This window comes from Nocardia sp. NPDC055321, assembly GCF_053645575.1.
Genome location: NZ_JBSHMS010000014.1, coordinates 57672 through 115342, shown reverse-complemented (window position 1 = coordinate 115342; position 57671 = coordinate 57672). Strand labels below are relative to the sequence as shown.

Sequence of the window (57671 nt, the reverse complement as noted above, 5' to 3'; positions counted from 1 at the left end):
TTGGCCTTGCCGGTGACCAGCATTTCCTCGATGGCCAGCGGGATGGACGCCGCCGAGGTGTTGCCGGTGTTCTCGATGTCGTTGGCCATGGGCAGATCGTCGGGCAGGCCGAGGTTCTTGCGCATGAGCTCGTTGATGCGGGCGTTGGCCTGGTGCGGGACGAAGACCTCGATGTCGTCCTTGGACACCCCGGCCGCCTCGACCGCGGAGGACAGCGCGCGCGGCAGCGTGACCGCGGCCCAGCGGAACACACGCGGGCCCTCCATGCGCAGCAGCATGCGGCCGACCGGATCGGTCTCGGGATCCTTGTGCTGGAACTCCTCGGCGCGATCCATCATCTCGAGGATGTTGTAGTTCTGGCCGATGGCCGAGGCGTTCTCGCCGTCGCTGCCCCACACCGTCGGGGAGATGCCGTTCTCCTCGCTCGGGCCGACGATGACCGCGCCCGCGCCGTCACCGAAGATGAACGCGGTGCCGCGGTCCTCGGGATCGAGCGAGAACGACATGGTCTCGGCGCCGATGAGCAGCACGTATTCGGCGGAACCGGCACGCACCAGATCCGACGCGACGCCCAGGCCGTAGCCGAAGCCGCCGCAGCCCGAGACCAGGTCGAAGGCCGGAATGCCGTTGATGCCCAGATCCGACGCGACGGTCGGGCCACCGTGCGGGGTGATCTCGGGCCAGGTGGAGGTGGCCAGGATCAGCGCGCCGATCTTGGAGCGATCGATGCCGCTGTTCTTGATGGCCCGCTCGCCGGCCGCCACCGCCATCGAGCGCAGCGACTCGTCACCGCTCACCCAGCGGCGGTTGCGGATGCCGCTGCGTTCGAAGATCCACTCGTCGGTGGAGTCGAGCTTCTCGCACACTTCGTCGTTGCTGACAATGCGGGTGGGTCGATAGGCACCGATGCCGAGCATCGCAACATTCTGATTGCCCTTGTTGATTGCAATGCTCACCACTGGTGACTCACACGACCCTTCGCAACACATTGTTCGACCACGTTGTCGGACAGAAGACCAGCACCCAGGCTAACCCAGAGCACCGGTTCAGCCCAGAGCAAGATCTTGTTTACCCCAGCGCAAGGTCTTTCAGGCCCAGAATGGACCGATACTCCAGCCCCTCGGCCGCGATAACCTGGTCAGCACCGGTTTCCCGATCCACGACCGTCGCCACGCCCACCACGATCGCGCCCGCCTCGCGCAGCGCGCGCACGGCGGTGACCGGGGAGTTGCCCGTGGTCGTGGTGTCTTCCACCACAAGCACCCGCTTACCCACGATGTCCGGGCCCTCGATCAGGCGCTGCATGCCGTGCGCCTTGGCCGCCTTGCGCACCACGAAGGCGTCGATGGGACGGCCGGGCGCGTGCAGCACCGCCGCCGCCACCGGGTCCGCGCCCATGGTGAGACCGCCGACCGATTCGAAATCCCAGTCCGCGACCAGTTCACGCAGCAGTTTGCCGATCAGCGGCGCCGCCTCGTGATGCAGTGTGGCCCGGCGCAGGTCCACGTAGTAGTCGGCTTCCTTGCCCGAGGACAGGGTGACCTTGCCGTGCACCACCGCGAGGGCGCGCACGAGTTCGGCCAGTCTGTCCCGGTCGGTCGTCGTTACCTGCATTGCTGTGTCTATGTCCTTCCGCGTGCGTTGAACAGGCCCCGATTGAGGCGGGTCACCAGGGACCTCGGGATCAGTCCGGCAACCGCAGCGATCGTTTTGTACTGCGCTCCGGGCACGCTGAGCACCCGGGCTTTCTCCAGATCACGCAACGAGCCGGCTACCACCTCGTCCACGGTCGGCCACAGCGCTCGCGGCAGCGAACGCGTCTGTAGCCCGGCTCGCTCGTGGAATTCGGTGTGGACCAGACCCGGGCACAGTGCCTGCACCCGAACGCCGGTCCCGGCCAGCCCGCCCGCCGGCCCTTGCGAGAAGGATACGACGTACGCCTCGGCGGCCGAGTAGGTCGAGCCCCTCCCGGGTATCAGCCCGGCGATGCCGGCCACATTCACCACCGTGCCGTTGGCCGCGTGCAGCATGGGCGGCAGCGCCGCGCCGGTTAACTGCACGACGACTCGTCCCGCGCCACCAGCACCAGGTCGTAGCCGAGCGAGGCGAGCCGGGTGGCATACGCCCTGCCGATTCCGGAGGTCGGCCCGGTGACCAGGGCCACCGGCCGATGAGCGCCGGGCAGGCGCGAAACGGGAGCACTCTCGGTCATCAATCGCCAATCATCGGCACATCGTCGAGGACACGGTCGGCGATGACCGGGACTGCGCCACCATTGTGGTGCCTGTGCCGCGCGGGCGCGGGCAGTACACGCGCAAATGGCCCAACCGCGATACCCCCGGTGTGTCGCGGGCGGCGCCGGACCGCGAAAACGCCGCTGCCGCCGTGACGAGTCACGGCGGCAGCGGCGATAGGCGCGGGATCACTCACCGCGGCGTCGGCCCCTGGTACGGGCGGAAGCCCGGGTGGAAGGGACCGCCGGGCGGTGCGCTGCGACCCTGGTCGCGGCGCCAGCCCTCCTCGGGCTCGGCCGGTTCGCGCCGCTGCGCGGACTCGCCGTCCCGCCAGTCGTCGTCCTCGTCCGGGCGGTCGTCACGATCGTCGTCGTCGAAGCGGCTCGTGGCCTCGTCCTCGGCGGCGGGCGGCCAATTGCGGCGCGGGCGATTGCGCGGGTCCGGCACGACTTTCAGTGCGGGACGCCAGGATTCGGCTTCCTCGGGCGCTTCGGCCCCGGCGATGTCGCCGACCAGGGCGCCGGTCTCGCGCACGGGGCGGGTGCGCTCGGGCTCGTAGTCGCCGTCCGCGTCGTACCCGTCGTAGTCGTCGTCCTCGGGCAGCGGGCGCGAGTTACCGGGTTCGGGCAGCTCGTCGCGACCGCGTTCGGAATTGTTGACCGGCGGCAGCACGTGCAGCAGCCCCGAGAGCCGCAGCACCGCGTCGATCGCGGTCTCCCAATCCTTGGCGACCGACCCCACCGGCAGCATGCCGAGGGTCCAATTGCCTTCGCTCCACAGCTGTTGCACGGAGTCGGGCAGCGATTCGATGAACGCGACCATGCGCTGATCCACCGCGTGCCGGGCGATGTCGGGATTGGTGGCGAACACCACCCGGTCCCCGATCGCGCCGAGCAGTTCGAGGTCGTGGTCCTTCGGCGGGGCTGCCGTTTTCACGCGCAGGTCGATGTCGATGTCCGAGCCGATCTGCCGGCGCACCGCGACCAGTGTCGCGGCGTCCTCCAGGTCGAACAGAACGAACTTCTCGCCCTTGCGATTACCGGACACCACGTCCACCGCGGACAGGTAGCCGAGCTTGGCCAGCGCGCCGCGCCGCCAGGTGGAGGCCAGCGACGGTTCCACCGAAACATAGGTGTACCCCTGGGTTTTCGCCCAGACCTGGCGCACGTGACCGGTGCGCTGCCGTTGCAGCCGATCGAAATAGAGCAGCACGATCGCACCCACCAGCGCGATCGCCGCCAACCCGAACCATATAGCCGTCATCGCCGCCTACCCTATCCAGCCGGGCGGTTGATTGCCCGGTGCGCTCTGCCATTTTCGCTCGCCACTGCGCGCCGAGCGGATTCGCCCGCGCACAACGGCACCGGGCAGGAACGGTTTTCGGGACCGGGTATGGATAACCGGCTTCGTGCGTTCATCGGGTTCCACCGGGCAGTGACGTGCTGATGATGACCTTGGCCTGGATGGAGCCGTCGGCGCCCTTGTCGCCCTGCACCATGACCATCTCACCCACCGGCAGATCCGCCACCTTCGTGCTACCGAGCGAAATCACCTGTGTCTCATCGTCGGTGTGCACGGTCACCGTAGTACCGGCCAGCGTCGTCATGGTCAGGGTGGTGCCATCATTGGCGGCGATGGTGCCCATGTTCGCACCGAGCGAATCGATGTCGCCCAGACCGGGAATCTGCGGCACCCCGCTGGGCAGCGGCTGCGAGGAGGTGTTCGGATTGGAGGGGAACACGAAACTGGGGGCCGCCGTGGTACCTCCGGCGGTGGTTGATTCGGGCGTATTGCGGTTGGCCAGTAGCACTCCCACCGCCACGCCGATCACCGCGATGCCCGCGAGGGCGGCCAGCCCGAGTCCGATCCACAGCCCGGTCCGGCGCGGCGGTTCCGGGGCGGGCGGGCGCGGAAAACCGGCGGGCGGGTAACCGCCCGGCGCGCCCGGGCCGCCCGGATAACTCGGCGGCGGCGGCGCGTATCCGCCCGCGGTGTCGTAGGTGCTCGTCGGCGCGTACCCGGCTCCGGCCGCGTAGGTGGCCGTCGGCTCGTAGCCCGCACCCGCTTCGTATCCGCCCCAGCCCGCGTCGTACGGCGGTATGACGCGGGTGGCTTCCGGGCCGGGTACCTGCCCGAAATACTCGGTCGGCCCGTACGCGCCCGCGGGATCGGAGGTGTGCCCGACCGGCCCGGCGGCGGACTCGACCTTCTCGGTCGGACCGTCCCCCGGGCTCACGTCGGGCCGCCGCGCCCACGGATCGCTCGGATTCGTCATGACCTCCAGACTAGGCTGCCGAGCTCTCCGCAGCCGCGAACTCGACCGAGCGGTGTGCTCTTCGCAACCACCCGGCCGAGTTCGGAGATCACCTGCCCACGATGAGGTGATCGCCGTCCGAGCTCACGTTCACCTTGACCGTGTCACCGTCCTTGATCTCCCCGGCCAGCAGCTCCTTGGCGAGGGTGTCGCCGATGGACTGCTGGATGAGCCGGCGCAGCGGACGGGCGCCGTAGGCCGGGTCGTAACCCCGCACCGCGAGCCAGAACCGCGCCGAATCGGACACCTCGAGTTCGAGCCGGCGTTGGGCGAGCCGCTTCTGCAGCTGATCCAGCTGGATGTCGACGATGCCCTCGAGCTGCTCCTCGTCGAGCGGATGGAACATCACCACGTCGTCGAGCCGGTTCAGGAACTCCGGTTTGAACGCCGCGCGAATCGCGTTCATCACCATGTCCTGCGAGCCGCCCGCGCCCAGATTCGAGGTGAGAATCAGGATGGTGTTGCGGAAGTCGACCGTGCGACCCTGGCTGTCGGTGAGCCGGCCTTCGTCGAGCACCTGCAGCAGGATGTCGAACACGTCCGGGTGCGCCTTCTCGATCTCGTCGAAGAGCACCACGGTGTAGGGCCGACGCCGCACGGCCTCGGTGAGCTGACCGCCCTGGTCGTAGCCGACGTAGCCGGGGGGCGCGCCGACGAGCCGGGCCACCGAGTGCTTCTCGGAGTACTCGCTCATGTCGATGCGCACCATGGCGCGTTCGTCGTCGAACAGGAAGTCCGCCAGCGCTTTCGCGAGTTCGGTCTTGCCGACGCCGGTGGGGCCGACGAACAGGAACGAGCCCGTGGGCCGGTTGGGATCGGCGACCCCGGCGCGTGCCCGGCGCACCGCGTCGGACACCGCCCGCACCGGTTCACGCTGACCGATGACGCGCCGCTCGAGCTCCTCCTCCATGCGGAGCAGCTTCTGCGTCTCGCCCTCCATCATGCGACCGACCGGGATGCCGGTCCACGCCGAGACCACCTCGGCGATGTCGTCCGGTCCGACCTCCTCCTTGAGCATGACCTCGCCGTCGGCGGCGGCTCCGGCCTTGGCCTCGGCCGCGTCGAGTTCCTTCTCCAGCGCGGGAATTCGGCCGTACCGGAGTTCGGCCGCGGTGCCCAGATCGCCGTCGCGTTCGGCGCGCTCGGACTCGCCGCGCAGGTTCTCCAGCTGCTCCTTGAGCACGCGCACCGAATCGATGGCCTGCTTCTCGTTCTGCCAGCGGGTCATGAGCTGGTTCAGGACCTCGCGGTCGTCGGCGAGTTCGGAACGCAGCTTCTCGAGCCGGGCCTTGGACGCCTCGTCGGTCTCCTTGGCGAGGGCGACCTCCTCGATCTCGAGCCTGCGCACCGCGCGTTCGACCTCGTCGATCTCCACCGGCCGCGAATCGATCTCCATGCGCAGCCGCGACGCGGCCTCGTCGACCAGGTCGATGGCCTTGTCCGGCAGGAAGCGCGAGGTGATGTACCGGTCCGAGAGCGTCGCGGCGGCGACCAGCGCCGAGTCGGTGATGCGCACGCCGTGGTGCACCTCGTACCGCTCGTTGAGTCCGCGCAGGATGCCGACGGTGTCCGCCACCGACGGTTCGCCGACCAGCACCTGTTGGAACCGGCGTTCCAGGGCCGGGTCCTTCTCGATGTGCTGGCGGTATTCGTCGAGGGTGGTCGCGCCGACCAGGCGCAGTTCGCCGCGCGCGAGCATCGGCTTGATCATGTTCCCGGCGTCCATGGCGGACTCGCCGGTCGCGCCCGCGCCGACGATCGTGTGCAGCTCGTCGATGAACGTGATGATCTGGCCCGCACTGGATTTGATCTCCTCCAGCACCGCCTTCAACCGCTCCTCGAACTCGCCGCGGTACTTCGCGCCCGCGACCATGGCGCCCAGATCCAGCGAGACCAGCTTCTTGCCGCGCAGCGATTCGGGCACATCCCCGGCGATGATGCGCTGGGCCAGGCCCTCCACGATGGCGGTCTTGCCGACGCCGGGTTCGCCGATGAGTACCGGGTTGTTCTTGGTGCGCCGCGACAGGACCTGCACCACGCGCCGAATCTCGTTGTCGCGCCCGATGACCGGGTCGAGTTTGCCCTCGCGGGCCTGCGCGGTCAGGTCGGTGGAGTACTTCTCCAGCGCCTGGTAGCTGCCCTCGGGGTCGGCGGTGGTGACGCGGGCGTTGCCGCGCACGGCGGTGAAGGCCTCGCGCAGGGCGTCGGCGGTCGCGCCGTACTTCAGCAGCAGCTGCGAGACGTCCGAGTCACCGGCGGCCAGGCCGACCATGAGGTGTTCGGTGGAGACGTATTCGTCGCCCATCTCGGTAGCCAGGCGCTGGGAGGCGGTGACCGCGGCGAGCGCCTCGCGCCCCAGATTCGGGGTGGTGGTGGCGCCGGAGGCCCGGGGCAGCCGGTCGACGATGTCCTGTGCCTCGCCCCGCACCGTCGCGGGGTCGACGCCCACGGCCTTGAGCAGCGGTGCGGCGATGCCGTCGGTCTGATCCAGCAGCGCGACCAACAGGTGCGCGGGCCGGATCTCCGGATTGCCGGCCGCCGAGGCCGCTCCCAAGGCGGCGGTCAGGGCCGCCTGAGTCTTGGTGGTGGGATTGAACGAGTCCACAAGTCCCCTTTCCTACTGTTTGCTCTGCCGGGTTCAACGCAGTAGAAGTTGAGTCTGTTCCGCTCAAGTTCAATATTTTCAGGCCCCGCCGCACTGCACCCTCACGCTACTCGCCACGCAACCGAGCGAATGGCCCGAATCACGGTGCACACGGGGCATATCGGCCTACGATGAGGCCGTTCGTTGACGCATCACCCGCTCGTCCCATGCTCGGCTCGGAACACACCCCGAACGAATGGAGCAGCAATGCGCGCGATCGTGGTTCGTGAATTCGGCGGCAAGGCCGAGGTCACCGAGATGCCCACCCCCGAGGCCGGGCCCGGGACCCTGCAGATCCAGCTCGACGCCGCCGGGGTGAACCCCTTCGACAAGCGCATCATCGACGGCTTCCTGGACGGCAAGCTCCCGCACGAGTTCCCGCTCATCCCCGGCGTCGACGGCGCGGGCGTCATCACCTCGGTCGGGGCGGGCATCGAGGACTTCGGGGTCGGCGATCGCGTGGTCGGCAAGTTCCTGATCCCGCCGGTGGGGCACGGCACCTTCGCCGAGTACATCGTGGTGCCGTCGAACTCGATCATCGCCAAGATCCCGGATTCGGTGACCTCCATCCAGGCCGCGGCGCTGCCCACCGCCGGCATCACCGCGCTGGATCTGGTGCACGCCGCGGCGCTCGGCGACGGGCAGCGGGTACTGGTGGTCGGCGCGTCCGGCGGCGTGGGTTCCTACCTGGTGCAGCTGGCCGCGCTGGCGGGCGCGCACGTCATCGCCACCGCCCGGCCCGACGACACCGACCGCATGATCCGGCTGGGTGCGGCCGAGGTGGTCGACTACGGGCGGATGCCGGTGGGTGACTCCCCCACTCGCGAGCAGAACTCCCCGCTCTCGGTCGCCGATTCGGTGCGCATGAGCACACCCGGCGGCATCGACGTGCTCTTCGATCTGGTGAGCGATCCGGCCGGATTCGCCGAGAACGCGGCCCTCGTGCGGGAGGGCGGCGCGGCCTACACGACGGTCGGGTCCGCGGGCGGGGCCGATCTGCGGGGCCGCGGTATCCGGGGCGGGGATTTCGAATCCTCCGGCGGCGCACCGGAATTGCGAGAACTGCTGCGCGATGTGGGCAACGGGGATCTGGTGGTGCCGATCGACGCCACCCCGCCGCTGGACGGAGCGCCGGAAGTTATCGGCGCATCCGGTGCGCGTGGTAAGACGGTGCTCGTCATCTGAGGGCGCGGGCGTGCAAATGGGTGAGCTCCGGCTATATCCGTGCGACCACCGTTTTTTCAGGGATACTTGACGCGGAGGACGCCCTGGAACCGGGTGCGTCCGGGGTACAGCACACGAAAGGAATGTTCGACGTCGTGGATGCGCGTTCGGCAGCGCTGGTCCGCGCAAACTTCCGGACAGTCGTAGAGGCACCGCACGGGCCCGAACGGCTGATCAGCGCGTTCTACGGTCACCTCTTCGCAGAGATTCCCGGCCTCCGGGAACTCTTTCCCTCCGCCATGGACATGCAGCCCAAGCGGCTGATGACGGCCATCCAGTTCGTTCTGGACAATCTCGAGGACTGGGACCGGGCACAGCGCTTCCTGGAGCAACTCGCGCGTGACCATCGCAAGTACGGTGTGGAGGCCGCCCACTACGACATGGCGGGACGGGCGCTGCTCGCGGCGTTCCGCAGCTACAACGGCACCGGGTACTGGAGCCGGGAGCTCGAGCAGGGATGGCAGGACATCACCATCCTGATCTCGGCGTCGATGGCGATCGGCGCGAACTCCGACAAGTCGCAGCCCTACTGGGAGGCGACGGTGGTCGGGCACCGGCGCGTGGTGGACGATCTGGCCATCGTGCGACTGCAGTCCGACACCCCGATTCCGTATCAGGCCGGGCAGTACGTGCCCATCGCCATTCCGCAGCGGCCGAAGATGTGGCGGTATCTGTCCCCGGCGATTCCGACCAACCCGTACGGCGAGATCGAGTTCCACGTGCGCAAGGTGCGCACCGGCTGGGTGAGTCCCGCCATCATCAACGAGACCGAGGTGGGCGACCGCTGGATGATCGCCGCGCCGCTGGGCGGGCTGCACGTGGATCTGCGCAGCCGCCGCGATGTGCTGATGATCAGTTCCGGCACCGGCATCGCGCCGATTCGGGCGCAGCTCATCGAAATGGGCAGGCGCGGCATCAATCCGCGCGTGCACCTGTTCATGGGCGGGCGTTATCCGTGCGATCTCTACGACGTGGAGAACCTCTGGCAGCTGTCGCAGAGCAATCCGTGGTTGACGGTTATTCCGGTGTGCGAGAACGAAACCAATCCGTGGTGGCATCCGTACGCGCCCGCCGATCCGCCGTTCGGCATGCATCGGCGGCTGATCGGTAACCTGGGCGCGGTGGTGGCGAGTTTCGGCGCGTGGGAGGACCGGCAGATTCAGATCGCCGGGTCCGCGCGCATGATCGCCGACACCAAACGGGCGTTGATGGCGGTCGGCACCCCCGAGCGCAACATCAGCACCGATCCGGTGTAGGTCGCTCGGGCGAACAGCCCTGCGGGACAATGGTTTTCAGTAGAACTGTCAGGAGTGTGCGGTGACCCTCGACCCCGATCAGACCGGTGAGATCCCCCTCGGCCCGGTGACCGAATGGACCGCCACCGTGGTCGGCGTGCACCGGCTGCGCGAGGACACCACGGTGATCCGCCTGATCGGCGAGTTCGTGCCCTGCGCTCCCGGTCAGTCGGTGGAGGTGCGCACCCCGCAGCACCCGAACATGGTGCGCCGCATGTATTCCGCGCTGCCCCCGTCCCTGGACGGCAAGCTGGAGTTCCACGTCCGCACGGTCCCCGGCGGCTGGTGCAGCGGTTCCCTGGTCGCGGACACCCGAGCGGGCGACGAGTGGCGGATCACCGCCCCCGCCGGCTGGCTGGCGGTCCACGAGGCCGCCGCGGAGTTGATCATGGTGGCCGACGGCGTGGGCCTGGCTCCCCTGCGCGCCCTCCTGCTGGATCTGACCCGCCGCCCCCACCCGCCCCGCACCCACCTGTTCGTCGGCGCCCGCTATCCCCGCGACCTCTACGCCGCCGACATGCTGGCCCTGCTCGGCAACGAACTCCCCTGGCTGACAATAGTTCCCGTGGTGGATTCCGATACGGACCCCGCCCACCCCGACCCCTGGTACGACGAGTGCCGCGTGGACATAGGCTTCCGCCCCGAGGAGCTGGTCCCCGGCCCCCTGGCCGAGGCCCTGTCCCGCTTCGCGCCCCTGGATCACCAGCAGATCCTGGTCTGCGGCGGCACGACGGCCGTGGAGACGACGGTCGACATCCTCGTGGATACGGGCACTCCGTTGGAGAACATCCGCTACGAGGCTTTCTAAGGAACCGCCGAGCCGGTTCCCGGGACAAGCCGCCTATTCGGCGACTACCTCAGCCAAGCTGGCCGCGGTAAGGACGCGGCGCCCCATCTCCTGCAACCGCGCCGAACTCTGCGCACGGATCGCGTCGGCCACAGGATCCGGTACCGGCCCGAACCGCTGCGACAACTGCTCGATCAGCATCTCGGCACGGCCCTCCGCGCGGCCCTCGACCCGGCCTTCGACGCGGAGCCGATCTGCGGTCGTCACGAATGCCTCCTTGATTTCGGGTCCGAGCTGATCGATAACAGGCAGTAGATCGCCCACAACAGTATCTCCCACCACCAGGATGTACTCCAGCACACGATCGACCTCCGCCGAGGTCAGAGTCGTCAGGTCCGCGATCAACCCCGACAAGTCCCGTTCGAGGTGCCGATTCCCCGGCGCGCTCTTGAGCGAGCAGCGTCAACGTCACCCGGACCCGCGCCGGACGCCGGGCCAGCAGCGCGGCCACATCGACCGTGGCCAGATCATCGAGCAGGAATCCCATCCGCGGCAACACCCCGGACAGCGCCGACGCCATCGCGGGCTCGACATCGATCAAATCCGCTACCTGGATCGAGTGGCTCCACGGCTTCCCATCGGTGCCCGCGTGCACCACGACCGGTATCACCGCCGGCAAGCGCTTCGCGTCGGGGTTCGTCTCCAGATACCGCTCCCAGATCCGCACCACGTACGCCAGCATCCGGAACGCCATGAGGGGATCGGACCTGCGCTGATGTTCGAGCAACACGTACACCAACGCGTCCCGGCCCGCCCAACGGGTCGCGAACAGGACATCGCTGAACCGAGCCCGTAGCTCCGCCGTGACGAAGCTACACGACTGTGGCTGCATCCACGCCCAATCGATCTGCGCGGCAACCGCTTCCGGCAACACCGCCCGCAACTCCCCAGCGACGGCATCGGGATGTGACATCATTTGCCGGAACAGTGCATCGTGTGGTTTGTCCGGTCGCTTCGGATCCCCCGACCCCTTCGGCGTCTTGGCCATGACGGGAAACTACCCGCAAACCAGCACCGCCACAGCAGATTACGCCGATGTCCGAAACTCCCCCACTCCCGCTCTACCGCCCTGATCCTCGTCCCGACCAACCGGACAGTCACAGTGATGCAGCAAGATTCGAAGCATCCGCGCCGAGCAGGTTGGATCCCCCGCAACAGATGATCACCTCATGTATTTCCCGGACCTGAGTCCCTACGTCTACGGCGTCGCCCCTCCTGGCGACGATGTCGCCCTCAACGTCGGTTGGCTTGCGATCGCCGAGCCTTTCACCGTCGGCGAGCCCCCGCCCGGGTTCGTCGACGCCCTCCGCCGCCTGACGAGAGCCCCGGTAGCCAAGACCCGCGGCTATCACTGGTGCGAGTACTGCCTCGCGGACCTCGTCCCGCCAACCGACCCCGCAGCGGACGGGCGGTCCATTCACCGTGAGTTGGAGTCCAGGAACGCACTGGGCAACGGCGAGATCGCGGTCCGCGGTTCCGCCGGCACCTCCTTCCACGCCCCGGTCATGATCGCCCACTACGTCACGGACCACGGTTATCTACCGCCGGAGGAGTTCGTGACAGCAGTCCTCGAAAACGGTCCGGCGTAAAACACCGAGCGCTCGGCAGCTTCCCTGCGATGCGCACCTCACACCTGTCCGGAAGCGCATCCGCGAGGCGACTCGACTACGCTCCGGGTCAGGGCCGCAGGGGGTGGCATATTGGCCCAGGAGGAAAGCGATGGTTGAGCAGAACGCGGGAATTCTCGCGCTTCGTACCGAGATCGACGCCTTCTACCAGGGGTTCGGTGATCCGACCGCCTTGCAGAAGGCATACCGAGCGGCGGTCCTGGTGGTGCCGTTGGCCGCCGGCGACCGGATTCGAATTTCCACATACGCCGGGATGGAATGGATCTGCGCCTTCACCGGCGTCGAAGAATACGGCCGGTGGCTATCGCGGCGCGATGAGTTGCAGCCCGATATCGACTACCCCTATCACACACTCAGCGGATGGCGTCTCGCCGACTATGCGGCCGGATCCCCGAAACCGACGGGGGTGACGGTGGACATAGCGGGTTCCGCGCCGATGGTTTTTCCGCCCACCGTGGCGGAATCCGCTGATTCCGGGGGCGGCGCACGATGAACACCGAGCAACGCGCGGCCGACGTTCGGCGGGTTGACGACGCGATGACGAAAGTCCGCGGGCGGGCGCAGGAAACACGAGGTCTGGTCGCCGTCGAAACCGATGCGTACGGAACGATCACCGAGTTGTTCATCTCGCCGGATGCCTTGAAAGCCGACGCCGCACGACTCGCCGCGGTGATTTCGCGCTGCCATCGAGAAGCGCGGGAGGACGCCGAGGCCGAGGCGGCACGCCTGCTGACGCAACTGTCGGACAGCGGCCGCCCGGCAGCACCGGCTCACACGGCCACCGATCTCGATCGCTGGGAGGAGGACGCTCCGCTTCGAATCATCGACCGGATGTAGTCGTAGTCGAGTTGGATTTGGCACGGCGGTAAGCAGTCACGGCCATGCCGGGGGAATTCTGATGAAGGGTGTTCACAGTGTCTGGTGATGAGTTGCGGGTCGATCCGGCCGCGTTGACGCAGACGGCCCAGGGCATCACGGGAATGATCGATGCGCTGTCGGAGGTCGGGTTCAAGGAAACCGCCGCTTCCGGCCGCGGTTTGGCGTTGCTGACGTTGTCGGCTCTGGAGGCGGGCAAGCAGTCGGTGCAGACCGAGTTCGAGTCCTATACCGAGCGGTGGTCATGGGGTGTGCGGGCGCTCGTGCAGGCGGGTAACGAGATCGCGAAAGCGCTGGGGTTGGCGGCGGGCCGCTACAACGCGATGGAGACCAAGGCCGAGAACGCCTTCAAGGTGATGTGGACCAACATGGTCGGCAACCCGTATTTGAGCAAAGACGAGATCGCCAAGCAGGATTGGGGCGACACGTTCTCCGACAATCCGTTCAATCATATGGTCAACCCCGATTACAGCCGTGAGTCGTTCGATCGCGCGGCCATCGCGGCGCAGATGAATTGGGAGATCATCCAGGCCGTCGGCCCGCAGGCCGCCGCCAATCTGGGTGTGGTGGGCAATCCGGCGTCGGTGGTCACCACACCCGACGGAGCGCCGGCTCCGGGCTGGAATACGGGTGCGTCCGCTCAGGTCGAGCAAATCCAGGCCAAGTATCAGCCGCTGTTGAATCCGGAAGCCGGACAGGGGAAGTAATCCGCACGTGGGTATCGGGGACTGGCTCGGGGACAAAGTAAATCAGATCGGGAACGCGGTCGAGAATGCCGCCGAGACCGTCGTAGCCAAGGCAGGCGAGGCGGTCGACGACTACCTGGACAGCAGCGCGGGCATCGCGCGTGATCTCGGGTTGGATTCGCTCGGTGAAGGTCTCGACGATCTCGGCGACAAGGTGTCCTCGGCCCTGGGTGGGCAGGTCGAGGAACGCGAACTCGAGGAGACCGAGGATCCGAAGGAGCTGATCCGGGGCGAACCGTCGGCGATCACCGAGGCGGGGACCGGTCTGGGGAAGTTGTCGACCGCGGCGGACCAGACCGGTGCGGGATTGCGCTCGGTGGGCAATATCGGCGACTGGGTGGGTGCGGGCGCCGACGGGTACAAGGTGGGGTTCACGCCGCAGCCCACCAAATGGCTCGAGGCCGCGGACGCGTTCACCGACGCCAAAACCGCGCTGGACGCGTGGTCAGCCGCGGTGTCCGCGGCTCAAGGGGTGGCCGCGGACGCGGTCACGCAGTGGAAAGCGGCCGTGCAGGAACGCCGGCGGGTGCTTACCCGGTGGAATTCGCTGACCGACGAACAGAAGTCCTCGACCAAGGTCGTCGATACCTGGTCACCGATGTTCCAAGCCGCCCGAGACACCCTCGCGCGAGCCCGAACCAACCGCGACACCGCTGCCGCGCAGGCGGTTACGGCCATCGCGGCGGCGAAGGCGACCGCGCCGGAAGAGCCGCCGTTCATCTCGCGGATGTCCGCCAACATCGAAGACCTCGGGGATATCGGCGAATACGCACGACTGAGCTTCAGCGACGGCTTGTTGACCGCCGCGTCGGGCCTGGTCCAGTTCGTACGCCAGCTCAATCCCAACGACCCGTACAACCTCACCCATCCCGGGAAGTACCAGGAGAACCTGGCGAATCTGGCCGGGGGTCTGGTGGCCACCGCCGCGGATCCCGGCCCGGCTGTCGACAAGATGATCGACTACGCCGCGGCCAACCCGTTCGAAGCGCTCGGCGCGGTGACCTTCGAGGCCATGACCGCCATCCCAACCGGCGGCGCGGGCTTGGCCGCCAAACCCGCGTCGCTGGTCAGCAAGCTCGACAACCTCGCACCGTCCGGGCGTGGGGCACCGCATGTTCCGGCACGCACTCCCGAGCCGGTCCGCGCGGCACCGGATAATTCCGCCCCGCGCGCGGACACTCACCCGAACGGTGATGGTGGTGCACCGCACCGAGATTCGCCGGACCCGAGCGCTGGTCAGCCTCGGAATTCCGACGCACCGGCCACTGACGCACCGCGGTCCGATGTGCCACCGCAGGATCGAGGCGCGGGCGCCGCACCGGATTCGGGTCGTCCCGACCCGAATGTGCAGGCCGCGCCACATGATCAACCCGCTCCCGTCCGGGAACAGCCCAACACGCGAGAGAGCGCCGACGACAACGGCGGCGGGCAGGTCGACGTGCCCGCTGAACAACCACGCGCCAGCCCTGACTCTCCCGCGACGCGCCCCGAAGCACCGGACGATGCACCCGCTCCGCGCAGCGAGGCCCCCGCGACGGCTCCCGCGCGCGCTGATGACCCGTCCACGCCCGGCACCCGGCCGGACTCCGATCCACCGGACCCTGCCCCGGACACCTACACCCCGCCGAAGGAAGTCGACCAGACCCCCGACGCGCCGGCTCAACGGCCGAACGAGTCTCCCGTCGGACCCGCGCGGGCCGATGATCCGGCCACACCCGGCACGGATCCGGCCGCGAACCGCCCGGACTCCGCCCCCAACCGCCCGGACTCGGAGCAGGTACCGAACCGGCCCACGGATGAGGCGCCCCGGTCGCCGGACCGCACCGATCCCACCACGAACGAACCGCGCACCACAGGGCCGGCACATACCGATCCCGGCGCGAACAGTCCCGGCCACCAGGCGAATCCGGATTCCGCCCGCACCGATAACCCCGCATCCACCAATCCCAAGGACACCGAACCCACCGTCCGCACGGACAATCCGCATACCCAATCCGCCGCCACAACACCGACATCACCGGTGCGAGACGCACCCTCACCCACCACACGGCCCGATCCGTCAGCGGGCCCGGCCCGCACCCCGGACAACCCGTCCGGCCGAGGTCCCGCACAGGCGAAGCCCCACGCCCCCAAGCCCGAACCCGCGACGCGCCCCACCCCGGAGAGTCCGGCCGGTCCGCGACCGCACCCGGGCGACAACACAGCGCCGAGAAGCAACCTCGACTCGGGCCCCGACGCGCGCCCGCGCCCCGAGGGACCGGACACACCTCGGCGAGACACCACCCCCGAAAACCGGCCCAGCCCTGAACCGGAGCCGAAACCCGACCCTCCGCGCGGGCGGGAACCGGACCCGAACGGTGACCGAGACGGCATTCCAGATCGGAAGGATCCCAACCAGCGCGAAGGCGATGGGCCTGACGAACCGAAGAACGATCCGAACACCGGTCGCGACGACACGGACTCCGATGCCGATCAGCCAACAGATCGGACCGATTCCAACGAAGGTGCGAAAGAGGCCGCGAACGATCCCGCCCGGACCCAAACCGATGACCAGGTAGCCAAGTGCAATGACCCCGTCGACGCGGCGACCGGCGAATTTTTGCTTCCTGAAACAGATCTCACGCTCCCGGGCGTGCTGCCACTGGTCCTCACCCGCCGACACCGCTCGAACCACCGCTGGGGCCGCTGGTTCGGCCCATCCTGGTCATCGACCCTGGATATGCGAGTGGTCGTTGACGAGGACCAGATCACCTTCATCGGCGAGGACGGCCTGCTCCTGGCCTTCCCCCACGCCGAGCCCGGAATCGCGATGCCACCGCTGGCTGGCGGCTCCCAATACACCTGCGTGCGTACAGAATCCGGCACGTACCGGGTAGCCGACCCCGAACGCGAGATCGTCTGGCACTTCACGACCGATCCCGCCCACGAAACGATCGGCACTCGCCTCGGGGAGTACACGATCTCGGCGATCACCGACCGGCATAGAAACAGAATTCGCTTCCACTACGACTTCGACGGCGCACCGACCGCACTCACCCACACCGGCGGCTACCACGTCGAGATCACCACCGATCCGGCAATCGGACGGGTCACGGCCCTTGCTGTCGTCGATACCACCCAATCCATCAGCACCGTTGGAGATCTCGACCGAGATCGAGCCACATCCGAATCGCTCACCAATGAAGCACCCCGCCTAGTAGTCCGCCGGTTCGGTTATGACGCAGGCAATCTCACCGCGGTCACCAACGGCGTCAACGCCACAACGCGCTACACCTATGACGATCTCGCGCGCATGCTGTCCTGGACCGACTCACGCGGCACCTCGATGGTCAACACCTATGACAGCGCCGGCCGAGTAATCCTGCAGCAAGGCACCGATGGCATCCTCAGCTCCGCTTTCGAGTACATCGACTATCCCGACGGCTCCGGCCACCTGACCCGCCACATCAATTCCCAAGGCGCGGTCACCACTCGCGGGTTCGACCACGACCTCCGCGTCCGCGACATCATGGACCCGATCGGAGCACATACCCGCTTTGACTACAACTCCGAGCGTCGGCCGCTCCGGGTTACCGCCCCTGATAGCGCAATAACTTGCTATAGCTACTCGCAAGAAGGCGACATCACTCGTGTCGTTCGCCCTGATGGCCTTGCAGCTGACATCACCTACGCTTGGCGAAACCGTCCCGAGTCGATCAGATACCCTGACGGCAGCATCGAGCATCGGGAGTGGGATGCGCTTGGCAATCTTGCCGCAGTCACAGACTCAGGTGGAGCGCGCACCTCGTACACCTATCACTCATCGGGCGCCATCGCCACAGTGACCAAAACTAACGGTGCCACAACACATTTCGAAGTCGACAAAGCTGGCCTACTGGTCGGTGTCATCGACCCGTTGGGCGCATTGACGACGATTGACCGCGATGTATTCGGACGCCCTATACGAATCAGCAGTCCTCTCGGTGCCACTCATACTCAGAGTTGGACGCCCTCTGGCCGCCCACTTGAACGCATCTCACCGGATGGCCACACTGAGATTTGGTCCTACGATGGCGAGGGCAATGTCCTCACTCACACGAATTCCGCTGGTGGAGTCACCCGGTTCAGCTATGGATCCTTCGACCTATTGATGGCCCGTACGGATCCGGCTGGAGCCACCACCACCTACTCCTGGGACACCGAACGTCGCCTCACCGGCGTCACTAACCCCAACGGTCAAACGTGGCACTACTGCTATGATTTAGCGGGGCGGATGATCTCGCAAACCGACTACAACGGGGCGACAACCGAATACACCCACGACGACAACGGCCGTATTAGTTCAGTCACGCCCGCCACCGGAGTCACTCTCTACCACACACACGACGTTCTCGGCCGACTCACTGCAATCGCCAGCGATTCCGGCGATTGGATTCGCTACGTACATGATCCTTCCGGTCGCATTCGCAGCGTCTCTAATGGCGGTTGTGCCGAGACCTCCACTCACACCTTAAATTTCACCTACAACGCCGCGGGCAAACTATCTTCCCAACAGCTCGATACCCATCCGCCGATGCTCTTCGAGCGGGACAACTTGGCCAGGCGTACCCGTCGTACGTCCCCCACCGGAGCCGAAACACGTTGGCACTACGACCATGCCAGCCGCCCATCCGGGCTCACTGCTGACGATCATGACATAGCGTTTACCCATGACGTCGCAGGCAGATTAATCCGCTGGCGACTCGACGAGTTGGCAATCGAGAACGACTACACGCTGGCTGGCCGCCTACGTCTCCAGACAGTGACCGGTTATCCAACTCGTCTCCTCAACCTGGGTGTTGACTCTCGCGGCACCTCAAGCGTTTCCCCCAAGCCTCTCCGTTCCGATGAATACGATTGGCGCCCAGACGGATACATCACCCGCCACACGACCCATCGAATTGGACACCGCTCCCTGCAGCGGAACTACGCCCTCGATTCGGTGGGACGAGTAGCAGCCCTGACATACGACGGAATAATCACCGAAAACTACGCCTACGACCCACTAGGCAACATCACCAACAGCATGACTTCTCACCAGAGTTCTACCGAAACAAGTTCTCAGGACACAGCCTACGCTCTACCTGCAGCGGATGAATCTCCAGGTCGCGAATATACGAAGAACCTGCTAATTCAGGATGGCAGAAACCGCTACCACTATGATCCGGCTGGCCGACTGACACGCAAGATAATCACTTGCGCTTCACACAAAGAGCACACCTGGCACTATCAATATAATAGCTTCGACCAGCTTACCGATGTTTGGACGCCGGATAACCAACGGTGGCACTACACATACGATGGCTACGGTCGTCGAACGTCAAAACAGCGCATTTCCACAACCGGACAAATCCTGGAACGCATTGATTACGTATGGGATGGAAATCACCTAATCGAAGAGGTCGCCGACGATGCGACCACTCGTTGGCAGTATTTGCCCGGCACTTTCACTCCGCTCACACAAGAAATCGATCGGTCATCGACTGGCCAGACCTTCAATGCCATTGTCAGCGACGCGGTCGGGCAACCGTCAGAGCTATACGATCCCAGCACGGCGAGTTCCGTCGGTAACAGAAGTAGCAACTTGTGGGGCGAAACCGATTGGAGAGGCGCGGCCTCGACAAAACTTCGGTTCCCCGGGCAGATTTACGACCCTGAGACCGGACTTCACTATAATTTGCATCGTATATACGATCCGGCAACCGGCCGATACAACACCACCGATCCCTTAGGATTGGTAGCAGCTCCCAACCCAAGCACCTACCCTCATAATACGACCAAATGGATCGACCCGCTTGGACTAATACCGAACGGTTGCAGAAATGGAGGAAGTTGGGATATCGACGAAGAACCGTATCTATACAGAGGAATTCCATATGCGGATCAAGGAACGCAGTTCCAACCGTGGATGCGGTGGGCCTACGATAATGCCATGCAGGGCATAGCAGAGCCGCGGTGGGGACGGGTCGCAGACGCAAACACTCATGCAGGTGGGGATACCGATAGCTCCTTCACATCGTGGACCACTGATCACGATGGCGTTGCACTCGACGTGAGCCTAGAAAGTAGCAGTGGCCCCGGCGTCGTAATGCGAATACCGAACGCAGATGGGCCCGGCTATCATCGTGTTCCTGGCGTAAGATATACCTATACCGAGTTCGAAGTGACCATACTCGGCAACGTCTATGGTGCAGAAATAAGCATCAACGGAGGGCCATGGATACGACCGAATTGACTACGCTAGTCAATACCGCAATACTCGAAGGGAGGATTAATGAGCACGCACTAGTCGGAATCGATTCAAATTCTACGATTACAAAGAGTTCAATTTCCACCTCCACTCTCTTGAGTATATATACTCGCCGCCTGCGGCGCACGCCAGAGGGCACCGAACTTCGTTCTCATACATATAATCTGGTCAACTTTCTTCAGGAGCTCAACGAGAGCCGCCTTTCAATGTTGCACATATACAAACAGGATGGCGGATCGACAACTTTTCTAGCATCCGAAGATGGCAATACGGTCCTTTATTGGATGACAGTGTCGGACTCATAGAGCATCTGACTGAAACTGTATAGAAATCACCCTCGGCTCACCACATGTAGGGCGCAAAGCTACACTTCCGCTGGACTTCCTAGAAACGCTTGAACCAGCAGGCCTTGGCCTGCAAGCGGAGAACGCCTGCAACCTCCGACAGGCACACCGTGGAGCATTCTCTCTATTGTTCGGTGACAAAGACGCAGGCGGCAATGAAACTAGTATTAGCGGGACACACCCCGGAAACGCTGGAACCGTGGCGCGCAGCATTTCATGATGACGAGAGGGTCGAATTCCGGGTCGGCGGCCTGCCCGGCATCGGGTTCGCATGTGATGCGCAGATTGTTCCGGCGTTCCTGGCGCATGATCGTTACGGCGGTGTCCCCGAATACGATTCCGCCCAGGTGCTGGTGAACACGCGTGGGGACGGCGGGCCCGGCCTGATCGTCGCGACCCCCATGTACGGCCCGATGACCCGGTGGGAGGGAAGCGAGGACGCGGCCCGTGAGCGTGTCGCCGAACTGTTCGAGGCCAGTTTCGACGAGATCGATCGATACAACTCGAACGCCGGGGGCGACAGCGGAATCAACCGCGTCCTCATCCTGGTCACCGCGATGGGTTTCGAGGGCTTGGGAAGTGCGGCGAGCAGCGGCGGACTCCGGCGCGCCGTCGAGGGGCGAACATGACAGGCAAGTCAAGGCTGGACTGCGGCTGATTCGCCGAGAACCCGACAGCTCCTCGTTCGCGGCGACGGCTGCGCCATTCGTCTGAAAAGCACTCGGCGCGAAAGCTTTACGCGCCAGGTGAACGAAAGTTGGTGAACCCGCGCCGCTGCCAGTCGTACGACAGCGGCGCGGGGGTTTGGGGGGGACCTGCGGCTAGAACAGGGGATCGTGGCGGATGTTCTTCGTCGAGATCCCGGCGGCCATCAGGCGGAACTTCGTCGTCTGGACCATCGAGGGGGCGCCTACTATCTGGACGTCGCGATCTTCCCAGGCGCCGAAGCTGGCCACTATCTTGCCTATCTGGCCTACCCGGCGGGGTTCCAGGCCGGGGTAGTCTTTCGGCTCCTCCGTCGAGGTGTCGAAGTGCCACCAGGGGTTTTCTTCGCTCTCGGTGACGGGGTGGACTGTCAGCCACTTGTTCGCCTGGGCCAGTTGGCTCAGGACCTCGAGATCGTAGAGGTCGCAGGGGTAGTGGCCGCCCACGAAGATGTCGACCTTCGGGTTCGAGCGGCGCTGGGTCATCGACATCAGCTGGGCGCGCAGGGGAGCTATGCCGGTGCCGCAGCCGACCATCAGCATCTTGCGGCGGGTGTTGCGGGGGACGCCGAGGCCGCCGAGGGGGGAACCGATCAGCCAGCGCTCGCCGACCTTCGTGTGGCCGACCATCGCGGGGCTCACCCAGCCGCCGGTGACGCCGCGGATGTGGAACTCGATCTCGCCGCTGGGATTCGAGGGAATCGCGGGTGAGAGATAGCGCCACATCCGGGGGCGCGAGGGCACCTGCACGCTCATGTACTGGCCGGCCGCGTACTGCATGGGCTGATCCAGTTGCAGGCGCACGATCGCGAGATTGCGCAGCACCTCGCGATGTTCGATGACGGTGCCCGTCCACACCGGCGGGGTGCTCTCGGAATCGGCGGCGCCGATCATGGTGTCGGCGATGACGCCGAGCCCGGCGTCCCACGCCTGTTCGACCTCGTCTGTCCACATCTCGGTGCCGGCGTAGGCCTGCATGGCGGCCTTCAGTGATTTGGCCACCGCCGCATAGTGTTCGGCGACGACACCGTACTTGCGGTGGTCGCGGCCGAGTTGCGCGAGGAACGGCAGGAGCTTGTTCGGCTCCTCCAGCCTGTCGACCACGTAGGCGATGGCCTTGACGAGCCTGTCGCGCTGCGCGTCCAGGGCCGCGGGGAAGAAATCCCGCACCTGGGGGTAATCGGTGAAGAGGATCGCATAGAAGGATCGAGCGAGTTTTTCGGGGCCGCCCTCCTCCGCAGCAACCGCCTTGAACGTCGTTCTTATCAATGCGACGGTCCGCGAATCCATTTGTGTCACAACCCCATTTCGCACTCGAACACAGGCGAATCCGGCGAGTGCAGTGCTGCGGGACACTCGACAGCAGCCGTTGGTGAGCAAGTGTAGGCGAGGTTTGCCAGCAACGGAACGGGACCTTTCAAACACACCCCTGCAATTCCCTGAAAACCAGGCGAAGGCGAGCAATTACCCCACAAAACAGACTGATCAACTAGGACACGCCGCGCGACACGGGTTTTCACCCATAGATCCTGCGTGATCCGTTTTGCAAGACTCAGAAATCGAGCGACCCCACCGCAACCGCGCCGGTTCCGAAATCCCCTTGTCGCTCACGACAAATGAAACAAACTTCGCAATTTCCCAACCGACCGGTCTAATTGTATTACCCAGAAGCCCCCGGCGCCACACGCTTGCACCCCGCCCGCCATTTTTTCGCTCCCCACTACCGAATCCAGCACATTGCCTGCAACAAACCGCATCAGTGCGAACACCACCGAGCGCTCCCACCCGGAAACGAGAACAGCGCCCCGGATTCCGGGGCGCTGTTCATCACTGACCGACTACCGCTACGGCAGATTCCGCCGATGCCGCGGCTGCCACACCACCAGCGCCGTACTGCGCTGCGGCGGCGACAGATCCGGCCGGTACCCCGCCCGCAACCGCTCCACCTCGGCGCCGAGTTCGGCGACCCGCTGCTGTAGCTCCTCGACCTGATTGGTGAGCTCGATGATCCGTTTGATGCCCGCCAGGTTGACGCCCTCGTCCTGGGACAACCGCTGCACCTCGCGCAGCAGCTGCACATCACGGTCCGAGTAGCGCCGGCCGCCGCCGGACGTGCGTTGCGGCGACACCAGACCCAGGCGGTCATAGGTGCGCAGCGTCTGGGCGTGCATGCCTGCCAGCTGCGCCGCCACCGAGATCAGGAAGTACTGCGCCTCGGTGGCCTTGTTCGGATCATGACTCATTACGCACCTGCCCATCCAGCACGCGGATCGAAGCCACTGGTCTTCTCCGCCTCCGCGTAGCGCCGCAGCGCCTCGGTGGCATCGTCGTCCAGCTTCTGCGGGATCGCGACCTTGACGGTGACGAGCAGATCGCCCGCGCCGCCGTCGCGCTTGGACACACCGCGCCCGCGCACGCGCAGGGTGCGGCCGTCGGCGGTGCCCGGGGGCACCTTCACACCGACCCGGCCCTCCAGCGTCGGCACCGAAACGGTTGTCCCCAGCACCAGTTCGCTGTAGCTGACCGGCAGCACCAGGGTCAGGTCGTCGCCGTTGCGGCCGAAGACCTTGTCCTGGCTGACGTGCACGGTGACGAACAGATCGCCGGGCGGCGCGCCCCGCAGACCCGCTTCGCCCTGGCCCGCCAGCCGGATCCGCTGCCCGTCGCGCACGCCCGGGGGAATGCGCACGGTAATGGTGCGGGTCCGGTTCTGGATGCCGGCGCCCCGGCAGTCGACGCACGGGTCGTCGATGATCGACCCGGTGCCCCGGCAGTCGTCGCACGGTTCGCTGAACCCGAACGCGCCCTGGTTCCGGCTGACGACGCCGGTTCCGTTGCAGTGCGGGCACACTCGCGGACTGGTGCCGGGCTTGGCGCCGCTGCCGTGACAGGTCGTGCACGCGGCCGGGCTGGTCATGCGCAGCGGCACCGTCACGCCCTGGGCGGCCTCGCGGAAGCCCAGGGTCGTCTCGGTCTCCACGTCGCTGCCGCGGCGCGGCCGCGAGGTGCGGGTGCCGCCCCGGTTGAACAGTCCGCCGAGGATGTCGCCGAGGCCGCCGTCGGCGCCGCCGGGCTGCGCCCCGCCGAAGATGTCACCGAGATTGAAGTCGCCGGAGAACCCGCCGCCCTGGGTGTAGCCACCGCCGGGCGAGAAGCCGCCGCGGCCGAAACCACCGCTGGCGAAGAGCTTTCGCGCTTCGTCGTACTCCTTGCGCTTCTCCGGATCCGACAGCACGGCGTGCGCCTCGCTGACGGTCTTGAACCGCTCCTCGGCCTTGGTGTCACCCGGGTTCTTGTCCGGGTGCAGGTCGCGGGCGAGTTTGCGGTACGCCTTCTTGATCTCTTCGGGGGTCGCGCCGGAGGCGATACCCAGCTCCTTGTAGAAGTCCTTCTCGAGCCACTCCCGATTCACCGGGCATCCCCTCCTTTCGATTCGATCGACACCGGGACCGGTGTCCGGACCCCGGTCGGGGTCGCTGTCGTATTACTCGACGCCAGCGGCATCGGGACCGCCGTTCGCCGGGTCCGACGCGGGTGCGTCGTTCAGATCTGCCACCGCGTCGGTGACACCGACCAGTGCGTGCCGCAGGACGCGATCGCCGAAGCGGTAGCCCTTGCGCATGACCATGCCGAGCACCGGATCGTGACCCGAGCCCTCGTGCTGCACGGCCTCGTGCAGGGTCGGGTCGAAAGGTTCACCCTCCGAACCGAAGTCCTGCAGGCCCTGCTTCTGCAGCGCGGTGACCAGCTTGTCCGCGACGGACTTGAGCGGTCCGGTCTCGAGGTCGCCGTGCGCGCGCGCCCGGTCGAGATCGTCGAGCACCGGGAGCAATTCGCTCACGATGGTCGCCTTGGCGTTGTCGATGGTGGCCTGACGGTCCCGCTCGACGCGGCGGCGGTAGTTGGCGTATTCGGCGGTGAGCCGCTGCAGATCCGATGTGCGCTCGGCGAGTTCGGCGCTGATCGCGTCGGCGAGCGAATCCTCGCTCAGCGCATCTGCGGCCGAAGCCGCGGCGAATTCCTCCGCCGCGGCCTCGCCTACCTCACCCGAGACCGTAGTCGGCTCCTGCTCCGGGTTCGGATTCGTCACTTCTTCTCCGGCTCCTCGACGACCTCGGCGTCCACGACGGTGTCATCGGCGTCCGGCGCGCCCTGGCCGTTGGCCGAAGCGCCCTGCTCCTGCGCCGAGGCCTCGTAGATGGCCTGGCCCAGCGCCTGCGACTCGGTCGCGAGCTTCTCCACCGCGGTCTTGATGACCGCGATGTCGGTGCCCTTGAGCGCCTCGTTCGCCTCGGCGATGGCCGCCTCGACCTTGGTCTTGATGTCGGCCGGGACCTTGTCCTCGTTGTCCTTGATGAACTTCTCGGTCTGGTGCACCAGCGACTCGGCCTGGTTGCGGGTCTCGGCCTCTTCGCGACGGGCCTTGTCCTCCGAAGCGTGCGCCTCGGCGTCCTTGACCATGCGATCGATCTCTTCCTTGGACAGACCGGAGCCGTCCTGGATCTTGATCGTGTTCTCCTTGCCCGTGCCCTTGTCCTTGGCGGTCACGTGCACGATGCCGTTGGCGTCGATGTCGAAGATGACCTCGATCTGCGGCACGCCGCGCGGGGCCGGCGGGATGCCGGTCAGCTCGAAGGAGCCCAGGAGCTTGTTGTGCGAAGCGATTTCGCGCTCGCCCTGGAAGACCTGGATCTGCACGGACGGCTGGTTGTCGTCGGCCGTGGTGAAGGTCTCGGACCGCTTGGTCGGGATCGTGGTGTTGCGCTCGATGAGCTTGGTCATCACGCCGCCCTTGGTCTCGATGCCCAGCGACAGCGGGGTGACATCGAGCAGCAGGACGTCCTTGACCTCGCCCTTGAGCACGCCGGCCTGCAGGGCGGCGCCGACGGCGACGACCTCGTCCGGGTTCACGCCCTTGTTGGGCTCACGGCCGCCGGTCAGCTCCTTGACCAGCTCCGACACGGCGGGCATACGGGTCGAACCACCAACGAGGACAACGTGATCGATGTCGCCGACGGCGATGCCCGCGTCCTTGATGACGGACTGGAAGGGCTTGCGGGTGCGGTCCAGCAGATCAGCGGTGATCTTCTGGAACTCGGCGCGGGTCAGCTGCTCGTCGAGGAACAGCGGGTTCTTGTCCGCGTCGACCGTGATGTAGGGCAGGTTGATCGAGGTCGACTGCGAGGACGACAGTTCGATCTTGGCCTTCTCCGCGGCCTCGCGCAGGCGCTGCAGGGCCATCTTGTCCTTGGTCAGGTCGATGCCCGAGGACGCCTTGAACTTGTCGACCAGCCAGGTCACGACGCGCTCGTCCCAGTCGTCGCCACCGAGGTGGTTGTCACCGGAGGTCGCGCGGACCTCGACGACGCCCTCGCCGATGTCGAGCAGCGAGACGTCGAAGGTGCCGCCACCGAGGTCGAAGACCAGGATGGACTGTTCCTTGTCGCCCTTGTCCAGGCCGTACGCCAGCGCCGCCGCGGTGGGCTCGTTGACGATGCGCAGGACGTTGAGGCCCGCGATCTGGCCGGCTTCCTTGGTCGCCTGGCGCTGCGCGTCCTCGAAGTAGGCGGGGACAGTGATGACCGCGTCGGTGATCTCCTCACCGAGGTACGCCTCGGCGTCGCGCTTCAGCTTCATCAGCGTGCGCGCGGAGATCTCCTGCGGGGTGTACTTCTTGCCGTCGATCTCGACGGTCCAGTCCTCGCCCATGTGGCGCTTGACCGAACGAATCGTGCGATCGACGTTGGTGACCGCCTGGTTCTTCGCGGGCTGACCCACGAGAACCTCGCCGTTCTTGGCGAAGGCGACGATCGAGGGGGTGGTGCGCGAACCCTCCGAGTTGGCTACGACTACCGGCTCACCGCCTTCGAGAACGGCGATGACCGAGTTCGTGGTCCCGAGGTCGATACCGACCGCACGAGCCATGGTGTTTCCTCCTAGTTGATTACCTGCGTCCATGCCACTGGACCGACCCCGCGGGGTGGTCCACAGCAACACTGAGCGTGGTCGGCTCAATCCTGCATCGATCTCTGTCCCGATGCAACTCTAACTTGAGTCGAACTCACTCAACTTGTGTCTGATCTGCACCAACGAGCGACCTCAGAGATGTATTCCCGGGTGCGAAAAATTTCCCGGGGCGGTGGGCCGAGGGTCATTGTGTGCATACCGAACGGTCTCTAACCAGGGTTCGGAGCCGGATTGTGATAGAAGGACGCGCAACTTTCGGCGTCGGTCTCCCGCGTCGCTAGACCTCGGTCCGCCGACCGCAGCCCAACCTGTCGGTCATTTCTCGGAGTAGGGGAACACCTCACGCGGCTCACCGGAGAAGGCGACTTCCATATGCGCCGTCGCGGAGCCGTTGCCGACGTAGATCGTCACGATCGGACTGGTGTCGGTCGCACTGGTCGGCCGCGAAATCGCCACATGGGTAATCCGCCCGCCCGGCACCTTCAGCGTCTGCACCGCACCCGCGAGCAACTCCGCGATGGCTCGCACGTCGATCCCGGTGAGCTGAAACGACTCGGTGCTGCCGCTGCGCGACGAGGTCGTCGAGTTCGCGAATCGGCCGTCGCGATAGCTGATGTCCTCGACCCGATCGCCGTCCACCGGGCGGTCCACGGATACGTACTCGGGAAAGAGCCGCACGTCATCTACCGGTGCGTCGCCATATTTCGCCTGATAGGCCGCCAGGAAGCTACCGAAGCCCGGGCCGGTGGTGCCATCGGTGCGCGCGGTACGCGGCGGATCCGGTTCGCTCACCCAGCCGAAGAACGAGCCGAGCAGCGCGGCCACCGCCACCGTGCCCGCCGCCGCGATCCAGCGCCGCCGCGGCAGTCGGCGTTCGGGCCGAATCAGCGGGGCGTCCACCAGGTTTCGCGGAATCTGAAGATCGGAGATGAGCGCGTCGAGGTCGCCGAAGGTACGCGCCCGCATCGCCGCGGCGGTGCGCTGGGCATGTTCGGATTCACTCAATTCGCCTGCGGCACGGGCGGAATCGATCAGCGAGCAGGCGTCGACCCGATCGGAATCGCGGACCCGCAGTCCGGAATGCTGGGAAACCATCGTCGCCTCGCCTAACCCTTGAAGGGGTATGCCCGCAGGACGGTACCGGCGGGTGTGGCCGTCAGATAGCCACTCTCTTCAACCGAATTGCGCACCCAGATGCTGAGCACCGGGGCGGCACCGCGTTCGACCCCGACAGCGAGGTGGGTCACGGCGCCCCCTTCCACTTTCAGCATTCCCGGCGCATCGGCGAGCAGCTTGTCCAGCGCCGCCAGATCCAGTTCTGCCATATCGAATGTGGGTGTGGTCGTTGCGCGGGTGGTCGTCGCCTTGGTCACTTCGAATCCGCTGCGGTAGTTGTACTCCGTCTGCCGATTAGGCTGCGGGGCCCTGGTCACCGCGATGTGCGTGTCGTGGAAGCCGACCTCGTCCACGACGGTGTCACCGAACTTGGCCCGGTAGTCGTCGCGAAACTGCGCGATGCCCTGCACCGTGTTGAATTTCGGCGTCCCAATGATCCTCGGGGTGATCGCGCCGAGCTCCACCGTGGGCGGCGGCGCGGGCGGCGTCTCGGGCTGATGCGCCCACACGAACGCACCCACCGCCGCGACGAGGCTGACCGCCACCATCGCGACCGGAAACACGAAGCCGCGCACCGACGTCGGCGGCCGGGCGGCGGCGCGGGTGCCGACCGGGCGCTGCAGATCGTCGGTGAGGTCGGACAGCTCACCCAGGCTCTTGGCCTCGTTGGCGAGCTCGGTGAGGGCGCGGTGATCCTCCGCGCGCAGCTGCCCGTCGCCGAGCGCGGCGTCGAGCAGCGCGCAGGCGGCGGCCCGGTCCTCGTCGCGCGCGCGGGTCCGCGGCGGATACCCGCCGCGCCGGCTCGGCCGCGCGGTGGGCACCCGGGTCTGCGTCGCGCCGGGAGTGGCCTGCAGATCGGCGACGAGCCGGTCCAGCTCACCCAATGTCCGTGCGTCCCTGGCCCGTTCGGACCGGTCGTGATACTCCGCCGCCCCGAGCTGCCCCTCCTCGTAGGCGGCGTCGAGCCGCGCCCGGACGTTGACGCGGTCGACGTCCCGCGCCCGCATGCGCCCGGAGCTGGCAGAACCCGACGTATCGGACGATCTCGCACTCACAAGCGGATGGTAGCGGCCCGGCGGCCCGGGGTGCGCGGCAAAGCCCGCGCCCGCACCCCGAGAACATCGACACCCCCGGCGACGCGGTCTCGCGGCCCATTCGGACCGGAGAGCGGAAACTCGCAGCCGCACAGGGGAAATGGCGGCGCGATCCCGGGCCGGGGGCGGTCGTCGCGCGACGCGCCCGGGAATCAGACACGCGGAGTGTCCGAAATACCCGGCTTTCGAACGGTCTGGGAAAAGATCTAGCTCAGTTGTCAGCCCAGCTCAGGAGGCCAGATGGGAGTGCGGTTCGGCATCTCTATCCCGCCCGTGGCAGCCGCGCTGGCGGATGTACTGGACATGACGAGGGCGGCCGAGGACGAGGGCCTGGATCTGGTGGGTATACAGGATCACCCGGGTGCGCCCGAACGCGGTGACGCCTTCACCGTGCTGGGACCGGCCCTGGAGACCACCAGACGGATCACCCTGTACTCGGGCATCGCGGCGATGCCGCTGCGGCGGCCGTCGATGCTCGCCAAACAGGCCGCCACCCTCGGCCTGATCAGCGGCGGGCGATTCGAACTCGGGGTCGGCACCGGCGCTTTCGACGAGGGCGCGCTCGCCCCGAGCGGCCCGGGCACGCGCGGCGCGGCCGCCCTGAGAGCCCTGTCCGAGGGTATGGAGATCATCCGGTCCGCCTGGAGACCGGGACAGGTCGTCACCGTGCGCGGCACCGAGTACACGGTCGCCGGCGGGCCGGGCGGACCCGCGCCCGCGCAGCGGATGGCGCTGTGGCTCGGCGCGGCGGGCCCGCGCGCGCTGGACCTCATCGGCCGCGCGGCCGACGGCTGGGTCGCCCCGCTGCCGACCTGGCTGCCCCGGGAGCAATGGCGCGGCGCACAGGATCGCATCGACGCCGCCGCGCGGGCGGCCGGGCGTGACCCGCGAACCATCGCCCGCATGGCCCCGCTGCCCGGGGTGATCGACGACCGGGCCGGGCATTCGCGGCCGCGCGGCGCCGAGTCGATCCGGGGCTCGGCCGCACAGTGGGCGGAGATCATCGCGGAGCTGCACCGCGAGGCTCGCTTCGACACCTTCATGTACTGGCCGGCGAGCCTGGATGTGGATCAGGTCCGGCGTTTCGCGCGCGAGGTCGTACCCGCGGTTCGTGAACGGCTCGGCGCGGTGGCCATGGCCGGATAGGGCGCCCGCGGTCTCCCGCGCAGCGCGCGACAACCGCACCGCACCAGGGACTTCCGGGCACGATCCCGCTGCCGGGCACGCTAGCCCAGCAGCGGAAAGCCACCGGATTCCAGGAGCGCGGCGATGGCGTCGACGCGTGCGCGGGGGACCGCGTAGTCCGGGTGGGCGCCCAGGATCGCGGCCGCGTCGTGCAGGCGGACCATCTGTCGTTCGGCGTCGGCGACGGTGCGCCCGTCCGGGGTGATCGGGTGGCCGGCGAAGGCGGGCGCGCGCGGATTCACCCGGCCCAGGCTCAGCGCCCGGTCCACCCGGCGCGAACACCGGCACGGCGCTTGCGGATTGGCGAGCCCGCAGTTCGCGGTGAGGAAGTTGCCGAGCCGCTTCTTGGCGCGCTCCAGACGTTTTCGATACGCGGCCGGGGTGACATCCGCGATCCAGGCGGCCTCGGCCGAGCTCAGTTCGAAGATGTCGGAGAGCACGAAGGCGATCCGCTCCTCGCGCCCCAGGCACTGCAGCATGGCCTGACTGCAGTTGAGCCGCACCTCGTGGGTGAGCAGCACGGCCTCGGGTCCCCGGTAATCCTGTTCGGCCAGCCCGTCCCGCAGTCCCTCCCCGAATTCGTCGAGGCTGAGCTGATTCGCCTCCTGCGGGGTCCGGCGCCGCAGATTCAGCAGGTAGTTGACCCCGATGCGATACGCCCAGGTGAGCAGCTTGGCCTCGCCCCGCCAGGTGCGCAGGCTCCCCACCGCCCGCAGCAGGATCTCCTGCGCGGCGTCCTCCGCGTCGGCGGGCCGCCACACCATGCGCAGCGCCAGCCGGTAGATCGGGTCCTGCAGCAGCCGAACGACATCCGACACCGCCGCCCGGTCCCCCGCCACCGCCCGCGCGACGAGCTCGCGCTCGGCCGCGTCCGGACCGCGCTCGGCGGCAACCGGGTCGGGCCGGCGGCCGTCCGACTCGACGGGTTCGGGAGCGCCGGGCTGTATCGACATACCGCCAGCTTGTGCAGGCTGTCCCCGGGGCGCAAGGGCTTTCGCCGGAGATCACCGGAACGTCGGGCCGGACCCACGTCGGGTGATCAAGGGTGCAGGCACTGCGGCCGCGTCGAGATTCGCGGCCCCGGCAGGGATCACGGGGCGAAGCGTGCTCCGGCCCCGTGATCAGCCCTGCCACGGCGATATCAGGCTACCGCCCGCGCGGCGGTGAGCGCGTGCCGTCGCAGCCACTCGGCCACGGCGGCCCCGATCGCGTCGGGCTGATCCTCCGGGCAGTGGTGTCCGGCGGGGCCGATGTTCACCGTCTCGACGGACGCGAAAGTCCGTGCCGCCCACTCGATCGCCTCCGCCGAGCCGAGGCCGACGCCGTGCTCGACGCCCATGATCAGCTTGGGCACCTCGGGCGAGTCGGCCATCCAGCGGCCGTAGTTCTCCATGATGGCGACCACGTCGGCGGGGTCGCCGTCGAGCGGGAACTCGCGGGGCCACACCAGCATCGGCTTGCGCGAGGCCGGGGTGGGGTACGGCCGGCGGTACTCCTCGAGCGCTTCGAGGGACAGGCTGCGGGTGGAGGCGGGGAGGTTGAACTCGATGAACATGTTCTTCTCCAGGACCATTTCCTCCCCCTCCGGAGAACGGAAGCGGCGGAACAGTTCCGCGCCCTGCGGCGGCATCTCTAACCAGCTCAGCGGGCGCAGGAACGTCTCGACCACAGCGATGCCGCGCACCTGCCCGGGATGCCGCGCGGCCCGGTCCATGGCGAGCGCGCCGCCCCAGTCGTGGCCGACCAGCACCACCTCGTCCAGGCCGAGCGCGTCGAACCAGGCGTCGAGGTAGCGGGCGTGGTCGGTGAAGCGGTAGTCGCTCTCGGGCTTTCCGGAGTCGCCCATGCCGACGAGATCCGGTGCCAGCACCCGCGTTTCGCCGCTGACGTGCGGAATCACGTTGCGCCAGATGTAGGACGAGGTGGGGTTGCCGTGCAGGAAGACGACGGGGATGTCACCGCTGCCGGTGTCGGTGTACGCCAGGTACGAGTCGAGTACGTCGATGGTTGCCATGCTTCGCGTCCTTCCGGGTGAATTGCCTTCACCCGGTTGGACACTCACCGGCGGCGGCTGTGACCGGCCGGGTCAGTGAGTTGGATCACAGTCGTCCGGCGCCCGCCGATCGACCATCAGACCGGGATGCACACCGGGCGTCAGGCCGTTGCCGACCGCGGCGCGCTGCAGCAGCGCGACGAGCACCGCGCGTTCCTCCGCCCGCAGCGGCGCGAGCAGTTCCGCGTCCAGTTCGCTCGCGATGCGGGCCGACTCCACCAGCAATTCGGTGCCCGCGGGCAGCAGGTGCACCGCGTGCGCGCGCCGATCCGCGGGATGCCTGCGGCGTTCGACCAGACCGCGCTTCTCCAGATCGTCGACCAGGCCGACCATCACGTTGCGATGGATGCCCAGGGCCTCGCACAGCTGCTGCTGCGACTGCCCGTCGTTGGCCTGCAGTATCCGCAGCATGCCGTGGTGCTGCGGCTTGATCCCCAGTGGCGCGAGCAGCTCGCCGAATCGGCTCGCACTGTGAGAACCCAACTGCCCCAGCAGGAATGCCGGATGCGCGGCGAGCGGCGAGAGTTCGGGAGCGGCATCGGTCACCGCCCCAGCCTACATGAAGGCACCGCAACTGATTGCCCTATTGCGTGATAATCACTTCATGTGCATAGTTTGAGAGGTCGCCAAACTCCCACCGATTCGAAGTGAGCTCGCCGTGGAATCCGACACCGTTCCGACAACCCTCGACCCCCGCCGCTGGATTGCCTTCGCCGTCATCCTGGCCGCCGGCTTCATGGATCTGCTCGACGTGACGATCGTCAACGTCGCCGTCCCGAGCATTCAGCAGGATCTGCACGCGGAGTACGCGCAGATCGAGTGGATCATCGCCGCCTACGTCCTGTCCTTCGCCGCCGTCCTGATCACCGGCGGCAGACTCGGTGACATCTACGGCCGGAAGCGACTGTTCCTGCTGGGCATGGCGGGTTTCACCCTCGCCTCCGCGGCCTGCGGGCTCAGTACCGATCCGGCCATGCTCATCGGCTCGCGCTTCGTGCAGGGCGCCATGGCCGGGCTGATGGTGCCGCAGATCCTGGCCATCATCCGCGTCACCTTCCCGAAGGAGGAGCGGACCAAAGCCATCGCCATCTACAGCGCCGTCGGCGGTTCCGCGTCCGCGGTCGGGCTGTCCCTGGGCGGACTGCTGGTGCAGTGGGATCTGTTCGGCCTGGGCTGGCGGCCGATCTTCCTGGTGAACATCCCGGTCGGCGTCGCCGCGTTCGTCGCGGCCGCGATCGTCATGCGCGACTCCAGGTCTCCGGTCGCGCCGCGCCTGGACATCACCGGCATGGTGCTGGCCGTCTCGGCGGTCATGCTGCTGATCTACCCGCTCGCCGAGGGCCGCCGACTCGACTGGCCCTTGTGGACCTTCCTCATGATGGGCGCGGCCGCGGCGGTGTTCGCGCTGTTCATCGCCTACGAGCGGCGGCGGGCCCGCACGGCCGGATCCCCGCTGATCGATCTCGGCCTGTTCCGCTCCCGCGCCTTCACCGTCGGCCTCGGCGGCTGGCTGCTGTTCTGGATCGGCTTCGGTGGCTTCTTCCTCATCTGGACACTGTTCATGCAGGCCGGACTGGGCTGGTCACCGATGCGCGCGGGGCTGACCGCCATGTTCTTCGCGGTCGGCGCGGGTATCGGCGCCGGTGTCTCGGTGAGCGTGCTCGCACCGCGCCTGGGCCGCTGGGTCCTGGTGGGCGGCGGCGTGATCGTGGCCGCGGGCTTCGCGCTCTACGGCTGGATGGGCGTGGAATACGGCGCCGGATTCGCTTCCTGGCAAATGGTTTTCCCGCTGATCGTGACCGGTATCGGCTTCGGGTTCGTGGTCGCGCCGACCATCGACATGCTGCTCGGCCAGATCCCCGATCGGGAGGCCGGCGCGGCGTCCGGGCTGCTCAATACCGGTCAGCAATTGGGCCTCGCGCTCGGCGTCGCGCTGGTCGGCATCGTGTTCTTCGGGCAACTCGACAATGTGGTGGCGACGAGCCCCGAGGCCAATGCCGCGAATTTCGCGCACGCCTTCGACCACACCCTGAAATGGGGCATCGGCCTCATGGTCGTGGTGTGCGCGGGATTCTTCGCCCTCCCCCGGGACACGCGACCGGCGCCCACCGCCGAACAGGCCCGCGCCGAGGCGCTGACCCCGGCCTGATATCGCTGAAACGGCCCACGAATTCCGGCGAAATGCCGAAACCGTGGGCTGTTTTCGCATTCTCGGGCCGGGGAAGGAGAACAATTCGAACTGTCCACGAACTTCGACAGGAGTCAGCTGATGCGCGCGGTGACGGTAACCAAGGGCGAGTTCCGGGTCTCGGAATTGCTAACACCCACTCCGGGAGCCGGGCAGGTGCTGATCGATGTATTGCGCTGTGGCATCTGCGGATCCGACCTGCACGCCAGACTGCACTGTGACGAGCTCGCCGATATGGCCGTCGCCACCGGATACGAGCATTTCATGCGCTCGGATCAGAGCGTGGTGATGGGCCACGAATTCTGCGGCGAGGTGGTCGATTACGGCCCCAAGACCCGCAAGCGCTGGAAGCCGGGCACCCGGGTGGTCTCGCTGCCGATCCTGCGGAACGGCGACCAGCCGCACCTGACGGGGCTCTCGGCCGCCGCGCCCGGCGGCTACGCCGAGCAGGTGCTGGTCCAGGAATCGATGACCTTCCCGGTGCCCAACGGATTGTCCGCCGAGCACGCCGCGCTGACCGAGCCCATGGCGGTGGCCTGGCACGCGGTGCGGCGCGGGCGGGTGGAGAAGGGGCAGACGGCGTTCGTCATCGGCTGCGGGCCGATCGGGCTGGCGGTCATCTCCATGTTGAAGGCGTCCGGGGTGCGCACGGTGGTCGCCAGCGACTTCTCGCCCCGCCGACGGGAACTGGCCGCGCGCTGCGGGGCCGACGTGGTGGTCGACCCGGGGGTGGACTCGCCGTGGACCTCCGCGCCGCGCAAATCCGGCATCAGCGGCGTCACCGATGTGCTCAATCTCGGCTTCGACGCCATGGAGAAACTGCGGCGGCTGCCGAATATCCCCTGGTGGTATGTGTTCCGGGCCGCGCACACCCTCAACAAGGGGCCGACGGGCCCGGTCATCTTCGAATGTGTCGGCGTGCCGGGAATGATCGATCAACTGCTGACGGCGGCGCCGCCGCTGTCGCGGATCATCGTGGTCGGGGTGTGTATGGAATCCGACGCGATCCATCCGGCCATGGCCATCAACAAGGAGATCGAGCTGCGTTTCGTGCTCGGCTACGACCCGGGCGAGTTCCGCGACACCCTGCACATGATCGCCGAGGGGAAGGTGGATCCGGCGCCGCTCATCACCGGGACCGTCGGGCTCGACGGGGTGGATTCGGCGTATTCGGCACTGGCATCGCCGGATTCGCACGCGAAGATCCTCATCGATCCGCGCAGCGCGGCCACCGCGCCGTGAGCCCGCCGGGGAGCCGGGCGCGCCGCCCGGGTCCCCGAATCAGCGGCTGTGCCCGCTGATTCGCGCGAACGGCGTGGTCGGCGGCTCGTGCAGGACGTCGAGCAGGCCCTCCGCGCTGCGGACGGCGGTCAGGCAGGCGTTCGCCAGGAACTGATCGGCGAGCGGATGGCGGGCCCGCGCCCGCCACTTCTGCACCGCGGCCAGGGCGGCTGCGCGCTGGACGGGCAGATCCGCCCCCGCCGGCAGGTCCAGGCGCAGGTGGGTGGCCACGCCCGCGCCGCCGACGAGCCGGTGCAGTTCGGTGAGATCGGCCGGGGGGAGCGGTAATTCGCCGGTGCGCAGGTGGCCCAGCAGGCGGAGTTCGGCGAAACCGTGCACATCGGCGAGCAGGGTGCGCACGCGCGGGAGCAGGGCGTCGGCGGTCACGCCGGGATGCGCGGCGAGAATGCGGGCCAGGCCGGTGAGCGCCGAATGCGCCTTCAATTCCTCGGCGCGCTGGGCGAATTGCACGTCGAGGACGGTGCGGAGTTCTTCGAGTCCGGAGCGCCGGGTGAGTTCGGCGGCGAGCGCGGCGGAATCGCGTACGCCCAGGCGAACGAGGGTGACCGCCAGGCGAATACCGAACAGACCGAAGCGCGCGGCCAGGTGGGCGCGCAGGTCCGGCGGCACCGGCAGCGTCGAATCGGGGCGGGCGAAGCGATCCGCCGACAGCAGCGCCACGCTCAGCTCGTCCACGGGAACCGCGGCCAGGGCCTCGAAGGCCGCGTACTCGCGCTGCCGGAGGGTGGCGGCCGCGAAGGCGAGCAGGCCCGCGACCGGAATCACCGACTGGCACAGGCCGGTTCGTTCGAGTTCGCCGGCGAACCGGGCGGCCACGTCCCGGGCGGAGTGAAGGGCGTCCAGCCCGCCGGCGCCTATCTCGTCGGCGCGGGACACGACGCCGATGACGCCGAGCGGTCCGGACGAGCGCGGGGTTGTCCGCGTCGGCTGGTGGTCGCCGGTGGCGCCCGTACGGTGCGCGACGCCACCGGGAGCAAGGGGGACGTTGCCGCCCGGAGCGTGAGCACTCGCCGTCCCCTCCGCTCCGGTGTCCGAGCCGATGCGTTCGAGGAAGTTGATGTCGGCGGAGTCGAGGCGGCGCAGCAGATAGATCACGGCGTCGGCGCTCGGCAGCGCGGCTCCGTCCGCGCCGGGCGCCAGCAGCCGTGCGGTGCGCGCCGACACGTCCCGGGACAGCGACGAGATGCCGGGGGTGTCGACGATGGTGGTGCGCTCCAGTTCCGCCGAGGGCCAGTGCACTTCGAGGTGATCGACCTCGCGCACGCCCGGCGGCTGCCAGCGCGGCGCGGTGAGATCGAAGGTCAGCCCGTGCGCGCCGGCGAGTCCGTCGACCCCGCGGGTGCGCCGCACGACCACGTCGGCGCGCGCGCCCTCGCGGGAGTGGGCGGTCACCCGGGGTGCGACGCCGTGGCGGTACCAGGTCACCAGGCGGGTGCACTCGGTCGCGTCGGTGGGGGCGATGTCCTGTCCCACCAGCGCGTTCAGCAGGGTCGACTTGCCCGCCTTCAGCTGTCCGGCCAGGGCTACCCGCAGCGGTTCGTCCAGGCGGCGGGCGCACGCGTCCACCTGTGCGCGCGCCTGCTCGCCCAGGCCCCGGCGCGCGGCCGCCAGCAGTCCGCGGGTCTCGGCGCCCAGCCCGAACCCGGTGTTCACAGCTTCCACTCCGCACCTCCACGCATCGCAAACCTGTCGCCCGAACCGGTGTCTCCGTTAGCAACCCGACAATCGGGCGAACACGGACACGGGGCGGCGATCGACGGCGACGCGCGGTGCCGCCCGCCGTGCGTGAGCGCGAGCCTTCGCCGGCCCGTGCACGAGTGTGCCGGTGACGACAGCGCGATCGCACGATTTCCGGGACGCGATGTGTCGCGATGGTGGAGGTGCGATGTCCCGCGGGGTTCCCGAAGGTCTCCGGCGGCACGAGATCTGCGACGCGGCGGCGGGCGCCCGGCTCCCGATTGGATCGGGCAGGTCCGGTGCGCACATGCTGTGCGCCGGTTCGGGGGACACCGCCGTGCGGGGTATCACCCGGGTGGAGCAGCTTCGGGGCAGGTCGTGCGGGCGATCCCCGAGCAGGTGCGCACCGGTCCGCCGCTGCCGCGCCCTTCGATTCGCTGATGAATCTCACCGAGACCCGCACGCCCTGGCGCGCCAAGGCCAGAACTCGGCGACGCGTCAGGAAGACGGCGGCAGGGCGGTGTGCGGCGCGGCGGGGGCGAGGAGGGCGTCCGCGCGGCGGCGGAGGTCGGCCACCGCGTGCAGGCGGCGTTCGAGGGTCGCGGCGCGTGTGCTGCGGGCGGTGGCTTCGAGGGTCGCGGCTTCCTGGGCGGCGCGCAGGGATTCGTCGAGCGAGCGCAGGGTGCGGTCGGCGACGGCGGTGAAATGATCGCGCAGCAGGCGGTGGACGCGGTGCAGGCGGTCCTTGGTCTCCTTGGCGGTGTGGAAGGCGACGTCGTCGAGGTAGCGCCGGACGGCGATCTTCGCGTCGGCGCGGCGCTTGAGCAGGCGGGCCTGCTTGTCGTCGCGGAAAGCCTTGCCGCCCAGGATCAGGCCCGCGCCCAGGGACAGCGGGTTGACCAGTGACAGGCCGGCGAGGGTGCCCGCCAGGCCCGCCATGACGACGCCGCCGTAGGAACCGCGCACGCCGACCAGGAGCTTGTGGCCGAAACCGAGGTCGGGCTCCAGATCCGACAGGGTGCAGGTGCCGGATCGGGAGACGTTGCCGTCCAGACCTTCTCGTACGTCCGGCAGGTCGACCGCGCCGATCTCGGCGAAGTGCTCGGCGACCCGCTCGGCCAGCCGGACCGCGCGGGTGCGGGTCCAGAGCAGATTGTCACCGACGGCCGTGCCGACGGTGCCCGACAGCCATTCCTCGACGGTGTCCCAGTGCCGGCCGGGATCGTTCTCGTCGATCCAGTCCTCGGCGGTGCGGGCGATGTCGCGCAGGCGATTACGCAGGTCGTGGTCGATGTCGCCGACCAGATCGGTGATGCCGTCACCGAGGGTCTGCTGCCAGACCGCGGTGCGGCGGCGCAGGTGTTCGGCGGCGGTCTTGGCGGCGTGCAGTTCACCGATGGCGGCCGCGCCGCGCTCGGGGTCGCGCAGCGCCACCAGCTCGCTGCCCAGCGCGAGCGCGAGATGTTCCGTGGCGGAAGCGATGTCGACGGCCGCCGTGCGCACGAGCGCCGCCTCGTCCCGGGCGACGACCTGTTCGCGCAGGAACCCGAACACCGGGCCGAACCCGGACTCGCGCCCGAGCTGCTCGTCCTGCAGTCGCAGCGCGTGCTCCCGCAGCAGAGCGGACACCGGCAGGATCGGGATGTCCAGCCCGGCGGTGGCCAGATGTTGTTGATCGGCCTCGAACACCTGGCGCCAATGCGGATACAGATCCACCTTGGCGAGCAATACCGCGGTGGCCGGGCACAATTCGCGCACCTGCCGCAGCAGCTCCACCTCGGGCTCGGTCAACTCGGTGGACGCGTCGGTGACCATCAGGACCGCGTCCGCCGTGGGCGCGCCGGCCAGCACCGCCGCCGTCCCCCCGCCCCCGTGCGCACCCAGCCCCGGCGTGTCCACCACCACGATCCCGTCGGCCAGCAGCCGGTTCGGCGTCCGCACCTCCACCCCCAGCACGACCCGCCCCCGCGCCTCGCCCCGCCCCGCGACCACCTCCGCCAACCGGTCCCCCGCCACCTCGATCCGCCCCGGCTCCTCCCCCTCGGCCCCCGCGACCACCAGCTCGACCAGCTCCCGCTCCCCGTACGAGAGCGTCACCGCGACGACCCCCGCCGAATCATCCCCGACCACACACAGCCCCGAGTTCACCAGCGCGTTGACGAACCGGCTCTTCCCCTGGTTCCCCAACCCGCACACCACGATCCGCCGCCGCGGGTCCCGCACCCGCCCCGCCACGATCCCCAACCGCCCCACCAGGTCCCCCCGCCCCGCCTCCCGCGCGACCCCCACCGCTTCCCCCAGCACCTCCAACAGTCCCCCGCGCCCCACCCCCGCGCTCACCACGCGCTCCGTCCCCGACGGGGTTCCACGCGCGTGCGCACACCCGACGGGATCCGCGCCTCCACGCCGCGATCACCGGCCACCGGGCTCAGGCCGTTCCGCGGGCGGTCAACCGCCGAGTCGGCCTGCGCGCCAACATCATCAACGATCTGCGACCCGGTACGGCCTCCACCCGACGCGGTCGTGCTCCGAATTCGCCCGGCCGCACCGGGAATGCGGCTACCGGACACACGGCAGGAACCGATCGACAGGCATCCAACGACCGAGACATCGGGTGCCCAGACACTGCCGCCTTCCACCCATGTCAGCGGGCTCGACACTGACTCCGCACCCGCACTCCGATCCGGAGCACCGGCCGCGAAGACTCCGCCGGAATGGTCGGACGCGGGGGTTCGGCCGCGTCGAAGGTGGGTGGCCGGGAACCCCTGCACGGTCCCGACCGCTCGAATCGCCGACCGCGCACCGGGTATCCCGTGTTGGTGCACCCTCCCGGGTAGAGCACCACGACACATGTTCGCCTCCTGCGACATCCACGAATCACCACCTTCGACTGGTCCCGCCGACTTTCCCGCGCCTCGACCGCCGGTCACGAGTGCAGCATGTCCCCCACGATGTCCCCGCCCGCGTAGCTGCCCAACTCGCTCCCACCGTCCAAGCCGCCGTCCCCGAACAGCCCGCCGTCGATCCCCGCGTCCCCCTCGCCGAACGCCTGCGAAACGTCCAGCCCCGCCCACGGATTGGCCTCGGCACCCAGCTCCGAGTCCGTGACCGCGTCCCCCACCCCGGTCAGTCCCGTCTCGAGCCCACTCCCCGCCTGCGCCCCCGAATCGAGTCCGGCCCCGAGCCCGGCTCCGGCACCCGCAGCGACTCCCGCGTCAGCGGCGGCACCCACACCCGCGTCGGCAGCGGCACCCAGCGCGGTGGACAACCCCGCTCCACCGTCGAGCCCCGAGTCCACAGCGGTCCCAACCCCGGCACCCACACCGGTCACCGCACCCACACCACTGGAAAGCCCGGTCTCCAAACCACTCCCAACCAGTGCTCCGGCGTCACCCACCGCCCCGACCCCGGCACCCAGGTCCGCACCGGCGTCAACAGCCGCACCCACTCCAGATGCCAAACCCGCCCCGGCATCGACCGCCGCGCCAACCCCCGCCGCCAACCCAGCACCCGCGCCGACAGCCGTTTCGACACCGGCACCCGCCTGCGCGCCCGCGTCACCGACGGCACCCAGCCCGGCCTTGAGACCCCCACCCAATCCGGTCGCAGCACCCAGCCCGGTGGAAAGCCCCGTCTCCAAACCACTTCCGACCTGGGCGCCGGCGTCGACGGCCGCGTCTAGACCGGTAGCCACCCCCGCCCCCAGTCCGGCACCGGCCCCAACGACACTCTCGGCACCCGCGCCGACAGCCGCACCAGCGTCAACAACCCCGTCAACTCCGGCTGCGATGCCCGTACCGAGGCTGGCACCCGCACCGACTGCCGCCTCGACACCCGTACCGACAGCCGCGCCCGCGTCGACAATCCCGCCGAGTCCGGTCGCGGCGTCTACTCCCGCCCCAACCACCGCGTCTACGGCCGCACCTACACCCGTCGCAGCACCGGCACCGGCGGAAATCCCTGTCTCCAAGCCGGTTTCGAGCGCCGCGCTCGTCTCGCCGGTCACTCCGGCGGCCGCCTGCGCACCGGCACCGACACCTGCCGACAGTGCCGCACCGAGATTGGCCCCCGTATCCGCGACTGCTCCGACGCCGGCGGAAAGACCCGTCTCCAAGCCGGTTCCGACCTGGGTAGCGGCGTCGACCGTCCCGCCGACACCCGCCGCCAGGCCGGTGACCGCGCCCATCGCCGCATCGATACCGGTATCGAGGTCGACGCCCGCGCCGACGCCGACACCTGCCGCCGCATCCGCGGCCGCTCCGACACCCGCCGCCGCTTGTGCGCCCACATCCACCGCGGTGCCTACGCCCGCCGCCGCCTGGGTCGACGCATCCACCGCGGCGGCCGCAGCTGCGCCGAGGCCGGCTCCGGCTCCGGCGGCCGCGTCCACACCTGCCGCGAGGCCGGCGCCGACGCCGGTCACCGCGCCTACACCGGCGGAAAGACCCGTCTCCAAACCACTTCCGACCTGGGCGGCCGCATTCGCCGCCGTGCCGAGGCCGGTCGACAGCTCGGCCGCGGCATCCACCGCCGTGCCGAGGGCCGCGCCCGCGCCCGCTGCGGCCTGGGCTCCGGCGGCGAGACCGCCCTCCAACCCACCTACGGCCTGCGCACCCGCGCCGACACCGGCCGCCAGGTGGGACGCGGCGCCGACGGCTGCCTCGACGCCGGTCGCCACGTCCGCGCCTACGCCGGTCAGGGCGCCGACACCGGCGGAAAGTCCTGTCTCCAAGCCGGTTCCGAGTTGGGCGCCGGCGGTTGCCACCGCGCCGACGCCGGTTCCGAGGGTGGTGGCCGCGTCCAGGGCGGCGCCGAGGCCGGCGGACAGGTCGGTGGCCGCCTGCGCGCCCAGAGCCGTGGTCGCACCGGCGCCTGCCGCCACGGCGGCGGCCGCGTCGGCCGCGGCGGCGAGAGCGGCTTCCGCACCCGCGGTCGCGCCCAGGGCGGCGTTCACGGCAGCCTCGACGCCGGCCGTCGTGCCGAGGGCGGCCGCCGTATCGACCCCGGCATCCACGCCGACACCGGCGGTCGTCGCGGCGGCGGTGGTGATCCCGAGGCCCGCGGCGGCGGAGGTCACCGCCGCGCCGTTGGTCGCGGCGGCGCCTTCCAGCGCGGTGGAGCCGTTCACGGCGGCCCCCGCACCGCCGGCGGCGATGATCGCGGACAGCTGCGAACCTCCGGCTACCAGGGCCGACTCGGCGACCATGGGCGCCACGGCGGCGATGTCCTCGGGGGTCACGGCGGTTAGGCCGGCGTCCAGGAGAGCCTGGGCGGGGTTGGCGCAATATCCGGCGGCCGCGTCCTGGTCGCGCAGCAGGTTGAGAATGAACTCGAGAATTGCGTTGGGGCTCATGTCGAATCATCTCCTCGGTGGGCAGGCCCCGGTGGCCCGCGCTGCTCGAATTTCCTTTCACGTTAGGAACGCGTGCCGTTACGCCGAAACGGGGCGCGCCCCCCTTACACGGCGTGTCGCAACTTTGGGGGGTGTCGGGACATTAGGGGAAATTCCCCACATCCGCGTGTCGGGCAGTAACAACGAACCCCCAGCAACCGACAGCCCCCATGGGCCACCCGGCCTACACCACTTTTTCGTACAAATCGGACTAATGAGCTGCGGGCGGCACGCGATTCAACGTCGCGTGAATCAATTGACAGGGGATCACGAATGAGGCAGGGGATGGCGCTCGGCATCACTGTCGGGTCGTCCAATACGGTCGCCGTGACATCTTCGGGGGAACAACGACAACTGCGGGTGCGGCCGAGTACGCCGGGCCGCGAGCAGGATCTACCGGAAAGTTTCCTGTCCCGGGTGGGGGATCCCGTGGACATGCGCATGGCGGACGGAACCGCCGTGCGCGCAGCGGATCTCGTCGCCGCGGCGGTCGGCCGGGCCGTGAACGACGCGGGCTCCGCCGCCGACGCCGCGGTGGCCTGCTACCCGGCGTGGTGGACCCAGCACACGGTCGAGGCGCAGCGTGCGGCCCTGGCCGCGGCCGGCCTGGACGGGGTCGCCCTGGTCCCCGAACCCACCGCCGCCATGCGCTGGCTGCAGGAGGTGCACCAGTCGAGCCACGACGGCGCGATGGTCGTCTACGACCTGGGCGCGACGGGAGTGACGATCTCGATCGTTCGCACCGGCGCGCTCTCGGGCCTGCTCGGCGAGCCCCTCCGCGATACCGCCGTGGCGGGTGCGGAATTCGATCTGCTGACCATGCGTTACGTGCTCGCCTATGCGGTGGGCGATAAGGATTTCGACCCGTTCGACCCGCTGGTGGAACAGGAATTGTCGGCGTTGCGGGTGCGCTGCCGAAACGCGAAAGAAATTCTCAGCAAAGAGACCGCGACGATGGTTCCGGTGTGTTTGCCCGAAATTGGCCCGGTCGATGTGCGGCTCGTGCGCGATGAGATCGAGGACCTTTTCCGCGCGCCGCTGCTCACCTCGCTCGAGCTCGTCTGCGACGCCGTGAGTCGCGCCGGCCTGACGATCGCGGACCTCGACGGCATTCTGCTCACCGGCGGCAGCGCGGCCATCCCGCTGGTCACCGAAATGCTCTCCACCGAATTCGGCATCCCGGTGGCGGCGGCCGCCGACCCGGCGCACCTGAGCGCGCACGGCGCGGCGCTGCTGGCCGCCGATCTGCTGGCCGACATCACCACCACCGAACCGCATGCCGCCCTGTCCGTACCGCTGCCGGCGCCCCGGCAGGCCGGGCGCGAATCGCATCCGGCCGCGGTCCGCGCCGCGCGACTGCGGAACCATCCGGTGGGCACCGCGCGCGAACCGGGCGCGGAGTTCGAGGATCGGCAGCCCGCCGAGAACCCGGTGGCGCGAGCCGAATCCGACGCACCGCACCACCATCGCGAGTCGCCGCGACCGGCGAACGACGCCGGACTCGACACCACACACCACCGGCCGTCGATCGACGAGAACCGAAGCGGTGCGGCGACTCCCGTGCGTCCCCCCAACCCCGTCCGCCGGATTCCAGCGCTACCCCCGACCGAACAGCCCACCGGCGGCTTCACCCACTGGCGGCGCGTAGCCGTCGCCGGGGCCGTCGCCATGGCGGTGGCCGCACTGGCCACGGGCACCCTCGCGATGGGCACCGGCGTGCAGTCGGCCCCCGCGGATCCCACTGCCCCGCAACCGTCTTCGACCACGGTGGCCGCGCTGGACACCCCCGAAGCCGTGTCCGCCACCGGGGGCCGCGCCGCTCCCATCGGCCATCCGGTGACCACCACCGCGGCCCGCGCGGGCACACCGGGCGCGGCCACGACCGCCGACGGGCTACCGGCCACCGATCCCGCCGCACCACCGGGTACCACCGAAGCGCCTGCCACAGAGCAGGTTCCGGCGGCACAGCCGGTGAACCCGCAACTCCCGTCGCTGCAGCCGCCCGCGCTGCCGGCCGTTCCGCCGCTCGTCACCGAACCGCTCGCCGATCCATTAGGCAACGCGGCGCCCAAGGTGCCGGGCACTATTCTTCCGCACACCGGTGGATGAGAGTTGAATCATCGTGGTAGGCAACACCCCCATAGCGCTCGATTCCCTGCCGTGCGCGCGTGAAATCCTTCGTGAGCTGGACTCCGACGACTCCGCTCCCCCGCTGTTCCTGATTCGCGGCCGCTCGGGCACCGGTAAATCGGTGCTGCTCGGCGCGGTCCGGGCCCGGCTGCGCGCCCGGGGCGCGCTGTTGATCGACAACCCGGACGAGCTACTGGCCCAGCATGATCCGGCGCACGAGCCGGAATCGAGCGGCATCGTCGCGCAGGTGCCCGGTACCGGCCTGCCCGGTCTCCGGGGCGCGACCCGTTCGCTCGCGCGCCGGGGCGCGGCCCTGGTCGTGGACGACGCGCACGACCTGAGCCCGCGGGCGCTGGACGCACTCCGCGCCACGGCCGAGTCCGGACGCTGCGCGGTGATCATCGCGACCCGCCCGCGCCCGCACGACGCCGGGCTGCGCGCGCTCACCGACCTGGTGTCGCGCCGCGGCCGGGTGGTGGATCTGCGGGCGCTGGGCGCGACCGAAATCGCCCCGTTCGCACGCGAACTCGGCATGATGGTGCCGCGCGGTCTGGCCCAGCACATCCACAAGCAGACCGCCGGTATCCACGGCGGCGTGGTCGCGGCCCTGACCGCCGCCTGCGCGACCCGCCTCGACTCCGGCATCACCGCGGTGGACGAGGCCGTCGCCGCCTGGGCCCGTGCCCGGCTCGACGACGCCGACCCCGACCTGCTCGACACGTTCGTGGTCGCCGCCATCGGCGCCGGCCTGGACACCAGCGAGCTCACCGAGGTGCTCGACGTATCACTGAGCGCCGCACAGGATCTGGTGGACCGCGCCCGCGCCGGCGCCCTCATCACCGACGCGGATCTGCTGCTGGCCCCGGCCATCGCGCCGCTGCGCACGCTCGTCGGCGACCGCAGACTGCTGGCGGTGCAGCGCCGGCTGCTCCGGGCCCGCCTGGACGCCGGACTGCTGCGCGACCACACCGCGCTGCTGCTCGCCGAATCCGGGGTCCGCGACGAACGCTTGGCCGAATTCCTCTGCACCGCCGCGGAAAAGGCGGGCGACGACGCCGTCCGGCACTACGCCGCCGCGGCGGCGGCGGGCGCGGATCCCGCGACCATCGCCGTGCGCTGGGCCGACGCGGCCGCGCGCGCCGGGGACTGCGATTCCGCCCTGCGCCTGGCCGAACCGACCCTGGCCCGCGATACCGCCACCCCCGCGGATCTGGCCGCCGCCGTGCGCGTCTGCGCGGGCGTGTGGACCAGGCGCGGCCTGGTGCCCCGCGCCGCCCAGCTCTACACCTGGCTCGGCCCCGATCGCGCGGGACCGGACTGGGCCGTGGCGGCCGCGGTGCTCTACCTCTCAGGCGACACCACCACCGCCCGCGCCCTCGCCGCCACCGCGTCCCAGTGGCCCCCCACCGAGGCCACCGCCCGCGCCGCCCTGATCGCCGAGGCCCTGGCCGACTCCGTAACCCCGCCGGGCCTGCCCCAGCGCCGCCCGGGCCGCCCCGCGCCCGACCCCGCATCGACCCCGTCCCCCGATGAGTTCGGTTCCGGCACAGTCCATGCCGCCTCCCGCACCGGCGGCTACCTCCCGCCCGCACCGGCACAGCCGAGCCTCGCGGAGTCAACGCGCCGAGGGGCGAACGCGACCGAACGCCCGTCGCCCGGAATGCCGACGCTCTGGGAACCCGGCACACCCGGGTCCCGAGAACCCGCACCGTCGCTGTCCACGACTCCGCGCTACGGCGCGCCGCCCGCGCGATCCGGTCCGCGCGGCGCCGACACCGGCCGCACCGCGGCGACGGCGGCCGCCTCCGCGCTCATCCACGCCGCACACTCGGGGGTCGGGCCCGCGGAGAACGGCGGGGACCGATTCCTGCCGTGCTCGGCGGTGTCCATCGCGACCCTGCTGTGCCTGAGCATGGGCGAACCGCGCCGGGCCGCCGACGCGCTGCGGGGCGCGGCCGGCGACCCACAGCACGCGGTGCTGGCCGCCTGGGTCGCCATGCTCGGCGGCGACGAGCAGTCGGCGGCGGCCGGCATCGCGGAACTGGATGTGGCCGCGCTGGATCCGCGCGACCGGCTGCTCGCGCACGGGGTGATCATCGGCCTGGCCCGCCGCTCCGGCGATCACACCGCGCTGGTGCTGGCCTGGCAGGCGGCGTACCCGCTGTTCGACGAGGTCAGCGCGGACCTGCTCGCACTGCTGCCCATCGGCGAGCTGTGGCTGGCGGGCATCCGGCTGCGGGACGAGAGCCGCGTCTCGGCGCTGGTGGACTCGGCCGCGGACCTGCTGCACCGGCTCGGCGATCCGCCCGCCTGGGCGAATGCCTTCCACTGGTACGCGATTCAGGCCGCCCTCGCGCACGAGAGTCCCCGCGATCTGCTGCCGCACGCGCATCGGCTCAAGGCCGCCGCGCTGGCCGGCGACCCGCAGGCCGCGATCCTCGCCGACGCCGGCCGCACCTGGGTCCTGGTACTGCGCGGACAGGTCGAGCGCGCACCGGTCGAGACCGCCGTCGCCCGGCTGGCCGAACTCGGTCTCATCTGGGATGCCGCCCGCCTGGCCAGCGAAGCCGCCCTGGCGGCCGCCGACGCCGGCACCGCGACGGCCCTGCTGAAGCTGGCCCGCACCGTGCGCGCCCAGGCCCGCCCACCCGAATCACCGGTCCGCGCGCCCGCGCCGCCCACCCCGGCTCCCCGCCCCGAACCACTCGCGGATACCGTCCTGAGTGAACGGGAGCGGGAGGTCGCGGAGCTGGTACTTCTCGGCTTGACCTACCGGGAGATCGGCGCGCGGCTCTATATCTCCGCCAAGACGGTGGAGCATCATGTGGCACGGATACGCCGTCGAATCGGTGCGAGCTCCCGTTCGGAGCTATTGTCAATGCTTCGCGCCATGGGTCACGGATCCCTCCTCGTATGACCCGGGCGCGAGCGGGACCCGGACGCACCGAGTGAGGTAACGAGGATGGCCACTGGGGTGGGCCTGCGGATAGCCGATGACGAATCCGTCGTGGCTGTCGTGACCGGTGACGATGCCACACTCCCGGTGCACTACATCGTGCGCGAGTCCGTGCTGCACATGTCCGACGACGGGGACGCCGTGCTCGGCGGCGACCCGCCGGAGTCGGGCGCGCACTCGATTCGCGGTTTCGTCACCGCCGTCGGCGACCCCGCGGGCATGCCGGTGGACGAGGGCGAGGCGTATCGCGCCGAGGACCTCATGGCCACCGCCGCCTTCTGCCTCATCAATCTGGCCGCCGATCTGCTCGAGGGGCCCGCCGAGTTCTACGCCACGCATCCGACCGGCTGGCCGGAATCGAATGTGCGGGCACTGCGCGAGGCGCTGGACTACCTGGGGCTCAAGGCCGTGGTGCTGGTCAGCGAGCGCGACCTGCCGCAGTCCTCGGCGGACGACACCGCGAAGTCCTTCGCGTACAACGCCGCTCGCGCGGCCCTGGCCGCGGTGCTGGCCACCCCGGCGGGGGTGACCCCGCCCGACCCGACCGCGAGCACGCAGAATTCGGCGGAGGTCACCGACATCCTGCCCGCGGTGTCCAAGCACGCGCCCCTGGCACAGGCGTATTCGGCCGCCATCCCCGTGGCGACCACCGCCGAACCCGTGGTGCCCGCGCCGGTTGCCGCCCCGTCGCCCGGGCGTGATCGCGGGTCGCGCGGGCCGTACATCATCGCCGCCGCGGCGGCGGTCATCGGTTTGCTGCTCGGTGGCCTCGGGGTGGCGACGGTGTTGCGCCCGGACGAGGAGCAGCCCGGCCCGCCGCGCGGCGAGGTGGCCTCGCAACCGTCGATGACCGCCGGCGCGGTGCCGCCGCTGACCACCACGCCCGACCCCGCCGCACCCCCGGTGTCCGAACCCGCCGAACCCGCCCCGGCCACCACGCCGCCGCCGACCACGACCGCCGAAACGGCTCCGCCGACGGCGATTCCGGACACGACGCCCCCGAGCACGACGCGTCCGCCGGTGACGACCCAGCAATATCCGCCGCCGCTGTTCGAACTCCCGACCCCACCGCCGGTGCAGAATCCGTGGGCGCAGTATTCGCGCTGATTTCGTAGAGACCTTTCCGGGCTTGTGCCCTAAAGTGATGCGCTGACCGATGTTCCGCACGGTAACCGGACAGTCGGTCTGCTGGTGCACTACGAAGGGACTCCATGCGCAAGTTCTCGGCGCGCCGCGCCACGGTCCGAACAGCAAGCCTCGCTTTCGTTTCGGCCGTCCTGGTCAGTCCCCTGCTGGCGGCGTCACCGGCCGCCGCCGATCCCGCGGCCGACGCCCTGCCCGCCGAATTGGTGCAGGCGATCGCGCGCGACCTGAAGATGTCGCCCGCGGAATATCTGGACCGTGCCGCCAAGGCGCAGGAATTGCAGAACTACGCAAAGGAATTCCGCGCCGAGCGCCCCGAGGAGTTCGCGGGCGCCTGGATGGGCACCGACGGCAAACCGGTCCTGGCGGTCACCTCCCTCGATGCCGCGCGCGTTGTCGCCGCCGACGGATATCAGACCCGGCTCGCGCCGATCAACGCCGATAACCTCGAGAGCTCGCTGGATCAGTTGAACAACTGGATCACCGGCATTCCACGCGAGATCTCCGGCGCCATCAATTCGGTCGCCATCGACTTCCTCAACAGCCAGCTGGTGGTGAGCGTCGCCAACACCCCCGGCGGCCACCTGCTCAACCTGCCCACGCTCATCGCCAACATCAAGGTGGTGCTCTCGCCGGACGGCGGCGGCCCGGTGGAGCGCAGGCCCATGGGCGGCGACACCTACATCAGCGCCCCGACCGCGCTGAACGACGCCGCGCTGCAGAGCGTCGACGTGTGCTCATTCGGTTTCAACAGCGTGGACAACGCCGGCAACGCGCTCAACATCAGTGCCGGACACTGCAATCCGAATCTGGGCAAGGCCGACGAGCAGGCCGACGTCTACCTGCCCAACGTCCGCGATCTGAGCTCAAGCCCGCGGGTCGGCACCTTCGTGACCACCCGGCTGGGCGGGTACGCGGCGCTGGACTACTCGGTCATCCGGCTCAACGAGGCCGCCGTGAACGCCGGCATGGATCAGCCGTCGGTGCGCGGCGCCAACGGCACCACCCTCACCCTGACCGGGGTGGCGGATCCCATCACCGGCGCGCCGGTCTGCAAGTCCGGCCAGTCCTCCACCTTCACCTGCGGCTACGTCGTCGCCGACCGGGTCGAGACCCAGCTGTACACCGCCGAGGGCCAGTCCAAGACGGTCCGCGGCTTCGCCAGCAGCGCCTGCACCCTGGGCGGCGACAGCGGCGGCGCGATCGTGTCCGGCACCCGCGCGCTCGGCATCACCAGCGGTTCGAACGCGGCCGACGCGCCGAACTGCAACGAGGCCAACGCCGCGCTCGCCTCCTACGGCGGCACCGCGACCCTGGGCATTCCGATTCGGGCCATCCTGGCCGATATCGACGCCAACGCGGGCGGCGGACTCGGCAGCGGAATCCAGGTCCGCACCAAGCCGAATCTGGGCTGAGGCGACACGCATTGATCTTGATATCGGCGTGCCTGCTGTTTGCCGGTGGAATACCGAATCGTCACCGGGGAATAAGTAGGCATAACGGTGCGGACACCATATAGTCGGCTCATGCTCCTGCCACGTATGCGCTATTCGTCGCCGCCCGTGAGCCGCAGGCCACGGTCCCTCGTCCGCAACGCAGCCATAGCGGCAACCGCGCTGCTGCTTGCCGGGCCGCTGGCGGCGAGCGCACACGCGGAACCCGCGACCCCGGATCTGCCCGCCGAACTCGTGCAGGCGATCACCCGCGACCTCAAGATCTCGCCCCAGGACTACCTGGCCCGCGCCGATCTCGCCCAGCAGGTGGCCGCCTTCTCGGCGACCGCGCAGCGCCAGTTCCCGAACGTCTTCGCCGGCGCCTGGCTCGACGAGGCCGGGCGCGCCGTCGTCGCCCTGACCAACGGCCAGGGCGCGGACGAAGCCCGGAAGGCCGCGCAGGAGGCCGGGTTCGGCACCAAGGACGTCGCCAAGAGCGAGTCGGTGCTGCGCAGCGAGAAGAACGCCTTCCAGAAGTGGCTGGACGATCAGCCCGCCGATGTCGCCAAGGCCGTGCGCGGCGTCGCCATCGACACCATGAACAACAGCATCGCGGTGCGGGTGGACCAGCCCGGCCTCGCGCTGCCCAGCTTCGTCGACCCGGCGCGCGTCATCGTCAGCTCGGTGCCGCCCACCGGGAGCGAAGAGGCCGATGTTCAGCAGGCCGGCGCCATCGCCGGCACGGGCACCGGCCCGCTGGCCGCCGGCGACGGCTACGCCTCCATCGCGGGTCGCATGTCGCTGCGCTGCTCGCTCGGCTTCAACGGCTCCGATCACGCCGGCAACGTCGTGAACATCACCGCGGGCCACTGCAACCCGAACATTCCCGCCACCGGCGGCGCCAACTCCCCCGGCGTCTTCGAACTGCAGGGCAGCGACCGCGTCGGCGGCCAGCTCGGCAGCTTCCAGAAGTCGGTGCTGGGCAACCAGGACTACTCCATCGTGTCCATCAACGACCAGAGCCGGGATCGGTTCAGCAACAACATCGTTCGGGTCCCGAACGCCGCGCCCATCGCGGTGACCGGCGTGGCCGTGCCCGTGGTCGGCGCCCCGGTCTGCAAGTCCGGCTCGCGCACCGGGTTCAGCTGCGGCGTGGTCAACGCGATCGACCAGTCGGTCCAGGTCGGCGATCGCCTGCTGACCCAGAGCTTCTCGGCCAACATCTGCGCCCTGCCCGGCGACAGCGGCGGCCCGATCGTCACCGGCACCCTGGCCCTGGGCATCTCCAGTGCCTCCTCGGTCGCGGACTACCCGATCTGCGAGATCCCGAACCTGATCGGCCTGATCACCGGCAACGCCCCGCAGCTGTTCGCGCAGCCGCTGACCACGGTGCTCTCGGACAACCCGGGACTGCGGGTCCGCACGAGCTAGTCGGGCACACCAGGTAAGAGCTTCGAGAAGGCCGGTAGCGCAACAGCTACCGGCCTTCTCGGTGTCCGGGGCACCGTCGATCGGACTGTTCCCCGGAATCCGATGCCGCTTACGCCCACGACAGGCGAATTCGGCGATGCGAGCCCGCGCGGCCCACCGGGTTTCCCGGGGCAGTACGCGGGTGGCGAGTCGGCGGTGTCCGGGCATGGGACCGGCCGGAGGGCATCCGGCATGCTGGACGCATGTGTTTGGTGTTGCTCGGGTGGCGGGCGCATCCGGAGTATCGGTTGATCGTCGCCGCCAATCGGGACGAGTTCTATACCCGTCCAACCGAATCGCTGCGGTGGTGGGACGAGGTGCCCGGGCTGCTCGCCGGGCGCGATCGCGGAGCGGCCGGGCCGGTGCCCGGAACCTGGCTGGGACTGGGACGCGAATCACGGCGTTTCGCCGCGGTGACCAACGTGCGCGGGCCCGGCGAACGCCGCGCCGACGCGCGCTCGCGCGGGGCGCTGATGATGGATTTCCTCGGCGGCGACGCCGATTCCGAGAAGTTCGCGCGCGCGGTCGCCACCGCCCCGGACGACTACAACGGATTCAATCTCGTGGTCTCGGATCTGCGGACGCTGTGGTGGCAGGGCAACCGCAGCGGACAGGGACCGCGGGAACTGACCCCCGGATTCCACGGCCTGTCGAACGGGCCGCTGGCCGCCTCCCTGACGGCCGAAAACGATCTCCCGACAGGCGGGCCCGCCCCGGTGTGGCCCAAGGTGCGCAGCGGCGTGTACGGGCTGCGCGAGCTGGTCGCCGCGAACCCCGGCGATTCCGAGGGCTACCTCGAGCTGCTGGCCGATCGCACCCGCGCCGCCGACGACGAGCTGCCCGACACCGGCATCGGCATTCGCGGCGAGCGCATCAACTCCTCGCGCTTCATCGCCAGTCCGCTGCACGGAACCCGGTGCAGCACAGTCCTGCTCGTGCGCGAGGACGGCGGGTTCGAGATGACCGAGCGCAGCTACGGCCGCTTCGGGCGGCGCGTGGGCACCGCGTCGTTTCAGGGGCGGCTGGAACTACCCGCCTGAGCCGCCGCGACATGCCCGGGGCCGCATCACGAATTCGGCTCGATAAGGCCCCGAAAGCACGAACGGCCCGCCCCGACGAGCGGGCGGGCCGAGACGTGGTGTCGCTGAACTACCGGTGAACTACTTCGCCCACTTGGAGGTGCCGTCCGGCGCCTGGAACGTCTCCATGAGCTCGACGCCGCTGGCCATCAGCGCCGGGCCGCCCACGGCGATCGTGCCGAGGATGCCGCCGATGCCGAAGCCGGCGACCAGGCCGGGGACACAACCCGCGACGATGGTCACCAGGCAGCCGATGGCCGCGCCGACCGCGCCGCCGATGAACGAGCCGATGCCGGTCGCGAGACCGAACTGGGTGGAGAAGTTACCCATGGCCCGCTGGTTCTCCTCGGCGGAGGCGATGGGCTTGGCGACCAGGGTCGCGGTGCCGGGCTTGAAGTCGGCGGGCTTCTCGGGAACGATCTCGAGAACCCGGCCCTCCTCCTTGACCTCGGACTTGACCGGGATCATCACACCGGCCACGTTGTACGCCAGCGGGAAGGTGATCACGGTGGCGCCCTGGTTGTCCACGACGTTCACCAGGGTGGTCTTCGGGTCCTCTTCGGTGAGGCCCGGCTGCTCGCTGAGCTGGAAGATGCCGTTCTTCAACGTCGACACGACGTTCTTGCCGTCGACCAGCTTGGTCGAGTAGCTGATTCCCGCGTTCGCCTGCACGTCCAGCACGGGGGCGGGTTCGTCGGCGTGGGCAGAAGTCATCCCCATGGTCATTGCGCCGATGACCAAGGCAGCCGCCGCAGTGGTGCTGCGAAACTTCATTCGGTTTTTCCAATCCGTCATCAGGTAATCCGCTGTCCGCATCTTCGCCACGCGAGGCCCGGTGGCTTCCCTCAGGCCCTGCCTACGCGCGAAACGGCGAACTCTCCCCGAGCATGTGAAGATGCGCACAGACTTCGGACGACGTGAGCTTAGTCGAAGCAACCTCTCGAAGCGAGATCGCTTTCACCCTGAATCAGAACTGGTTTCGAAGTAAGCCTGCCCTTTGTTTCATTCCGGATTTGCCGGGATTTACGGTGTGGGAACACGCTGGACAGTTAAGTTACCGGCGAGTAACTTACTGTTCGTTAGGATACAAGCCACCAGGACGGAACCCGTCCGCCCTCGGAGAGCTTGTTGAACCGGTAGAAAGGTCGCGACATGAATGCCCTGACAGTGACACTGGGCACGATTGGGGCGGTGCTCACAATCTTCTGTTGGGCATCGTTGATCGGCGGCGCACGCAGCATCGTGCGAACCATCATGGTCGGCCAGTCCGCACCTGACCGGTGGCGGCCGTTCGTCCCGCGTCTGAAGACAATGCTGGTCGAGTTCCTCGCGCACACGCGCATGAACAAGTTCCGCACCGTCGGCTGGGCCCACTGGCTGGTGATGATCGGCTTCCTGGCCGGCTTCATCCTCTGGTTCGAGGCCTACGGCCAGGTCTTCAACCCCGAATTCCATTGGCCCATCATCGGTTCCTGGGGCATCTACCACTTCGTGGACGAGGTCCTGGGCATCGGCACGGTCATCGGCATCGTGACGCTGATCATCATTCGCCAGCTGAACCACCCCCGGAAGCCGGAGCGCCTGTCCCGCTTCAGCGGTTCGAAGTTCGCGCCCGCCTACGTGATCGAGTCCATCGTGCTCGTCGAGGGCCTGGGCATGATCTTCGTGAAGTCCGGCAAGATCGCGACCTACGGGCACTCGACCACCTGGTCCGACTTCTTCACCGAGCAGGTCGCCAAGCTGCTGCCCGCGAGCCCGACCATGGTCTCGATCTTCGCGCTCATCAAGCTGCTCTCCGGCGCGCTGTTCCTGCTGCTGGTCGGCCGCAACGTCACCTGGGGTGTTGCGTGGCACCGCTTCTCGGCGTTCCCGAACATCTACTTCAAGCGCGAGGCCGACGGCGACGTCGCGCTGGGCGCGCTCAAGCCCATGATGTCCGGCGGCAAGCCGATCGACATGGAGACCGCGGATCCGGACAACGACACCTTCGGCGTCGGCAAGTTCGAGGATTTCTCCTGGAAGGACATCCTCGACGTCACCACCTGCACCGAGTGCGGTCGCTGCCAGTCCCAGTGCCCCGCGTGGAACACCGGTAAGCCGCTGTCGCCGAAGCTGCTGATCATGTCGCTGCGTGACCACGGCTACGCCAAGGCCCCGTACCTGCTGGCCGGCGGCCGCAAGGACATGGGCGGCGACGAGATCGGTCTCGTCGACGCCGAGGGCAAGCCGAACGAGGCTGCGCTGGCGAAGATTTCGGCCGAGGCGCGGGCGGAGGCGGAGCGTCCGCTGGTCGGGCACGAGGATGTCAACGGGATCATCGATCCCGAGGTGTTGTGGTCGTGCACGACCTGTGGTGCGTGTGTGGAGCAGTGCCCGGTCGATATCGAGCATGTCGATCACATCATCGACATGCGCCGGTATCAGGTGTTGATCGAGTCGGAGTTCCCGTCCGAGCTCGCGGGGTTGTTCAAGAACCTGGAGAACAAGGGCAACCCGTGGGGTCAGAACGCCAAGGACCGGTTGAACTGGATCAACGAGGTCGACTTCGAGATCCCGGTCTACGGCAAGGACGCCGACTCGTTCGACGGGTACGAGTACCTGTTCTGGGTGGGTTGCGCCGGCGCCTACGAGGATCGGGCGAAGAAGACCACCAAGGCCGTGGCCGAGCTTTTGGCGACCGCGGGTGTGAAGTTCATGGTGTTGGGTCAGGAGGAGACCTGCACCGGTGACTCGGCGCGTCGTGCGGGTAACGAGTTCTTGTTCCAGCAGTTGGCGATGCAGAACATCGAGGTGTTGAACTCGTTGTTCGAGGGTGTGGAGCAGGCGAAGAAGAAGATCGTCGTCACCTGCGCGCACTGCTTCAACGCGTTGAACAACGAGTACCCGCAGGTGGGTGGCACCTACGAGGTCGTGCACCACACGCAGTTGCTCAATCGTCTGGTGCGGGCCAAGAAACTGATCCCGGTGTCCCCGGTCGCGCAGAACGTCACCTACCACGACCCGTGCTATCTGGGCCGGCACAACAAGATCTACGACGCCCCGCGTGAACTCATGGAGGCCTCGGGCTCGAAGCTGCTGGAGATGCCGCGCCACGGTGAGCGTTCGATGTGCTGTGGCGCCGGTGGCGCGCGGATGTGGATGGAAGAGCAGCTCGGCAAGCGCATCAACGTCGACCGTGTCGACGAGGCCCTGGATGCGTTGAACGGTGGTAACGAGCCGTCGATGATCGCGACCGGTTGCCCGTTCTGCCGCGTCATGCTCACCGACGGTGTCACCGCCCGTAAGGATGGTGGCGAGGTCGGTCAGGGTGTCGAGGTCGTCGATGTCGCGCAGCTGATGCTGCAGTCCATCGACCGGATCGACGCGGCCGCGATGACCGAGAACCTGAAGGTCATTCAGGTCCCCAAGGTCGAAGAACCCGAACCGGTCGCCGAGCCCGAGCCCGAGCCCGAGGTTGTGGCCGAGGCGGCTCCGGCCGAGGCCAAGGCCGCGCCCGCGGGTGGCGGTCTGGGTATGAAGGGCGGCCTCAAGGCCCCCGGCGGCAAGGGTCTGGGCATGAAGGGCGGTCTGAAGGCTCCGGGTGCTAAGGCCCCCGCCGCCGAGACCGCCGCCGCGGCAACCGATTCGGCGGAGGCCCCGGCCGCGCCCGCTCCGGCCAAGGGCCTGGGCATGAAGGGCGGCCTCAAGGCTCCGGGCGGCAAGGGCCTGGCCATGAAGGGTCCCGCCAAGGCACCCGGTGCGAAGGCCGCGGCCCCCGCCGCCGCCGAAACCGAGTCCGCGGCAACGGCTCCCGAGGCCTCGGCGGCTCCGGCCGCTCCCGTCAAGGGCCTGGCCATGAAGGGTCCGGCGAAGGCCCCCGGTAAGGGTCTGGCCATGAAGGGCGCCGCCAAGGCGCCCGGCGCGAAGGCCGAAACCGCTGCGGCACCGGCGGAATCGGCTCCGGCCGCCGCGGCTCCCGCCGCCGAGGCGCCCGCCGAAGCCAAGCCGTCCATCGCGCCCAAGGGCCTGGCCATGAAGTCCGGCCTCAAGCGCCCGACCACCAAGGCGCCCGGCGCAGCGGCTCCGGCGGCCCCCGCCGCTCCGGCCGAGGCACCGGCTGCCGAGGCTCCGGCGACCGAGGCACCCGCGGCCCCGGCGTCGGCGGCGCCCGCCGAGGCCAAGCCGTCCATCGCCCCCAAGGGCCTGGCCATGAAGTCCGGCCTCAAGCGCCCGACCACCAAGGCGCCCGGCGCTGCCGCTCCGGCGGCTCCGGCGGCTCCGGCCGCCGAAGTGCCTGCGGCACCGGCCACTTCGGCTCCGGCCGACGAGGTCGAGGAAGCGGTTGCGGCTCCGGCCGAGACCAGCGCTCCCGAGACCAACGGC

At 68.6% G+C, this 57671-nt stretch carries 39 protein-coding genes and 2 pseudogenes (2 of these 41 cut by a window edge); 19 read left to right on the top strand and 22 right to left on the bottom strand.

Annotation, left to right across the window (positions count from 1 at the left end; all coding sequences use genetic code 11):
• The 6 genes and pseudogenes from ACWIGI_RS22980 to clpB all read right to left on the bottom strand — a co-directional run.
• Positions 1 to 959, bottom strand: the 5' portion of a protein-coding gene (locus ACWIGI_RS22980; RefSeq protein WP_454204493.1) for a beta-ketoacyl-ACP synthase 3. Its footprint begins 100 nt before the window's first position; the window shows 959 of its 1059 coding nt (coding positions 1-959); it begins with the start codon at positions 957 to 959; its stop codon lies beyond the left edge, outside the window.
• Positions 960 to 1068: 109 nt separating this feature from the next.
• Positions 1069 to 1614 (bottom strand): orotate phosphoribosyltransferase, encoded by a 546-nt coding sequence (gene pyrE / locus ACWIGI_RS22975; RefSeq protein ID WP_454204492.1) that lies wholly within the window; start codon positions 1612 to 1614, stop codon positions 1069 to 1071.
• A gap of 8 nt (positions 1615 to 1622) precedes the next feature.
• Positions 1623 to 2212, bottom strand: a pseudogene (locus tag ACWIGI_RS22970) (SDR family NAD(P)-dependent oxidoreductase).
• A gap of 214 nt (positions 2213 to 2426) precedes the next feature.
• Complete coding sequence (locus ACWIGI_RS22965; RefSeq protein WP_454204491.1) at positions 2427 to 3497, bottom strand: hypothetical protein; 1071 nt, start codon at positions 3495 to 3497, stop codon at positions 2427 to 2429.
• Between the two features lie 151 nt (positions 3498 to 3648).
• Positions 3649 to 4509: a DUF5666 domain-containing protein gene (locus ACWIGI_RS22960; RefSeq protein WP_454204490.1), complete on the bottom strand. Its 861-nt coding sequence runs from the start codon at positions 4507 to 4509 to the stop codon at positions 3649 to 3651.
• 88 nt (positions 4510 to 4597) lie between these two features.
• Positions 4598 to 7153 (bottom strand): ATP-dependent chaperone ClpB, encoded by a 2556-nt coding sequence (clpB, locus tag ACWIGI_RS22955; protein WP_454204489.1) that lies wholly within the window; start codon positions 7151 to 7153, stop codon positions 4598 to 4600.
• A gap of 246 nt (positions 7154 to 7399) precedes the next feature.
• Between clpB and ACWIGI_RS22950 the strand changes: the two genes are divergently transcribed.
• The 3 genes from ACWIGI_RS22950 (at position 7400) to ACWIGI_RS22940 (ending at position 10519) form a co-directional block, all read left to right on the top strand.
• Positions 7400 to 8377: an NADP-dependent oxidoreductase gene (locus ACWIGI_RS22950; RefSeq protein WP_454204488.1), complete on the top strand. Its 978-nt coding sequence runs from the start codon at positions 7400 to 7402 to the stop codon at positions 8375 to 8377.
• A 134-nt stretch (positions 8378 to 8511) separates the two neighbouring features.
• Positions 8512 to 9672: an FAD-binding oxidoreductase gene (locus tag ACWIGI_RS22945; RefSeq protein ID WP_454204487.1), complete on the top strand. Its 1161-nt coding sequence runs from the start codon at positions 8512 to 8514 to the stop codon at positions 9670 to 9672.
• A gap of 61 nt (positions 9673 to 9733) precedes the next feature.
• Positions 9734 to 10519 carry an FAD-binding oxidoreductase gene (locus ACWIGI_RS22940; RefSeq protein WP_454204486.1) on the top strand — a complete coding sequence of 262 codons (786 nt, stop codon included), beginning with the start codon at positions 9734 to 9736 and terminating at the stop codon, positions 10517 to 10519.
• A 33-nt stretch (positions 10520 to 10552) separates the two neighbouring features.
• Here ACWIGI_RS22940 and ACWIGI_RS22935 read toward each other — a convergent pair whose 3' ends face one another.
• Positions 10553 to 10858: a DUF4351 domain-containing protein gene (locus ACWIGI_RS22935; RefSeq protein ID WP_454204617.1), complete on the bottom strand. Its 306-nt coding sequence runs from the start codon at positions 10856 to 10858 to the stop codon at positions 10553 to 10555.
• Positions 10859 to 11018: 160 nt separating this feature from the next.
• Positions 11019 to 11471: pseudogene (locus ACWIGI_RS22930) on the bottom strand (Rpn family recombination-promoting nuclease/putative transposase); the annotation flags it as partial.
• Positions 11472 to 11727: 256 nt separating this feature from the next.
• Between ACWIGI_RS22930 and ACWIGI_RS22925 the strand changes: the two are divergent.
• From ACWIGI_RS22925 to ACWIGI_RS22900, 6 genes are all read left to right on the top strand, one after another.
• The gene (locus ACWIGI_RS22925) at positions 11728 to 12147 is read left to right on the top strand and encodes a DUF7919 family protein (protein WP_454204485.1); all 420 of its coding nucleotides are present in this window, start codon (positions 11728 to 11730) and stop codon (positions 12145 to 12147) included.
• A gap of 103 nt (positions 12148 to 12250) precedes the next feature.
• Positions 12251 to 12679: a hypothetical protein gene (locus tag ACWIGI_RS22920; RefSeq protein WP_454204484.1), complete on the top strand. Its 429-nt coding sequence runs from the start codon at positions 12251 to 12253 to the stop codon at positions 12677 to 12679.
• Complete coding sequence (locus ACWIGI_RS22915; RefSeq protein ID WP_454204483.1) at positions 12676 to 13023, top strand: YbaB/EbfC family nucleoid-associated protein; 348 nt, start codon at positions 12676 to 12678, stop codon at positions 13021 to 13023. The genes ACWIGI_RS22920 and ACWIGI_RS22915 overlap by 4 nt, the downstream gene beginning before the upstream one ends.
• A 77-nt stretch (positions 13024 to 13100) precedes the next feature.
• A complete protein-coding gene (locus ACWIGI_RS22910) occupies positions 13101 to 13769 on the top strand; it encodes a hypothetical protein (RefSeq protein WP_454204482.1) in 669 nt (222 codons plus the stop codon).
• Between the two features lie 7 nt (positions 13770 to 13776).
• Positions 13777 to 20061, top strand: a complete 6285-nt coding sequence (locus ACWIGI_RS22905; protein ID WP_454204481.1) for a putative T7SS-secreted protein — start codon at positions 13777 to 13779, stop codon at positions 20059 to 20061.
• 469 nt (positions 20062 to 20530) lie between these two features.
• Complete coding sequence (locus ACWIGI_RS22900) at positions 20531 to 21049, top strand: hypothetical protein (protein WP_454204480.1); 519 nt, start codon at positions 20531 to 20533, stop codon at positions 21047 to 21049.
• 192 nt (positions 21050 to 21241) lie between these two features.
• On the opposite strand, the gene ACWIGI_RS22895 is transcribed toward ACWIGI_RS22900, so the two are convergent.
• The 7 genes from ACWIGI_RS22895 to ACWIGI_RS22865 form a co-directional block, all read right to left on the bottom strand.
• Complete coding sequence (locus ACWIGI_RS22895) at positions 21242 to 22414, bottom strand: globin domain-containing protein (RefSeq protein ID WP_454204479.1); 1173 nt, start codon at positions 22412 to 22414, stop codon at positions 21242 to 21244.
• A gap of 554 nt (positions 22415 to 22968) precedes the next feature.
• Positions 22969 to 23367, bottom strand: coding sequence for a heat shock protein transcriptional repressor HspR (locus ACWIGI_RS22890; protein ID WP_454204478.1), 399 nt, complete (start codon positions 23365 to 23367; stop codon positions 22969 to 22971).
• The gene (gene dnaJ / locus ACWIGI_RS22885; RefSeq protein WP_454204477.1) at positions 23367 to 24536 is read right to left on the bottom strand and encodes a molecular chaperone DnaJ; all 1170 of its coding nucleotides are present in this window, start codon (positions 24534 to 24536) and stop codon (positions 23367 to 23369) included. The genes ACWIGI_RS22890 and dnaJ overlap by 1 nt, the downstream gene beginning before the upstream one ends.
• Positions 24537 to 24608: 72 nt before the next feature.
• Complete coding sequence (gene grpE / locus ACWIGI_RS22880) at positions 24609 to 25214, bottom strand: nucleotide exchange factor GrpE (RefSeq protein WP_454204476.1); 606 nt, start codon at positions 25212 to 25214, stop codon at positions 24609 to 24611.
• Positions 25211 to 27049 (bottom strand): molecular chaperone DnaK, encoded by a 1839-nt coding sequence (dnaK, locus tag ACWIGI_RS22875; protein WP_454204475.1) that lies wholly within the window; start codon positions 27047 to 27049, stop codon positions 25211 to 25213. The genes grpE and dnaK overlap by 4 nt, the downstream gene beginning before the upstream one ends.
• Before the next feature lie 357 nt (positions 27050 to 27406).
• Positions 27407 to 28186, bottom strand: coding sequence for a DUF1707 SHOCT-like domain-containing protein (locus ACWIGI_RS22870; RefSeq protein WP_454204474.1), 780 nt, complete (start codon positions 28184 to 28186; stop codon positions 27407 to 27409).
• Positions 28187 to 28197: 11 nt separating this feature from the next.
• Positions 28198 to 29262 (bottom strand): DUF1707 domain-containing protein, encoded by a 1065-nt coding sequence (locus ACWIGI_RS22865; RefSeq protein WP_454204473.1) that lies wholly within the window; start codon positions 29260 to 29262, stop codon positions 28198 to 28200.
• A gap of 279 nt (positions 29263 to 29541) precedes the next feature.
• Between ACWIGI_RS22865 and ACWIGI_RS22860 the strand changes: the two genes are divergently transcribed.
• Positions 29542 to 30447, top strand: coding sequence for an LLM class flavin-dependent oxidoreductase (locus ACWIGI_RS22860; protein ID WP_454204472.1), 906 nt, complete (start codon positions 29542 to 29544; stop codon positions 30445 to 30447).
• Between the two features lie 80 nt (positions 30448 to 30527).
• On the opposite strand, the gene ACWIGI_RS22855 is transcribed toward ACWIGI_RS22860, so the two are convergent.
• From ACWIGI_RS22855 to ACWIGI_RS22845, 3 genes are all read right to left on the bottom strand, one after another.
• Positions 30528 to 31439, bottom strand: coding sequence for an RNA polymerase sigma factor (locus ACWIGI_RS22855; protein ID WP_454204471.1), 912 nt, complete (start codon positions 31437 to 31439; stop codon positions 30528 to 30530).
• Positions 31440 to 31627: 188 nt separating this feature from the next.
• Complete coding sequence (locus ACWIGI_RS22850) at positions 31628 to 32500, bottom strand: haloalkane dehalogenase (RefSeq protein WP_454204470.1); 873 nt, start codon at positions 32498 to 32500, stop codon at positions 31628 to 31630.
• Between the two features lie 72 nt (positions 32501 to 32572).
• The gene (locus ACWIGI_RS22845; protein ID WP_454204469.1) at positions 32573 to 33085 is read right to left on the bottom strand and encodes a MarR family winged helix-turn-helix transcriptional regulator; all 513 of its coding nucleotides are present in this window, start codon (positions 33083 to 33085) and stop codon (positions 32573 to 32575) included.
• 112 nt (positions 33086 to 33197) lie between these two features.
• Between ACWIGI_RS22845 and ACWIGI_RS22840 the strand changes: the two genes are divergently transcribed.
• Together ACWIGI_RS22840 and ACWIGI_RS22835 are read left to right on the top strand one after the other, a co-directional pair.
• Entirely contained in the window at positions 33198 to 34688 is a 1491-nt protein-coding gene (locus tag ACWIGI_RS22840; protein WP_454204468.1) for an MFS transporter, read from the top strand.
• A gap of 120 nt (positions 34689 to 34808) precedes the next feature.
• The gene (locus ACWIGI_RS22835; RefSeq protein WP_454204467.1) at positions 34809 to 35969 is read left to right on the top strand and encodes a zinc-binding dehydrogenase; all 1161 of its coding nucleotides are present in this window, start codon (positions 34809 to 34811) and stop codon (positions 35967 to 35969) included.
• 39 nt (positions 35970 to 36008) lie between these two features.
• On the opposite strand, the gene ACWIGI_RS22830 is transcribed toward ACWIGI_RS22835, so the two are convergent.
• The 3 genes from ACWIGI_RS22830 to ACWIGI_RS22820 all read right to left on the bottom strand — a co-directional run bounded on the left by ACWIGI_RS22830 (position 36009) and on the right by ACWIGI_RS22820 (position 43059).
• Positions 36009 to 37682 (bottom strand): dynamin family protein, encoded by a 1674-nt coding sequence (locus ACWIGI_RS22830; protein ID WP_454204609.1) that lies wholly within the window; start codon positions 37680 to 37682, stop codon positions 36009 to 36011.
• A gap of 522 nt (positions 37683 to 38204) precedes the next feature.
• Positions 38205 to 40046, bottom strand: a complete 1842-nt coding sequence (locus tag ACWIGI_RS22825) for a dynamin family protein (protein WP_454204466.1) — start codon at positions 40044 to 40046, stop codon at positions 38205 to 38207.
• A gap of 586 nt (positions 40047 to 40632) precedes the next feature.
• A complete protein-coding gene (locus tag ACWIGI_RS22820) occupies positions 40633 to 43059 on the bottom strand; it encodes an IniB N-terminal domain-containing protein (RefSeq protein WP_454204465.1) in 2427 nt (808 codons plus the stop codon).
• Between the two features lie 312 nt (positions 43060 to 43371).
• Here ACWIGI_RS22820 and ACWIGI_RS22815 point away from each other — a divergent pair, with 312 nt between their 5' ends.
• The 6 genes from ACWIGI_RS22815 to ACWIGI_RS22790 all read left to right on the top strand — a co-directional run bounded on the left by ACWIGI_RS22815 (position 43372) and on the right by ACWIGI_RS22790 (position 53270).
• On the top strand, positions 43372 to 45207 hold the full coding sequence (locus ACWIGI_RS22815; RefSeq protein WP_454204464.1) for an Hsp70 family protein: 1836 nt from the start codon (positions 43372 to 43374) through the stop codon (positions 45205 to 45207).
• A gap of 13 nt (positions 45208 to 45220) precedes the next feature.
• Complete coding sequence (locus ACWIGI_RS22810) at positions 45221 to 48145, top strand: LuxR C-terminal-related transcriptional regulator (RefSeq protein WP_454204463.1); 2925 nt, start codon at positions 45221 to 45223, stop codon at positions 48143 to 48145.
• A 45-nt stretch (positions 48146 to 48190) separates the two neighbouring features.
• Positions 48191 to 49291, top strand: a complete 1101-nt coding sequence (locus ACWIGI_RS22805; protein WP_454204462.1) for a hypothetical protein — start codon at positions 48191 to 48193, stop codon at positions 49289 to 49291.
• Positions 49292 to 49395: 104 nt separating this feature from the next.
• Positions 49396 to 50742, top strand: coding sequence for a S1 family peptidase (locus ACWIGI_RS22800; protein WP_454204461.1), 1347 nt, complete (start codon positions 49396 to 49398; stop codon positions 50740 to 50742).
• A gap of 111 nt (positions 50743 to 50853) precedes the next feature.
• Complete coding sequence (locus ACWIGI_RS22795; RefSeq protein WP_454204460.1) at positions 50854 to 52191, top strand: S1 family peptidase; 1338 nt, start codon at positions 50854 to 50856, stop codon at positions 52189 to 52191.
• Positions 52192 to 52433: 242 nt separating this feature from the next.
• Positions 52434 to 53270, top strand: a complete 837-nt coding sequence (locus tag ACWIGI_RS22790; protein WP_454204459.1) for an NRDE family protein — start codon at positions 52434 to 52436, stop codon at positions 53268 to 53270.
• 120 nt (positions 53271 to 53390) lie between these two features.
• On the opposite strand, the gene ACWIGI_RS22785 is transcribed toward ACWIGI_RS22790, so the two are convergent.
• Positions 53391 to 54023 (bottom strand): hypothetical protein, encoded by a 633-nt coding sequence (locus ACWIGI_RS22785; protein WP_454204458.1) that lies wholly within the window; start codon positions 54021 to 54023, stop codon positions 53391 to 53393.
• A 438-nt stretch (positions 54024 to 54461) separates the two neighbouring features.
• Here ACWIGI_RS22785 and ACWIGI_RS22780 point away from each other — a divergent pair, with 438 nt between their 5' ends.
• On the top strand, positions 54462 to 57671 hold the 5' portion of the coding sequence (locus tag ACWIGI_RS22780) for a (Fe-S)-binding protein (protein ID WP_454204457.1). It continues 126 nt past the right edge of the window; only the first 3210 of its 3336 coding nucleotides appear in the window; its start codon is at positions 54462 to 54464; the stop codon falls past the right edge of the window.

Bases quoted from the DNA above. Each gene is read 5' to 3' on its own strand.
- pyrE (WP_454204492.1), bottom strand. From the start codon at position 1,614: ATGCAGGTAACGACGACCGACCGGGACAGACTGGCCGAACTCGTGCGC.
- ACWIGI_RS22965 (WP_454204491.1), bottom strand. From the start codon at position 3,497: ATGACGGCTATATGGTTCGGGTTGGCGGCGATCGCGCTGGTGGGTGCG.
- ACWIGI_RS22960 (WP_454204490.1), bottom strand. From the start codon at position 4,509: ATGACGAATCCGAGCGATCCGTGGGCGCGGCGGCCCGACGTGAGCCCG.
- ACWIGI_RS22950 (WP_454204488.1), top strand. From the start codon at position 7,400: ATGCGCGCGATCGTGGTTCGTGAATTCGGCGGCAAGGCCGAGGTCACC.
- ACWIGI_RS22925 (WP_454204485.1), top strand. From the start codon at position 11,728: ATGTATTTCCCGGACCTGAGTCCCTACGTCTACGGCGTCGCCCCTCCT.
- ACWIGI_RS22915 (WP_454204483.1), top strand. From the start codon at position 12,676: ATGAACACCGAGCAACGCGCGGCCGACGTTCGGCGGGTTGACGACGCG.
- ACWIGI_RS22895 (WP_454204479.1), bottom strand. From the start codon at position 22,414: ATGGATTCGCGGACCGTCGCATTGATAAGAACGACGTTCAAGGCGGTT.
- ACWIGI_RS22890 (WP_454204478.1), bottom strand. From the start codon at position 23,367: ATGAGTCATGATCCGAACAAGGCCACCGAGGCGCAGTACTTCCTGATC.
- dnaK (WP_454204475.1), bottom strand. From the start codon at position 27,049: ATGGCTCGTGCGGTCGGTATCGACCTCGGGACCACGAACTCGGTCATC.
- ACWIGI_RS22870 (WP_454204474.1), bottom strand. From the start codon at position 28,186: ATGGTTTCCCAGCATTCCGGACTGCGGGTCCGCGATTCCGATCGGGTC.
- ACWIGI_RS22860 (WP_454204472.1), top strand. From the start codon at position 29,542: ATGGGAGTGCGGTTCGGCATCTCTATCCCGCCCGTGGCAGCCGCGCTG.
- ACWIGI_RS22855 (WP_454204471.1), bottom strand. From the start codon at position 31,439: ATGTCGATACAGCCCGGCGCTCCCGAACCCGTCGAGTCGGACGGCCGC.
- ACWIGI_RS22850 (WP_454204470.1), bottom strand. From the start codon at position 32,500: ATGGCAACCATCGACGTACTCGACTCGTACCTGGCGTACACCGACACC.
- ACWIGI_RS22835 (WP_454204467.1), top strand. From the start codon at position 34,809: ATGCGCGCGGTGACGGTAACCAAGGGCGAGTTCCGGGTCTCGGAATTG.
- ACWIGI_RS22820 (WP_454204465.1), bottom strand. From the start codon at position 43,059: ATGAGCCCCAACGCAATTCTCGAGTTCATTCTCAACCTGCTGCGCGAC.
- ACWIGI_RS22815 (WP_454204464.1), top strand. From the start codon at position 43,372: ATGAGGCAGGGGATGGCGCTCGGCATCACTGTCGGGTCGTCCAATACG.
- ACWIGI_RS22805 (WP_454204462.1), top strand. From the start codon at position 48,191: ATGGCCACTGGGGTGGGCCTGCGGATAGCCGATGACGAATCCGTCGTG.
- ACWIGI_RS22800 (WP_454204461.1), top strand. From the start codon at position 49,396: ATGCGCAAGTTCTCGGCGCGCCGCGCCACGGTCCGAACAGCAAGCCTC.
- ACWIGI_RS22795 (WP_454204460.1), top strand. From the start codon at position 50,854: ATGCTCCTGCCACGTATGCGCTATTCGTCGCCGCCCGTGAGCCGCAGG.
- ACWIGI_RS22790 (WP_454204459.1), top strand. From the start codon at position 52,434: ATGTGTTTGGTGTTGCTCGGGTGGCGGGCGCATCCGGAGTATCGGTTG.
- ACWIGI_RS22785 (WP_454204458.1), bottom strand. From the start codon at position 54,023: ATGACTTCTGCCCACGCCGACGAACCCGCCCCCGTGCTGGACGTGCAG.